This window comes from Micromonospora okii (assembly GCF_020884795.1).
Lineage (GTDB): Bacteria > Actinomycetota > Actinomycetes > Mycobacteriales > Micromonosporaceae > Micromonospora > Micromonospora okii.
This window is the reverse complement of the sequence record NZ_BBZF01000014.1, coordinates 591,592-648,428: the sequence shown is the minus strand read 5'-3', so window position 1 is coordinate 648,428 and position 56,837 is coordinate 591,592. Positions and strand designations below refer to the sequence as shown.

General features: G+C 73.0%; 45 protein-coding genes, 1 tRNA gene and 3 pseudogenes. 38 read left to right on the top strand and 11 right to left on the bottom strand.

All coding sequences use genetic code 11. The features are described 5' to 3' along the window. The 5 genes and pseudogenes from LPU43_RS09515 to LPU43_RS09495 form a co-directional block, all read left to right on the top strand. Positions 1-185 (top strand): annotated as a pseudogene (locus LPU43_RS09515) (16S rRNA (adenine(1518)-N(6)/adenine(1519)-N(6))-dimethyltransferase RsmA); the annotation flags it as partial. Positions 186-195: 10 nt separating this feature from the next. Then, positions 196-1,152 (top strand): 4-(cytidine 5'-diphospho)-2-C-methyl-D-erythritol kinase, encoded by a 957-nt coding sequence (locus LPU43_RS09510; protein WP_229399865.1) that lies wholly within the window; start codon positions 196-198, stop codon positions 1,150-1,152. 112 nt (positions 1,153-1,264) lie between these two features. After that, positions 1,265-3,067 (top strand): ABC-F family ATP-binding cassette domain-containing protein, encoded by a 1,803-nt coding sequence (locus LPU43_RS09505; protein WP_229399864.1) that lies wholly within the window; start codon positions 1,265-1,267, stop codon positions 3,065-3,067. Positions 3,068-3,182: 115 nt separating this feature from the next. Beyond that, positions 3,183-3,638 carry a DUF4383 domain-containing protein gene (locus LPU43_RS09500; protein WP_229399863.1) on the top strand — a complete coding sequence of 152 codons (456 nt, stop codon included), beginning with the start codon at positions 3,183-3,185 and terminating at the stop codon, positions 3,636-3,638. Positions 3,639-3,766: 128 nt separating this feature from the next. Further along, positions 3,767-4,243: a DUF4383 domain-containing protein gene (locus LPU43_RS09495; protein WP_229399862.1), complete on the top strand. Its 477-nt coding sequence runs from the start codon at positions 3,767-3,769 to the stop codon at positions 4,241-4,243. A 28-nt stretch (positions 4,244-4,271) separates the two neighbouring features. On the opposite strand, the gene LPU43_RS09490 is transcribed toward LPU43_RS09495, so the two are convergent. Then, positions 4,272-4,961, bottom strand: a complete 690-nt coding sequence (locus LPU43_RS09490) for a TetR/AcrR family transcriptional regulator (RefSeq protein WP_229399861.1) — start codon at positions 4,959-4,961, stop codon at positions 4,272-4,274. 343 nt (positions 4,962-5,304) lie between these two features. On the opposite strand from LPU43_RS09490, the gene LPU43_RS09485 reads away from it, so the two are divergent. The 9 genes and pseudogenes from LPU43_RS09485 to LPU43_RS09445 all read left to right on the top strand — a co-directional run bounded on the left by LPU43_RS09485 (position 5,305) and on the right by LPU43_RS09445 (position 13,362). Further along, positions 5,305-6,171: a helix-turn-helix domain-containing protein gene (locus tag LPU43_RS09485; protein ID WP_229399860.1), complete on the top strand. Its 867-nt coding sequence runs from the start codon at positions 5,305-5,307 to the stop codon at positions 6,169-6,171. 12 nt (positions 6,172-6,183) lie between these two features. Beyond that, positions 6,184-6,255: transfer RNA gene (locus LPU43_RS09480), tRNA-Gln, on the top strand. A 111-nt stretch (positions 6,256-6,366) separates the two neighbouring features. Beyond that, a pseudogene (glmU, locus tag LPU43_RS09475) lies at positions 6,367-7,911 on the top strand (bifunctional UDP-N-acetylglucosamine diphosphorylase/glucosamine-1-phosphate N-acetyltransferase GlmU); the annotation flags it as partial. Between the two features lie 54 nt (positions 7,912-7,965). Further along, positions 7,966-8,946 carry a ribose-phosphate diphosphokinase gene (locus tag LPU43_RS09470; protein WP_229399911.1) on the top strand — a complete coding sequence of 327 codons (981 nt, stop codon included), beginning with the start codon at positions 7,966-7,968 and terminating at the stop codon, positions 8,944-8,946. Positions 8,947-9,288: 342 nt separating this feature from the next. Next, positions 9,289-9,966, top strand: a complete 678-nt coding sequence (locus LPU43_RS09465; RefSeq protein ID WP_229399859.1) for a 50S ribosomal protein L25/general stress protein Ctc — start codon at positions 9,289-9,291, stop codon at positions 9,964-9,966. A gap of 118 nt (positions 9,967-10,084) precedes the next feature. Further along, positions 10,085-10,675, top strand: a complete 591-nt coding sequence (pth, locus tag LPU43_RS09460) for an aminoacyl-tRNA hydrolase (RefSeq protein WP_229399858.1) — start codon at positions 10,085-10,087, stop codon at positions 10,673-10,675. 109 nt (positions 10,676-10,784) lie between these two features. After that, positions 10,785-11,047, top strand: a pseudogene (locus LPU43_RS09455) (3'(2'),5'-bisphosphate nucleotidase CysQ); the annotation flags it as partial. Positions 11,048-11,125: 78 nt separating this feature from the next. Continuing rightward, positions 11,126-12,037: a sulfate adenylyltransferase subunit CysD gene (gene cysD / locus LPU43_RS09450; RefSeq protein WP_229399857.1), complete on the top strand. Its 912-nt coding sequence runs from the start codon at positions 11,126-11,128 to the stop codon at positions 12,035-12,037. A 14-nt stretch (positions 12,038-12,051) separates the two neighbouring features. Beyond that, a complete protein-coding gene (locus LPU43_RS09445) occupies positions 12,052-13,362 on the top strand; it encodes a sulfate adenylyltransferase subunit 1 (RefSeq protein WP_373321679.1) in 1,311 nt (436 codons plus the stop codon). A gap of 77 nt (positions 13,363-13,439) precedes the next feature. Here the strand turns inward: LPU43_RS09445 and galK are convergent, their stop codons facing one another. Further along, on the bottom strand, positions 13,440-14,642 hold the full coding sequence (gene galK, locus LPU43_RS09440) for a galactokinase (protein WP_229399856.1): 1,203 nt from the start codon (positions 14,640-14,642) through the stop codon (positions 13,440-13,442). Then, a complete protein-coding gene (gene galE, locus LPU43_RS09435) occupies positions 14,639-15,622 on the bottom strand; it encodes a UDP-glucose 4-epimerase GalE (RefSeq protein ID WP_255684414.1) in 984 nt (327 codons plus the stop codon). The genes galK and galE overlap by 4 nt, the downstream gene beginning before the upstream one ends. A 172-nt stretch (positions 15,623-15,794) precedes the next feature. Between galE and LPU43_RS09430 the strand changes: the two genes are divergently transcribed. The 5 genes from LPU43_RS09430 (at position 15,795) to LPU43_RS09410 (ending at position 19,952) form a co-directional block, all read left to right on the top strand. Next, positions 15,795-16,805 (top strand): hemolysin family protein, encoded by a 1,011-nt coding sequence (locus LPU43_RS09430; protein ID WP_229399855.1) that lies wholly within the window; start codon positions 15,795-15,797, stop codon positions 16,803-16,805. Between the two features lie 33 nt (positions 16,806-16,838). Continuing rightward, complete coding sequence (trpS, locus tag LPU43_RS09425) at positions 16,839-17,861, top strand: tryptophan--tRNA ligase (protein ID WP_229399854.1); 1,023 nt, start codon at positions 16,839-16,841, stop codon at positions 17,859-17,861. Then, on the top strand, positions 17,858-18,463 hold the full coding sequence (locus LPU43_RS09420; protein ID WP_229399908.1) for a 2'-5' RNA ligase family protein: 606 nt from the start codon (positions 17,858-17,860) through the stop codon (positions 18,461-18,463). Before trpS ends, LPU43_RS09420 begins: the two co-directional genes overlap by 4 nt. Before the next feature lie 48 nt (positions 18,464-18,511). Beyond that, the gene (locus tag LPU43_RS09415) at positions 18,512-19,435 is read left to right on the top strand and encodes a YhjD/YihY/BrkB family envelope integrity protein (protein ID WP_229399853.1); all 924 of its coding nucleotides are present in this window, start codon (positions 18,512-18,514) and stop codon (positions 19,433-19,435) included. A gap of 76 nt (positions 19,436-19,511) precedes the next feature. Beyond that, on the top strand, positions 19,512-19,952 hold the full coding sequence (locus tag LPU43_RS09410) for a hypothetical protein (protein ID WP_229399852.1): 441 nt from the start codon (positions 19,512-19,514) through the stop codon (positions 19,950-19,952). A 106-nt stretch (positions 19,953-20,058) separates the two neighbouring features. Here the strand turns inward: LPU43_RS09410 and LPU43_RS09405 are convergent, their stop codons facing one another. Both LPU43_RS09405 and LPU43_RS09400 read right to left on the bottom strand, forming a co-directional pair. Then, the gene (locus LPU43_RS09405; RefSeq protein WP_229399851.1) at positions 20,059-21,705 is read right to left on the bottom strand and encodes a glycoside hydrolase family 13 protein; all 1,647 of its coding nucleotides are present in this window, start codon (positions 21,703-21,705) and stop codon (positions 20,059-20,061) included. Positions 21,706-21,794: 89 nt separating this feature from the next. After that, entirely contained in the window at positions 21,795-22,877 is a 1,083-nt protein-coding gene (locus LPU43_RS09400) for a LacI family DNA-binding transcriptional regulator (protein WP_229399850.1), read from the bottom strand. Positions 22,878-23,075: 198 nt separating this feature from the next. Here LPU43_RS09400 and LPU43_RS09395 point away from each other — a divergent pair, with 198 nt between their 5' ends. The 14 genes from LPU43_RS09395 (at position 23,076) to LPU43_RS09330 (ending at position 42,973) form a co-directional block, all read left to right on the top strand. Next, a complete protein-coding gene (locus LPU43_RS09395) occupies positions 23,076-24,332 on the top strand; it encodes a sugar ABC transporter substrate-binding protein (protein WP_229399849.1) in 1,257 nt (418 codons plus the stop codon). After that, positions 24,332-25,972 carry an ABC transporter permease subunit gene (locus tag LPU43_RS09390; RefSeq protein ID WP_229399848.1) on the top strand — a complete coding sequence of 547 codons (1,641 nt, stop codon included), beginning with the start codon at positions 24,332-24,334 and terminating at the stop codon, positions 25,970-25,972. Before LPU43_RS09395 ends, LPU43_RS09390 begins: the two co-directional genes overlap by 1 nt. Continuing rightward, a complete protein-coding gene (locus LPU43_RS09385; protein WP_229399847.1) occupies positions 25,969-26,853 on the top strand; it encodes a sugar ABC transporter permease in 885 nt (294 codons plus the stop codon). Before LPU43_RS09390 ends, LPU43_RS09385 begins: the two co-directional genes overlap by 4 nt. 192 nt (positions 26,854-27,045) lie before the next feature. Then, positions 27,046-28,857, top strand: a complete 1,812-nt coding sequence (locus LPU43_RS09380; RefSeq protein WP_229399846.1) for a glycoside hydrolase family 13 protein — start codon at positions 27,046-27,048, stop codon at positions 28,855-28,857. 197 nt (positions 28,858-29,054) lie between these two features. Beyond that, positions 29,055-29,396 (top strand): hypothetical protein, encoded by a 342-nt coding sequence (locus LPU43_RS09375; protein ID WP_229399845.1) that lies wholly within the window; start codon positions 29,055-29,057, stop codon positions 29,394-29,396. Positions 29,397-29,671: 275 nt separating this feature from the next. Further along, positions 29,672-30,742 (top strand): BMP family lipoprotein, encoded by a 1,071-nt coding sequence (locus LPU43_RS09370; protein ID WP_229399907.1) that lies wholly within the window; start codon positions 29,672-29,674, stop codon positions 30,740-30,742. 105 nt (positions 30,743-30,847) lie between these two features. Then, the gene (locus LPU43_RS09365) at positions 30,848-32,509 is read left to right on the top strand and encodes an ABC transporter ATP-binding protein (protein ID WP_308444911.1); all 1,662 of its coding nucleotides are present in this window, start codon (positions 30,848-30,850) and stop codon (positions 32,507-32,509) included. Continuing rightward, complete coding sequence (locus LPU43_RS09360) at positions 32,506-33,777, top strand: ABC transporter permease (protein WP_229399844.1); 1,272 nt, start codon at positions 32,506-32,508, stop codon at positions 33,775-33,777. Before LPU43_RS09365 ends, LPU43_RS09360 begins: the two co-directional genes overlap by 4 nt. Positions 33,778-33,783: 6 nt before the next feature. Next, on the top strand, positions 33,784-35,064 hold the full coding sequence (locus tag LPU43_RS09355) for an ABC transporter permease (protein ID WP_229399843.1): 1,281 nt from the start codon (positions 33,784-33,786) through the stop codon (positions 35,062-35,064). Positions 35,065-35,148: 84 nt separating this feature from the next. Then, entirely contained in the window at positions 35,149-39,201 is a 4,053-nt protein-coding gene (locus LPU43_RS09350) for an SGNH/GDSL hydrolase family protein (protein WP_229399842.1), read from the top strand. 56 nt (positions 39,202-39,257) lie between these two features. Continuing rightward, the gene (locus LPU43_RS09345; RefSeq protein WP_229399841.1) at positions 39,258-40,160 is read left to right on the top strand and encodes a hypothetical protein; all 903 of its coding nucleotides are present in this window, start codon (positions 39,258-39,260) and stop codon (positions 40,158-40,160) included. A 61-nt stretch (positions 40,161-40,221) separates the two neighbouring features. Continuing rightward, positions 40,222-40,926 carry a cytidine deaminase gene (locus tag LPU43_RS09340; RefSeq protein WP_229399840.1) on the top strand — a complete coding sequence of 235 codons (705 nt, stop codon included), beginning with the start codon at positions 40,222-40,224 and terminating at the stop codon, positions 40,924-40,926. Positions 40,927-41,001: 75 nt separating this feature from the next. Then, positions 41,002-42,282, top strand: a complete 1,281-nt coding sequence (locus LPU43_RS09335; protein WP_229399839.1) for a thymidine phosphorylase — start codon at positions 41,002-41,004, stop codon at positions 42,280-42,282. Positions 42,283-42,292: 10 nt separating this feature from the next. Further along, positions 42,293-42,973, top strand: a complete 681-nt coding sequence (locus LPU43_RS09330; protein ID WP_229399838.1) for a DUF4272 domain-containing protein — start codon at positions 42,293-42,295, stop codon at positions 42,971-42,973. A 5-nt stretch (positions 42,974-42,978) separates the two neighbouring features. Here LPU43_RS09330 and LPU43_RS09325 read toward each other — a convergent pair whose 3' ends face one another. Genes LPU43_RS09325 through LPU43_RS09315 form a run of 3 tightly spaced genes read right to left on the bottom strand, consistent with a single transcriptional unit; the run spans position 42,979 to position 46,340 of the window. Continuing rightward, positions 42,979-43,878, bottom strand: a complete 900-nt coding sequence (locus LPU43_RS09325) for a putative RNA methyltransferase (protein WP_229399837.1) — start codon at positions 43,876-43,878, stop codon at positions 42,979-42,981. 18 nt (positions 43,879-43,896) lie between these two features. After that, positions 43,897-44,187 carry a hypothetical protein gene (locus LPU43_RS09320; protein WP_229399836.1) on the bottom strand — a complete coding sequence of 97 codons (291 nt, stop codon included), beginning with the start codon at positions 44,185-44,187 and terminating at the stop codon, positions 43,897-43,899. Continuing rightward, the gene (locus tag LPU43_RS09315; RefSeq protein WP_229399835.1) at positions 44,187-46,340 is read right to left on the bottom strand and encodes an MMPL family transporter; all 2,154 of its coding nucleotides are present in this window, start codon (positions 46,338-46,340) and stop codon (positions 44,187-44,189) included. Before LPU43_RS09315 ends, LPU43_RS09320 begins: the two co-directional genes overlap by 1 nt. A 170-nt stretch (positions 46,341-46,510) precedes the next feature. Here LPU43_RS09315 and LPU43_RS09310 point away from each other — a divergent pair, with 170 nt between their 5' ends. After that, on the top strand, positions 46,511-47,593 hold the full coding sequence (locus tag LPU43_RS09310) for an adenosine deaminase (RefSeq protein ID WP_229399834.1): 1,083 nt from the start codon (positions 46,511-46,513) through the stop codon (positions 47,591-47,593). Here the strand turns inward: LPU43_RS09310 and LPU43_RS28895 are convergent, their stop codons facing one another. Continuing rightward, positions 47,594-48,199: a uridine kinase family protein gene (locus LPU43_RS28895; protein WP_373321673.1), complete on the bottom strand. Its 606-nt coding sequence runs from the start codon at positions 48,197-48,199 to the stop codon at positions 47,594-47,596. A gap of 194 nt (positions 48,200-48,393) precedes the next feature. Here LPU43_RS28895 and LPU43_RS09300 point away from each other — a divergent pair, with 194 nt between their 5' ends. From LPU43_RS09300 to LPU43_RS09285, 4 genes are all read left to right on the top strand, one after another. Continuing rightward, positions 48,394-52,113 carry a nitrate- and nitrite sensing domain-containing protein gene (locus LPU43_RS09300; protein ID WP_229399832.1) on the top strand — a complete coding sequence of 1,240 codons (3,720 nt, stop codon included), beginning with the start codon at positions 48,394-48,396 and terminating at the stop codon, positions 52,111-52,113. Then, entirely contained in the window at positions 52,110-52,514 is a 405-nt protein-coding gene (locus LPU43_RS09295; protein ID WP_117671056.1) for a roadblock/LC7 domain-containing protein, read from the top strand. Before LPU43_RS09300 ends, LPU43_RS09295 begins: the two co-directional genes overlap by 4 nt. Before the next feature lie 97 nt (positions 52,515-52,611). Then, positions 52,612-52,989, top strand: a complete 378-nt coding sequence (locus LPU43_RS09290; RefSeq protein WP_229399905.1) for a DUF742 domain-containing protein — start codon at positions 52,612-52,614, stop codon at positions 52,987-52,989. Position 52,990: 1 nt separating this feature from the next. Beyond that, entirely contained in the window at positions 52,991-53,584 is a 594-nt protein-coding gene (locus tag LPU43_RS09285) for a GTP-binding protein (protein WP_229399831.1), read from the top strand. Between the two features lie 161 nt (positions 53,585-53,745). Here LPU43_RS09285 and LPU43_RS09280 read toward each other — a convergent pair whose 3' ends face one another. Continuing rightward, the gene (locus tag LPU43_RS09280; RefSeq protein ID WP_229399830.1) at positions 53,746-56,235 is read right to left on the bottom strand and encodes a serine/threonine-protein kinase; all 2,490 of its coding nucleotides are present in this window, start codon (positions 56,233-56,235) and stop codon (positions 53,746-53,748) included. A gap of 64 nt (positions 56,236-56,299) precedes the next feature. Next, a partial coding sequence (locus LPU43_RS09275) for a SatS C-terminal domain-containing protein (RefSeq protein ID WP_505845355.1) occupies positions 56,300-56,837 on the bottom strand: 538 nt, incomplete at its 5' end.

The window sequence follows — 56,837 nt, the reverse complement described above, 5'->3', positions numbered from 1 at the left end:
CGTTCGCGCAGCGCCGCAAGACCCTGCGGGCCGCCCTCGCCGGCTGGGCCGGCGGCGCCGACCGGGCCGCCGCCGCGCTCACCGCCGCCGGCGTGGACCCCGGCGCGCGCGGGGAGTCCCTCACCGTCGAGCAGTTCGCCGCCGTAGCCGCGTCGGCTCCGACCGCCGCACCGGCCGCCCAGTAGGCTGACGCGCGTGACCGAGGCGTGGGAACCGGACGACGATGACGACCAGCGGCCGCGCGGAGCCAGCGGCCCGGTCCGGGTACGCGTGCCCGCCAAGGTCAACCTGCACCTCGGGGTGGGCCCGCTGCGCCGCGACGGCTACCACGAGCTGAACACCGTCTACCACGCGATCTCCATCCACGACGAGCTGACCGCCCGCCGGGGCGACACCCTCGCCCTGACGATGGAGGGGGAGGGCGCGGGCGCGTTGGCCCTGGACGACACCAACCTGGTGATCCGGGCCGCCCACGCCCTCGCCGCGTACGCGGGCGTCCCCGCGCACGCCCGGCTGCACCTGCGCAAGCAGATCCCGCTCGCCGGGGGCCTGGCCGGCGGCAGCGCCGACGCCGCGGCCACCCTCGTCGCCTGCGACGCGCTCTGGGGCACCGGCCTGTCCCGCGACGAGCTGGCCGGGATCGCCGCCGGCCTCGGCTCCGACGTGCCGTTCCTCATCCACGGCGGCACCGCGCTCGGCACCGGCCGGGGCGAGGCGGTCAGCCCGGTGCTGGCCCGCCCCACCTCCTGGTACTGGGTGGTCGCCCTCGCCGACGGCGGGCTCTCCACCCCCGCCGCGTACGCCGAACTCGACCGGCTCCGCGCCGCCGGGGCCGCCGGCCCGCCGCTGGGCAGCACCGACGCCCTCCTCGCCGCGCTGCGCCAGCGCGACCCCCGGGTGCTCGCCGCCACCCTCGGCAACGACCTCCAGGACGCCGCCCTCGCCATGCGCCCGTCCCTGGCCGCCACCCTGAAGGCCGGCGAGGCCGCCGGGGCGCTCGCCGGCATCGTCTCCGGCTCCGGCCCGACCTGCGTCTTCCTCGCCGCCGACGCCGCCGACGCCGAGCGGATCGCCGCCGAGCTGGACGCGGCCGGCGTGTGCCGGGAGGCGCGCGTCGCGCACGGGCCCGTGGCGGGCGCCCGGATCGGCTGAGCCGCACCACCCCGACGCCCGCCGGAGCGGGCGGAGTCTCCGCGTACCCTTGAAGCAGGCGTCCCCAGGTGCCCGCCGGCACCGGGACGCCTTGATCATGAAAGGTGAGGTCGTGGCCAACATCGTCAACCTGGACCGGGTGTCCAAGGGGTACGGCGCGGCCGGGCCGCTGCTCACCGACGTCTCCCTCGGCCTCGACGACGCCGACCGGATCGGTGTCGTCGGGCTCAACGGGGCCGGCAAGTCCACCCTCCTGCGGCTGCTCACCAAGCAGGAGGAGCCCGACGACGGCCGGGTCACCCACCGGCGCGACCTGCGCGTCCTCTGGCTGCCGCAGACCCTCCAACTCGCCCCCGAGGCCACCGTCCGGGACGTGGTGCTCGGCACCGCCTGGCTCGGCGAGGGCATGGGCGCCGAGCACGAGTGGGCCGGCGACGCCGGGGTCCGGGCCATCCTCGACGGCCTCGGCATGCCCCACCTCGGCCTCGACGCGCCCGTCGGCCCGATGTCCGGCGGCGAGCGCCGCCGGGTCGCGCTCGCCGCCCTGCTGGTCCGCGACTGCGACCTGCTGATCCTCGACGAGCCCACCAACCACCTCGACGTCGGCGGCGTCGACTGGCTGGCCCGGCACCTCGTCGGCCGCAAGGGCGCGCTCGTCGTGGTCACCCACGACCGGTGGTTCCTCGACGCGGTCTGCACCACCACCTGGGAGGTCGCCGACCAGACCGTCCGGGCCTACGAGGGTGGCTTCGCCGCCTGGACGCTGGCCCGCGCCGAGCGGGAGCGCGTCGCCGCCGCCACCGAGGCCCGCCGGCAGAACCTCCTGCGCAAGGAGATCGCCTGGCTGCGCCGCGGCCCGCCCGCCCGGACCTCCAAGCCGCAGTTCCGCATCGACGCCGCCAACGCGCTGATCGCCGACGTGCCGCCGGCGCGCGACACCATGTCCCTGCAACGGCTCGCCACCGCCCGGCTCGGCAAGCAGGTGTACGACCTGGAGCACGTCCGGCTGCACGCCGGCCCCAAGGAGATCCTGCACGACACCACCTGGCACGTCGGCCCCGGCGACCGGATCGCCGTCCTCGGCCGCAACGGCGCCGGCAAGACCACCCTGCTGCGGATGCTCGCCGGCATCACCCGCCCCGACGGCGGCCGGTTCGCCACCGGCTCCACCGTCCGGCCCGCGTTCCTCTCCCAGGAGCTCGCCGAACTCCCCGGCCACCTGCGCGTCCTCGAAGCCGTCGAGGAGGTCGCCCGGCGGGTGCAGCTCGGCGACCGGGAGGTCTCCGCAGCCCAGCTCGCCGAGGTCTTCGGCTTCGACGACCGCCGGCTCTGGACCCCGGTCAGCGACCTCTCCGGCGGGGAGCGCCGCCGGTTGCAGATGCTCCGGCTGCTCGCCGGCGAGCCCAACGTGCTCCTGTTCGACGAACCCACCAACGACCTCGACACCGACACCCTCGCCGCGCTGGAGGACCTGCTCGACTCCTGGCCCGGCACGATCATCGTGGCCAGCCACGACCGGTACCTCATCGAACGGGTCACCGACACCGCGTACGGGATGCTCGGCGACGGCCGGCTCGTGCACCTGCCCGGCGGCGTCGAGGAGTACCTCGCCCGGGCCGGCGACCGGCAGCCCGCCGCGCCCGAGCCGCCGCGCGCCGGGGCGGCCGACGTGCCGGCGGCGGGCGGCATGTCCGCCGCCGAGGCCCGGCAGGCGAAGAAGGAACTCGCCCGGCTGGAACGCCAGATCGCCAAGCTGGAGCAGAAGGAGGCGGCGCTGCTCGACCAGCTCGCCGCGAACGCCACCGACTACGCCCGGGTCGCCGAGCTGGACGGCCAGCTCAAGGACGTCCGGGCCGAACGGGAACAGGTCGAGGAGACCTGGCTGGCCCTCGCCGAGCAGGTGCCCGGGGGCTGAACGGGCGGCACGCAGGGGTTGAGCAGGACCCCGGGTGGGGGGTGTGCGGCGTCACAGCCCGCCGTGCGGGACAATTGCGAGGACCCCTCACCCGCACGGTCTTGGAGACTCAGACATGGCCCACACCCCCGTCAACCACCCCGCGCGGCCGATCTACCGGGCGATCGGCGGGCTCGTTGGTCTGTACTTCCTGGTCTTCGGGGTGCTCGGCATCATCGCCAGCGCCGGCAACGACGTCTTCGCCCAGGATGACACCAAGGTGCTCGGCCAGGGGACCAATCTCGGTTTCTCGGTGCTCACCATCCTGCTCGGCATCGCGATCATGGCCGGCACCGTGATCGGCCGCAACCTCGACGTCGCCATCAACCAGTGGCTGGCGTACGCGCTGCTCGTGCTCGGCCTGGCCGAGCTGGCCTTCCTGCAGACCGACGCGAACGTCCTCAACTTCACCGTCATCACCGTCATCGTGGTGCTGACCCTCGCCATGGTGCTCCTGATGGCCGGCATGTACGGCAAGGTCGGCAGCGACGAAGAGAACGAGGCCTGGCAGAAGGCCCGGCTCGTCCTCTGACTCCCCTGATCTCCCGGTGACGGAGCGCGGGTCGGCGGCTGCCGGCCCGCGCTCCGGCGGTTCGGCCCGCGCCCGACGCCCGATCGGGCGACAATCCTTCCGAGTGGCAACAATCGGACGGAGGGGTCATGCCGCACTTTCCGGTCAACCACCCGGCGCGCGCGCTCTACCGGGTCCTCGCCGGGGTCATCGGGCTCTACATCCTGCTCTTCGGCGTCTGGGGGGTCTTCGAGACCTGGGGCGAGGGGCTCTTTGCCCGGGGCAGCCACTGGGTCCTCGGCCTGCGCACCAACCTGGCGTTCTCGCTCGTCTCCGTGGTCTTCGGGATCGTGCTCATGGTCGGCGCCTCCCGGCGCACCAACCTCGGCCACTACATGAACCTCACCGCCGGGGTGGTCTTCCTGGTCACCGGCGTCCTGATGATGGCGTTCCTACAGACCGACGCGAACTTCCTCAACTTCTCGATGTCCACCGTCATCGTGTCGCTGCTGTTCGGGCTGGTGCTGCTCGCCACCGGCCTCTACGACCGGGTGGGCACCTCCGAGCACGCCGAGGCCGAGGAACGCCGCCGCCGCTCGCCCCTCGCCGACGCCGGGGGTCGCTGACCGCCGCGCGACCCCCTCGGAGGTGCGGTCAGCGGCCCCGGGCGGTGATCAACGTCGGCTTCGCCTCCAGGTGCGACAGCCCGTTCCAGGCCAGGTTGACCAGGTGCGCGGCCACCGTCTCCTTGCGCGGCCTGCGCACCTCCAACCACCACCGCCCCGTCAACGCCACCATGCCGACCAGGGCCTGCGAGTAGAGTTCGGCCAGCTTCGGGTCGTACCCCCGGGTCTTGAACTCCGCCCCGAGGATGTGCTCGACCTGGTGCGCGACGTCGTTCATGACGCTGCTGAAGTTGCCCGTCGCCGACATCAGCGGCGACTCCCGCACCAGCACCCGGAACCCGCTGGTCTCCTCCTCGATGTACCCGAGCAGGGCCATCGCCGCCTGCTCCAGCAGCTCGCGCGGGTGGCCGGCGGTCAGGGCCGTGGTGATCCGGTCCAGCAGGGCGCGGACCTCCCGGTCCACCACCACCGCGTACAGCCCCTCCTTGCCGCCGAAGTGCTCGTAGACCACCGGCTTGGAGACCTTCGCCCGGGCCGCCACCTCCTCGATCGAGGTCGCGTCGAAGCCGCGCTCGGCGAAGATCTGCCGGCCGATCGAGATCAACTGCTCGCGCCGCTGGGCCGCCGACATCCGTACCCGGGACGCGGGCTTGCCCGAGGCCGCCGGCAGCGCGCGCCGCCCGCCCGTGCCGCCCTCGCCGCCCGCACCGTCTGCCATGTCGTCACCTCGCCGGCGCTCGGTGACGCCTGTCGTCGAATGGATGCCGCCGCGGCTCGCGCCGCCCGGCCATCCTGCCAGCCGGCCGCCGGCGCGGCAGCCCGCGCGGGCCAACCGCCGGCCCGGCGACCCACATGAGCCAACCGTGGGCCGGTAGCCCGAGCGGGCCAACTGTCGGCTCGACGGCCCGAGCGGGCGGCGAGCGCCGGCCGGACCGCGCGAAACGCGCCGCCGGGCCTGCCCATCGTACGGCGACCGGCCGCACCGGCCGGGCGGGTGCGAGCGCCACCCACTGGACCCGACGGGGCCCCCGCTGTCGTATCGGCGTTCTAGCCTGCCGCCCATGACCGACCCGCTGGCTGCCGAGGCCCGTCGCCTGCGCACCGACGAGCAGCTCAGCGTCCGGGAGATCCGCGACCGGCTGGGCATCGGCCGCAACCGGGCGTACGAGCTGCTCCGGGGGGTGCCCGCGCCGGAGCGGACCCGGCGGCCCAACGCGAAGGACGACCTCCGGGCGGAGGCGGTGGAGCTGCGCGCCGAGGGCCGGTCGATCAACGACATCGCGCGCCGGCTCGGGGTGGCGAAGTCGACCGCGTACCAGTGGGTGCGACACCTGCCGCTCGACCCGGACGACGCGACCGCGCAGCGCCGCCGGGCACACGCGAAGCAGATGACCGAGGCCCGGTGGGCGGCCCACAACCGGGCCCGCGAGGCCCGCCGGGCCGAGACGCAGCAGCGCGCCGCGCGGGAGGTCGGGTCCGTGGACCGGCGCGATTATCTGCTTCTCGGCGCGGCGATCTACTGGTGCGAGGGCGCCAAGTCCAAGCCGTGGCGTCCGCAGGACCGCCTGCAGTTCATCAACAGCGATCCGGGCCTGCTCGCGCTCTTCCTGCGGTTCCTCGCCGAGTGCGGGGTCGCCCGTGACGTGCCCGGCTACCGGCTGAGCATCCACGAGTCGGCCGACGTCGACGCGGCGCAGCGGTGGTGGGTGGGGCGGCTGGGGCTGCCGGCCGAACGCTTCGGACCGGCCGTGCTGAAACGGCACAATCCCGCGACGGTCCGGCGCAACACCGGAGAGGACTACCGCGGGTGTCTGATGATCACGGTGCCACGCAGTCGCGAGCTCTACTGGCGGATCGAGGGTATGATCACCGAGCTGTTCCGCTCGGTGGGCGGCGCGCCGGACGGGATCGATGTGCCGCTACGCTGAGCCGACGAGCGATGGGGTGTGGGGTAACGGCAACCCGCAGGCCTTTGGAGCCTTGAGCTCCTGGTTCGAATCCAGGCACCCCAGCTCGCGTCCGCTGCCGAAGTATGCCGGCATTTGTCTGGGCGGATGGGGATCGCCGGCATTGCGTGGATAGCATGGCCGCGAGACTGTCGCCGTCCCGACGGGAGCCACGTCGTGCCCCAGCCCCACCCCCGCACCGTCGTCGTGCTCGCCGCCGGTGAGGGCAAGCGGATGAAGTCGGCGCTGCCCAAGGTGCTGCACCCGCTGCTCGGCCGCACCCTGCTCGGCCACGTGCTGACCGCCGCCGGCCCGCTCGCCGCCGACCGGACGGCGGTCGTCGTCGGCCACGGCGCCGAGCAGGTCCGGGCGCACCTGGCCGAGGTCGCCCCGGACGCCGTCCCGGTGCTCCAGGCCGAGCAGCTCGGCACCGGCCACGCGGTGCGGATCGCGCTGGACGCCGTGCCCGACGCCGCCGGGACCGTGGTGGTGATCAACGGGGACGCGCCGCTGCTGCGGCCCGAGACGGTCGTCGCGCTGGTCGACGCGCACGAGACCGCCGGGGTCGCGGCCACCGTGCTGGCCGCCGAGGTGCCCGACCCGACGGGGCTGGGCCGGATCGTCCGCGACGCCGGGGGCGGGCTGCGGCAGATCGTCGAGGAGCGCGACGCCACCGCCGAGCAGCGCGCGCTGCGGGAGATCAACGCCGGCATCTACGCGTTCGACGCGGTGCGGCTGCGGGAGGCGTTGGGCAAGCTCTCCACCGACAACGACCAGGGCGAGGAGTACCTGACCGACGTCTTCGGCCTGCTCGTCTCGGCCGGCGAGCCGGTGGCGGTGCATCTGGCCGCCGACCACGTCGAGACGCTGGGCTGCAACGACCGGGTCGAGCTGGCGGCGCTGCGCCGGCTGCTGCGCGACCGGGTGAACGAGCGCTGGATGCGCGCCGGCGTGACCATCCTGGACCCGGCGACCACCTGGATCGACGTGACGGTGGCGGTGGACCGGGACGCGGTGATCGACCAGAACACCCAGCTACGGGGCGGCACGGTCGTCGGCGCGGAGGCCGTGGTCGGCCCGGACGTGACGCTGATCGACACGGTCGTCGGCCCCGGCGCGACCGTGCTGCGCAGCCACGCGGTCGACGCCGAGGTCGGGCCGGGGGCCAGCGTCGGGCCGTACGCGTACCTGCGGCCGGCGGCGAAGCTGGCCGAGAAGGCCAAGGTCGGCACGTTCGTCGAGGTGAAGAACTCCGAGGTCGGCGCGGGCGCGAAGGTGCCGCACCTGTCGTACGTGGGTGACGCGACGATCGGGGCGAAGGCCAACATCGGCGCGGCGACGATCTTCGTGAACTACGACGGGGTCAACAAGCACCGCACCACCGTCGGGGAGGCGGCGTTCATCGGCTGCGACACGAGCCTGATCGCGCCCGTGGAGGTGGGCCCGGGTGCGTACGTGGCGGCGGGCAGCGCGATCAGCCAGGACGTGCCGGCGGGCGCGCTGGGGGTGACCCGCGCGCCGCAGCGCAGCATCGAGGGCTGGGTGGCCCGCAAGCGGGCCGGCACCGTCTCGGCGGAGGCGGCCGAGCGGGCCCGGGGGGCTGCGACGGATGCGGCGGAGGGTGCGTCCGGGGCGCAGTGAGCCGCAAGGGAAGGTGAGGCAATCCACGGGGGTGCCGAGGCGGTGGGACGACCGTCCGGCAGGGGAGATACTGCAACCGAACGCCGGCCCACACCGCAGCCGGGTTACCACCGACCAACGGGAGCAGACGAGCCCATGGGCAGCATCGTCGCCGAAAATCGCAAAAGCCTGATGCTCTTCTCCGGGCGGGGCTTCCCGGAGTTGGCCAAGGAGATCGGCGAGGTGCTCGGCGTCGCGCCGACGCCCGCCGACGCGTACGATTTCGCCAACGGCGAGATCTTCGTACGGTACAAGGACTCGGTACGTGGCTCGGACGCCTTCGTGGTGCAGTCCGTCACGCATGGGGTCAACACCTGGGTCATGGAGACCCTCATCATGGTCGACGCGCTGAAGCGTGGGTCGGCGAAGCGGATCACGGTCGTCCTGCCGTTCTACCCGTACTCGCGACAGGACAAGAAGCACCGCGGCCGGGAGCCGATCTCGGCGCGCCTGGTGGCGGACCTGCTCAAGACGGCGGGCGCGAACCGCATCCTCACGGTCGACCTGCACACCGCGCAGATCCAGGGCTTCTTCGACGGCCCGGTGGACCACCTCTTCGCGATGGACATCCTGGCCGAGTACGTGGAGCGGAAGTTCGCGGGCCGGCCGATGACGGTGGTGGCGCCGGACTCGGGCCGGGTGCGGGTGGCGGAGCGGTGGACCGACCGGCTGGGCGGCTGCCCGCTGGCGTTCATCCACAAGACCCGGGACCCGCTCAAGCCGAACCAGGTGGTGGCGAATCGGGTGGTCGGCGAGGTCGAGGGCCGGGTCTGCCTGATCGTCGACGACATGATCGACACGGGCGGCACGATCGCCAAGGCCGCCGACATCCTGCGGGAGGGCGGCGCGGCGGACATCGTGGTGGCCTCGACCCACGCGCTGCTGTCGGACCCGGCGACGGAGCGGCTGAAGAACAGCCCGATCAGCGAGGTCGTGGTGACGAACACGCTGCCGCTGCCGCCGGAGAAGCAGCTCGACAAGATCACGGTGCTGTCGATCGCGCCGCTGCTGGCGCGGGCGATCCGGGAGGTCTTCGACGACGGGTCGGTGACGACCCTCTTCGGCGGCCTGAGCTGACGTCGGCCCGTACGCGCCGGCCGTCGTCCCAAGGTCGGCGCGTACGGGGGCCGGAGCTCCTTCCGCCGCCGTGATCGGGCGCTCCGCCCCGTTTCCCTGGGCTTTTTCGCTCCTGGGGCCGGGGGAGGCGGGGACTGCCGGCAGGGGCGTATTTCGCTCGGGTAGACTGCTCAGGTTGCCACGGCGAGGGTGCCCGGCGGGCCGCTGAAAGGCGCCGCACGGGGCACCGTGATCGACGCGGTGCTCCGGGCAGTCGTTCATGACGCATGAGCCCCTGCGAGCCCCTCGCCCCAGCACCGCCAGACGACAAGCCGCCGCAGCGAAAGCATCAGGAGTTTTCCCGTGTCCGAGGTAAAGATCAGCGCCGAGCCCCGTACCGAGTTCGGCAAGGGTGGTGCCCGTCGTACCCGCCGGGCCGGCTTGGTGCCCGCCGTGCTGTACGGCCACGGCGAGAAGCCGAAGCACATCGCGCTGCCCGCGCGCGAGTTCGCCGCCGCCATCCGCAAGGGCGGCGCCAACCAGCTCTTCGCGATCGAGGTCAGCGACGGCACGCAGGTGCTCGCGCTGCCGAAGGCGATCCAGCGTGACCCGATCCGGGACAGCTTCGAGCACATCGACCTGCTGCTGGTCCGCCGGGGCGAGCAGGTCACCGTGGACGTCCCCGTCCAGCTCGTCGGTGAGGCCGCGAAGGACACCCTGATCGTGCACGACCACGACACCCTCTCGGTGACCGCCGACGCCACGAAGGTGCCGGAGCGCCTGGAGGCGTCGATCGAGGGCCTGGAGGCCGGCACCCAGGTCACCGCCGCCGACGTGGAGCTGCCCGCCGGCGTCGAGCTGGCCGCCGACCCGGAGTCCCCGGTCGCCTCGGTGACCGCCGCGCCGACCGCCGAGCAGCTCGAGGCCACCCTCCCCGAGACCGAGGAGGCCGCCGAGGAGGCCGAGGCCGGTGTCGGCGAGGAGACCGCCGAGGTCGAGGCCGCCGAGGGCGAGCAGGCCGAGCAGAAGACCGAGGCCTGATCGGTCCGCGTTTCCGTGCGGCAGGCGCTCCCGGTGTCCGGGGGCGCCTGTCGGCGTATCGGGCCGTGGCCGGACGCCGCCGGGCGCGGCGCGGCGGTGAGAGCGGGAGGGGCGTGGCGTGACGGACGAGGCGGGGCCGTGGCTGGTGGTCGGCCTGGGCAACCCCGGTCGGGAGTACGCCGGTAACCGGCACAACGTCGGCTTCATGGTGGCCGACCTGCTGGCCGCCCGGCTGGGCGGGAAGTTCGGCCGGCACAGGCGGGCGGTGGCCGAGGTCGCCGAGGGGCGGCTCGGTTTCGGCGGGCCGAAGCTGGTGCTGGTGAAGCCGCTGACGTACATGAACCTCTCCGGTGGGCCGGTGGCCGGGCTGGCGCAGTTCCACAAGGTGCCGCCGGGGCGGGTGATCGCGGTCCACGACGAGCTGGACATCCCCTACGGCCAGGTGCGGCTCAAGTGCGGCGGGGGCGAGGGCGGGCACAACGGCCTGCGCTCGATGTCGAAGTCGCTGGGGTCGAAGGAGTACGTCCGGGTGCGGTTCGGCGTCGGCCGCCCGCCGGGGCGGCAGGACCCGGCGGACTACGTGCTGTCGGACTTCTCGTCGGCGGAGCGCAAGGAGTTGGAGTTCCTGGTCGACCGGGCGGCGGACGTGGTCGAGTCGGTGGTCGTGCGGGGCGTGGAGCCGACGCAGAACCTGTACCACGGGGCGTGACCCGGCCGGGGTGTACGCGGGGCGCGGTCGCGCGGTCGGTAGTCTGCGCCTTTCGGGGCCGTGGCCGGCGACGTCGCGGCGGGGCGACGGGAGCGAGTGGTGGGCGGTCCGGCTGGTGCCGACGGGCTCGGCGGGGGCGAGGGGCGCCGCCGTGGTGACGGGGTCGACGCGTACGTCCACGCGGGTGGCCGGTACGAGTGGGACTCGGCCGCTCCGGTGGCTGTGGCGACGGCCACCGGTCTGCATGCTTCCCGGATCGACGGTTCTGCGCTGAGATACAACGAGGCGGATCCCCGCCTGCCCGACCTGCTGGTCTGTCGCGAGGATCTCGCCCCCCGGTTGCTTGCAGCGCCGCAGAGGCATTCCGGGTAGCCTGAGCGTTCTTCTTCACAAGTCCGACCGGAAAGGTCTGGAATCCATGAGCGGAGCCGAGCGAATCGAGGCCCTGTCATGACCACCCCCGCCGCGTACCGGGTCTCGCACCTCGACGCCCTCGAGGCGGAGAGCATCTTCGTGATGCGTGAGGTGGTTGCGGAGTTGGAGCGGCCGGTGCTGCTGTTCTCCGGCGGCAAGGACTCGATCGTCATGTTGCGGTTGGCGCAGAAGGCGTTCGCGCCGGGGAGCATTCCGTTTCCGGTGATGCACGTGGACACCGGCCACAACTTCCCGGAGGTTCTGGAGTATCGCGACCGCCGGGTCGGTGAGCTGGGTCTGCAGTTGATCGTCGCGTCGGTGCCGGAGGCGTTGGGTCGGGGCCTGGTGCGGGAGTCCGCTGACGGGATGCGGAACCGGATCCAGACGCCGGTGTTGTTGGACGCGGTGGAGAAGCACCGGTTCGACGCGTTGTTCGGTGGGGCGCGGCGGGACGAGGAGAAGGCGCGGGCGAAGGAGCGGGTGTTCTCGTTCCGCGACGAGTTCGGGCAGTGGGATCCGAAGAACCAGCGGCCGGAGTTGTGGTCGTTGTACAACGGTCGGCATCATCCGGGTGAGTCGATCCGGGTGTTCCCGTTGTCGAACTGGACCGAGTTGGACGTGTGGCACTACATCGCCCGGGAGCAGGTGGAGTTGCCGTCGATCTACTTCGCCCACGACCGTGAGGTGGTCTCCCGGGACGGGATGTTGTACGCGGTCAACGAGTTCTTCACCCCCCGTGCGGGTGAGGAGCCGTTCGTGGCGCGGGTGCGGTACCGGACGGTCGGCGACGCGTCGTGCACGGCCGCGGTGCGGTCGGAGGCGGACACGGTGGCGGCGGTGATCGAGGAGGTGGCCGCGACGCGGGTCACCGAACGCGGCGCGACCCGGGGAGACGACCGGGTCAGTGAGGCGGCGATGGAGGACCGTAAGCGGGAGGGGTACTTCTGATGAGCACCGACATGCTGACCGGCGAGACCGAAACCGAGGCCGGGGCCGGGGCCGGGGGTGGGGGTCGGCCGATGGATCTGTTGCGGTTCGCCACGGCCGGCAGCGTCGACGACGGTAAGTCCACGTTGATCGGCCGGTTGTTGTACGACACGAAGTCGTTGTTCACCGACCAGTTGGCCGCGGTGGAGGCCGTCAGTGCGGCGCGGGGTGACGAGTACACGAACCTGGCGTTGCTGACCGACGGGCTGCGGGCCGAGCGGGAGCAGGGCATCACCATCGACGTGGCGTACCGGTACTTCGCCACGCCCCGGCGCAAGTTCATCATCGCCGACACCCCCGGGCACATCCAGTACACCCGCAACATGGTCACCGGCGCCTCCACCGCCGACCTGGCGTTGATCCTGGTCGACGCCCGTAAGGGCCTGGTCGAGCAGTCCCGGCGGCACGCGTTCCTGTGCTCGCTGCTGCGGGTGCCGCACCTGGTGCTGTGCGTGAACAAGATGGACCTGGTCGACTGGTCGCAGGAGGTGTTCGAGTCGATCGCCGACGAGTTCACCGCGTTCGCGGCGAAACTCGACGTCCCCGACCTGACGGTGGTGCCGATCTCCGCGCTGCGCGGGGACAACATCGTCACCCGGTCGGAGAACATGCCCTGGTACGAGGGGCCGTCGCTGCTGCACCACCTGGAGCGGGTGCACATCGCCTCCGACCGGAACCTGGTCGACGTGCGGTTCCCGGTGCAGTACGTCATCCGCCCCCAGTCCACGACCGTGACCGACTACCGCGGCTACGCCGGTCAGGTCGCCTCCGGCGTCCTCAAGCCGGGCGACGAGGTGATGGTGCTGCCGTCGGGGTTCACCTCCCGCATCGCCGCGGTCGAGACCGCCGACGGCCCCGTGGCGGAGGCGTTCCCGCCGATGTCGGTCACCGTCCGCCTCACCGACGAGATCGACATCTCCCGCGGCGACATGATCTGCCGGCCGAACAACGCCCCCGCCGCCACCCAGGACATCGAAGCGATGATCTGCTGGATGGACGAGACCCGACCCCTGCAGGTCGGCGGGAAGTACGCCATCAAACACACCACCCGCACCGCGCGCGCCATCATCCGCGGCCTGCACTACCGCCTCGACGTCAACACCCTGCACCGCGACGAGAACCCCACCGAACTCACCCTCAACGAGATCGGCCGCGTCCGGCTGCGCACCACCATCCCCCTGCTCGCCGACGAGTACCGCCGCAACCGCACCACCGGCGGCTTCGTCATCATCGACGAAACCACCAACCGCACCGTCGGCGCGGGAATGATCGTCGAAACCTCCTGACACCACCGCCGCGCCCCGCCCGGGGGCGTTAGGAGGGGCCCCTTCCTATACCGAATGCGTTAACAGGGGGCCCTTCCTTACAAGCGGTGGGCGCCGGGGGCGGGGGTGGCCCGGTGGAAGCGGGGGGTCCGGTAGCCGCGTTCGGCGTAGGCCGACGCGACGGCGTCCGCCGTCGCGTCGGCGCGGGCGGCGTCGACCAGGGCGAGGACGCAGCCGCCGAAGCCGCCCCCGGTCATCCGGGCCCCGTACGCCCCGGCCGCCAGCGCCGCCTCGACCGCCGTGTCGACCTCCGGCACGGTGATCTCGAAGTCGTCGCGCATCGAGGCGTGCGAGGCGGTCAGCAGCGGGCCGACGTCGCGGATCCGGCCGGCCCGCAGCAGCTCGACGGTGTCGAGCACCCGCTGGTCCTCGGTGACGACGTGTCGGACCCGGCGGCGGGTCTCGTCGTCGTCGAGCCGGGCGAGGGCCGCGCCGAGGTCGGCCGCCGGCACGTCCCGCAGGGCGGGCACCCCGAGCAGCTCGGCGGCGGACTCGCAGGCGGCGCGGCGGGAGGCGTACTCGCCGTCGGCGTGCCGGTGCGGGGCCCGGGTGTCGACGACCAGCACGGCCAGGCCGGCGGCGGCCAGGTCGAACGGGATGTGCTCGACGGCCTCGGTGCGGCAGTCGAGGAACAGGGCGTGGCCGGCCCGGCAGCGGATCACCGCCGACTGGTCCATGATTCCGGTGGGCGCGCCGACGTAGGCGTTCTCGGCCCGCTGGGCGAGCCTCGGGAGCTGCTCGGCGGTCAGCTCCAGCCCGCCGAGGTCGACCAGGGCGGCCAGCACGGCGGCCTCCAGGGCGGCGGAGGAGGAGAGCCCGGAGCCGACCGGCACGTCGGAGGCGACGGCCAGCCGCGCGCCGGGCACGTCGTGGCCGGCCTCGCGCAGCGCCCAGACCACCCCGGCCACGTACGCGGCCCAGCCGGTGACCCGGCCCGGCGCGGCGACCTCGTCCGCGCCGAACTCGGCGGGGTGCTCGGAGAACTCCGAGCAGACGCTCCAGCGTGCGCCGTCGCGCGGCGCGGCGGCGACGACGGTGCGCAGCGGCAGGGCGAAGGGCAGCACGAAGCCGTCGTTGTAGTCGGTGTGCTCGCCGATCAGGTTGGCCCGGCCGGGGGCGGCCCAGCGGCCGGCGGGGGGCTCGCCGTACCGGTGGAGGAAGCCGGCGGCGGCGCGGCCGGCGACGTCCCTGCCCGGGTCCGCCGGGGCGGGGTCGGCGACCTCCCCGGCCCGGTCGGTCACGGGCGCTCCAGGACGTGGGCGCGGTAGAAGGCCCAGGCGTCGCCGACCATGTCGTGCAGGGTCGGCTTCTCGGGCACCCAGCCCAGCTCCTCGCGGGCCAGCGCGGAGGAGGCGACCAGTTCGGCCGGGTCGCCCTCGCGGCGGGGGGCCACCTCGACGGGCAGCGGGTGGCCGGTGACCTCGCGGACCACGTCGGCGACCTGCCGGTTGCTGAACCCGGCGCCGTTGCCCAGGTTGTAGACGCGGTGCCGGCCGGGCGTGGTGGCGGTCAGCGCCAGCAGGTGGGCGCGGGCCAGGTCCGCGACGTGGATGTAGTCGCGCACGCAGGTGCCGTCGACGGTGGGATAGTCGTCGCCGAAGAGCTGGAGCTTCTCCCGCCGGCCGGCGGCCACGTCGAGGGCGATCGGGATGAGGTGGGTCTCGGGGTCGTGCCGCTCGCCGATGGCGAGGTCGCCGCGCAGGTACGCCCCGGCGACGTTGAAGTAGCGCAGCGAGACGGCGGCCAGGCCGTGCCCGATCGCCTCGGAGGTGAGCGCCATGTCGACGGCGAGCTTGGTGGCCCCGTACGTGTTGGTGGGGGCCGTGACGGCGGTCTCCGGGATGGGCAGCTCGGTCGGGTTGCCGTAGACGGCGGCGGTGGAGGAGAAGACGAGCCGGGGCACGCCGGCGGCCCGGACGGCGTCGATCAGGGCGAGCGAGCCGACGGTGTTGTTCTGCCAGTACAGCTCGGGCCGGACCATGGACTCCCCGGCGGCGATCAGGGCCGCGAAGTGCAGCACCCCGTCGAAGCCCGCCCCGCGGGTGAGCACCCGGGCGGCGTCGTGGACTGGCGCGTCGACCCAGGTCGCCTCCGGGGCGAGCGCCTCCCGGTGCCCGGTGCGCAGGTCGTCGAGGACGACCACCTCGTGACCCGCGTCGAGCAGCATCCGGGTCACCACGCTGCCGATGTAGCCGGCACCGCCGGTGACGAGCAGTTTCACGTCCGGTCCTCCCGCCTGGCCGCGCCTTTGCCGCGACCGTTCGTGGTCACCCTACGGCCGTGGGAGGTGGCGGCGCGCCGCGTCGCCCCGGCACGGTCCGCCGTGACCGACCGGCTCCGCTCCGTGCCGGTGTGCTGTGCGGGGCCCCTCGGGGGCCCTACCATCTACTGTCATGCGGGAGGCGGGCAATCCCGGGCCCCGGCGACGGCCGCCGGGGCGGGCCCGACGCGAGCCGGGGCCACTGGCGCGCGCCGTGGCCCGGCTGGTGGTCCGGGCCGCCGACGGCGCGACCCGGCTGGTCACCGACCTGCTCGGGGCCAGCCCGGCGGAGGGCCGGGAGCGGATCAGCGAGGCGGACCTGCGGGACCTGGTCGCCGCCAACACGGTCATCGACGCCGACGAGCGGCGGATCATCGACGAGGTGCTGGTCGCCGGGGCGAGCTTGGTGCGCGAGGTGATGATGCCCCGCACCGAGGTGGCGTTCCTCTCCGCCGGGCTGACCGTCGCCGAGGCGGAGCGGCTGGTGCTGGCCGAGACGCACACCCGGTACCCGGTGGTCGACGGCACCCACGACGACGTGGTCGGCTTCGTGCACCTGCGCGACGTGCTGCTGCGCCCCGATCTCGACCCGCGCACCACGGTCGGCGAGCTGACCCGCGAGGTGAAGCAGCTCCCCGGCAGCAAGCGGGTGCTGGCCGCGCTGACCGAGATGCGCCGGGAGGGGCACCACCTGGCGGTGGTGGTCGACGAGTACGGCGGCACCGCCGGCATCGTCACCTGCGAGGACCTGATCGAGGAGCTGGTCGGCGAGATCCACGACGGGCGCGACGGGCCCTGGGGGCCGGCGCTGGCCGGGCTGCCCGCCGTGGTCGACGGCCGGCTCAACCTCGCCGACTTCGCCGAGCGCACCGGGGTCCGGCTGGCCCCCGGCCCGTACGAGACGGTCGGCGGGTACGTGATGGCCGCGCTGGGCCGGCTGCCGGTCGCCGGGGACGAGGTGCCGGTAGTCCCCGGCCCGCACGACGACGGCGCGCCGCCGGGCGGGTGGCTGCTGCGGGTGCTCGCGCTGGAGGGGCGCCGGGTGTCCCGGCTCGCGGTCGCCGCAGTGCGGCTGCCCGAGCCGCGGCGCGAGGTGAGCGCCCCGGTGGGGGCGGTGGAGGGCCGACCCGCCGGCCCGTCATGACGTACGCCGGGGGTTGCTGACACAATTGCCGCCATGTCCGACGTACCCGCCCGCCCCCGCGTCTTCTCCGGCATCCAGCCGACGGCTGACTCGTTCCACCTCGGCAACTACCTGGGCGCGGTGCGGCACTGGGTGGCGTTGCAGGACACCCACGACGCCTTCTACTGCGTGGTGGACCAGCACGCCATCACCGTCGGGCACGACCCGAAGGTGCTCCGGCGGCGCTCCCGGACCGCCGCCGCGCAGCTCCTGGCCGTCGGCGTCGACCCGGAGCGCAGCACCCTGTTCTTCCAGTCGCAGGTGCCCGAGCACGCGCAGCTCGCCTGGGTGCTCGGCTGCATCACCGGCTTCGGCGAGGCCGGCCGGATGACCCAGTTCAAGGACAAGTCGCAGAAGCAGGGCAGCGACCGGGCCACCGTCGGCCTTTTCACGTACCCGGTCCTCATGGCCGCCGACATCCTGCTCTACCGGGCCGACGCGGTGCCGGTGGGGGAGGACCAGCGCCAGCACCTGGAGCTCTCCCGCGACCTGGCGCAGCGGTTCAACAACCAGTTCGGCCGCACGTTCACGATCCCCGCGCCGCACATCGTGAAGGACACCGCGAAGATCACCGACCTGCAGGAGCCGACGGCGAAGATGTCGAAGTCGTCGTCCTCGCCGGCGGGCATCATCGAGCTGCTGGAGGAGCCGGCCCGCTCGGCCAAGAAGATCCGCTCGGCGGTCACCGACACCGGCCGCGAGATCGTCTTCGACGCCGAGACCAAGCCGGGCGTGTCCAACCTCCTCACCATCTACTCGGCCCTGACCGGGCGGAGCATCGACGACCTGGTGGCCGCGTACGCGGGCAAGGGGTACGGCGACCTGAAGAAGGACCTCGGCGAGGTGGTCCGGGAGTTCGTCACGCCGATCCAGGAGCGCACCCGGGCGTACCTGGACGACCCGGCGCAGCTCGACAAGCTGCTGGCGGGCGGCGCGGAGCGGGCCCGCGCGGTGGCCTCGGCGACGATCCGGAAGGTGTACGAGCGGGTCGGGTTCTTCCCGCCGGTCCACGGATAGCCGGCGCGGGCGGGTACGGGCGGGACGGGTCGGCGGCCGGAGGGGTGGCGCGGAGCGTGGAGCGCAGGGACGGGGCGCCGGAGGCCGGCGACACCATACAGATCGGGATCGCCGTGGACATCCCGGAGCCGTGGGGCGGGATGCTCACCCGGCGGCGGGCGGAGGCCGGCGACGCCCTGGTGGTGCCCGCGCACGTGACGCTGCTCGGCCCCACCGAGATCCCGTCGGCCGCGCTGCCGGCGGTCGAGCGGCACCTCGCCGCCGTGGCCGCCGCCCACCTGCCGTTCACCCTGCACCTGCGGGGGACCGGCACGTTCCGCCCGGTGACCCAGGTGGTGTTCGTGGCGGTGGCCGCCGGGATCAGCGAGTGCGAGCTGCTCGCCGCCGCGATCAACGCGGCCCCCGAGCTGCACCGGGAGACCCGCTTCCCGTACCACCCGCACGTCACCGTGGCGCAGGACGTCGCGCCGGAGGCGCTGGACCGGGTGTACGAGGACCTGGCGGACTTCTCGGCCATGTTCGAGGTGGGCTCGTTCACCCTCTTCTCGCACAGCGGCGCGACCCGGTGGCAGCCGCGCCGCGACTTCCTCCTCGGCGGCTGATCCGGCGGGCCCTCGGCGCGTCGGCGACGCATCGGCGAGGATGACGGCGTGAACCTGATCGGGCGGATCGAGGCCAGCGTCGACCGGCGGGTGTCCGCCGCGCGCCGCCGGTGGCGGACGTTCGACCACGTGTGGCGGGCCGGGACGCTCTACGCCGACCTGCTCGCCGGGCGGCTGGCGGCGGCCATCGCGTACTACGGGTTCTTCGCGGTCTTCGCGCTCGCGCTGGTCGCGTACTCGGTCTTCGGGGCGATCCTGGAGGACAACCGGGAGGTCAGCCGGGCGGCGGACGACTTCCTCGCGGAGAACCTGCCCTTCCTCGACCCGGAGCAGATCGCCCGGAGCAGCGGCACGGTCGGGGTGGTGGGGCTGGTCATCCTGGTCTTCACCGGGATCGGCTGGGTGGAGGCGATCCGGTCGTCGCAGCGGCTGCTGTACGGGCTGAACCAGCAGCCCGGCAACCTGGTGGTGCGGCGGCTGGTCGACCTCGGCGTGCTGCTGCTGGTGTTCGTGATGCTGGGCATCTCGGTGGCCGCCGTGGACGCGCTGGAGTCGCTGCTGCGCTTCCTGCTGCGCAGCACCGGCTCGGCGGGCCTGACGGTGGTGAGCGCGGTGCTCAGCGTGCTGGTCAACGCGGTGCTGGCGACGGCGCTGCTGGTGGTGGTGCCCCGGTTGCGGATGAGCCGCCGCCGGCTGCGCCCGGTGGTGCTCCTCGTCGCCGTCGGCATCACACTGCTCAACACCGTCGGGCGGTACTACGTGGTGCGCACCGAGCGGAACCCGGCGTACACGGTGGTGGCGGGGGCGGTGGGGGTGCTGCTCTACCTGTACCTGCTCAACCAGCTCGTCCTCTTCGGCGCGGCGCTCGCCGCCACCAGCCCGTACGGCCGGGTGGTGGACCTGGCCGAGGGTCCCGCGCCGGCCGACCTCGACGCCGACACCGACCCGGGCGCGCCCGGGGGAGCGGGATGACGATCCGACGGCTGAACAGCGGGCAATTAGGGCAAATGCCGCACCGTCGAACGTGAGAACCGACCATGATGGGCGCGTGGGCGCTCTCGTGACGTTGGACCTGCCGGACGACTCGCCGATGCTCGGCCTGCCGTGGATCATCACCTTCGGGCCCCTCGGCGACGCCGACGAGTGGGAGCCGGTGGTCTGCGGCCCGTACGAACGGCCGCACGCGCTGGCCCTGGCCGAGGCGGTGGTGGCCGAGGAGCAGCTCATGGCGGTGGTCGAGCCCCTGGTGCCCGCCCTGTCGCCCGACGAGGTCCGTGGCGAGATCGCCGCCGCCCAGGTCGCCGCCGAGGACGAGGCGGCCCGGATCGAGGCGGCCGACCTCTACGGCGACTTCGACGACGTGATCGACGACGAGCTGGAGGCCGCCGAGGTCGACGAGCACCCCGGCCCCCGCCCGGCCCCGGACGAGGCCGAGCTGCGCGCCGGCTTCGCCCGGATCGCCCGGCTGCTCACCGAGCGGGGGCGCTGAGGCCCCAGACGGCTCGTCGGCTTCCCGACCCGCCCGCCGCGAGGGGCGGAAGAACCCAGCCGCCCGTCGGCGCGGGGCACGACGGGCGACCGGGGTTGCTGGCGGATTACCCGGCCGAGGGCCGGTCGAACCACGCTGCGGCGTCGACCGGTAGGACGTGCCCGGTGCCCTCCTCGGTCAGCTCGGCGCTGGCGGCGACCGGCCGGCCGTACCCGTCGATCAGGACCGGGGCGTCGCTGATGTTGACCACACAGGTCAGCTCCGCGCCGCCGCCGTCGCGGCGGAAGGCCAGCACCCCGGGGCCGGCGCTCTCCAGCCAGGTCACGCCGCCGGCGTCGCGGGCGAGCGCGGGGTGCTCGCGCCGGACGCGCAGCGCAGTGCGGTACAGCTCCAGGGTCGAGCCGGGCACCCCGTCCTGGGCGGCGACGGAGAGGGCGGCCCAGGTGGCGGGGGCCGGCAGCCAGCCCGGTCGCCCACCGTCGGGCCCGAAGCCGTACGGGGGGAGCTGGCCACCCCACGGGATCGGCACCCGGCAGCCGTCCCGGCTCTCGCCGGTGCGCAGGAACGACGGGTCCTGGCGCAGCTCGTCGGGGAGGTCGAGCACCTCGGGCAGGCCCAGCTCCTCGCCCTGGTAGACGTACGCGCAGCCGGGCAGGGCGAGCATCAGCAGGCTGGCGGCGCGGGCCCGGCGCAGGCCGACCTCGCCGTCGCCGTACCGGGTGACGTGCCGCTGCTTGTCGTGGTTGGACAGCACCCAGGTGGTGGGCGCGCCGACGATGGTCGCCTCGGCCAGCGCGGTGTCGACGACCTTGCGGAACGAGTCGGCCGACCAGGTGGCGTCGAGGAAGTCGAAGCTGAACGCCTGGTGCAGCTCGTCCGGGCCGATGTAGCGGGCCAGTCGCTGCGGCGTCTCGGCCCACGCCTCGGCGACCGCCATCCGGCCGCCGGGGTAGCTGTCCAGGATGGGCCGCCAGGCGCGGTAGATCTCGTGCACCTCGTCCTGGTCGAAGTACGGCAGGCGGCCCTTGCCGAGCAGCTCCGACTGGCGTCGACCGGTGGTCATGGTGTTGAAGCCGACGTCCGGCAGCCCCTCGGCCTTGATCATGCCGTGGGCGACGTCGATGCGGAACCCGTCCACGCCCCGGTCGAGCCAGAAGCGCAGGACGTCCTCGAACTCGGCGCGGACCTCGGGGTGCCGCCAGTTCAGGTCGGGCTGGGCGGGGTCGAACAGGTGCAGGTACCACTGGCCGTCGGGCACCCGGGTCCAGGCCGGGCCGCCGAAGATGCTCTCCCAGTCGTTCGGCGGCAGCTCGCCGTGCTCGCCCCTGCCGTCGGCGAACAGGTAGCGGGCCCGCTCCGGCGAGCCGGGGCCGGCGGCGAGCGCGGCGGCGAACCACGGGTGCCGGTCGGAGGTGTGGTTCGGCACGATGTCGACGATGAGCCGCAGGCCGAGGGCGTGCGCGTCGGTGATCATGGCGTCGAAGTCGGCGAGCGTGCCGAACATCGGGTCCACGTTGCGGTAGTCGGCCACGTCGTAGCCGCCGTCGACCATAGGCGAGGTGTAGAAGGGGGTCAGCCAGAGCGCGTCCACCCCGAGGTCGCGCAGGTACGGCAGGCGCTCGCGGATGCCCTGGAGGTCGCCGACGCCGTCCCCGTCGGAGTCGGCGAAGCTGCGGACGTAGACCTGGTAGACGACCGCGGAGCGCCACCAGTCGGCGTCGGAGGTCAGCGGCGGGGGGTTGCTGGCGGTCATGCAGAGCAGGATGCCGCCCGGTTGCTGCAAGAGTCAAGCAGGATTTGCGCAAGAAATGACGCCGCCGGAGATGACGCCGGTCGAGTGGCTCAGGCGGAGACGGCGAGCGCCGAGGGGGACGGGCGCTGCGGGGCCGGGCCGCCCGCCGACCCGCCGCCCTGGCGGGCCACCGCCGTGGAGCCGCGCACCACCAGCTCGGGCTGGAACAGGTACTCCGAGTGCGGCGCGGCGTGCCCGTTGATCTCGTCGACCAGGGCCCGGACGGCGGCCACCGCCATCGCGGCCACCGGCTGGCGCATCGTGGTCAACGGCGGGTCGGTGAACGCCATCAGGGGCGAGTCATCGTACCCGACCACCGACAGGTCGCCCGGAACGGACAGGCCGCGCTGCCGGGCCGCCCGGATCGCGCCGAGCGCCATCAGGTCGGAGCCGCAGACCAGGCCGGTCACACCGCGCTCCAGCAGCCGCCCGGCCGCCGCCTCGCCCCCCTCCACCCCGAACAGGGTCAGCTCCGCCAGCTCGGCCAGCTCCGCCTCGGACGGGCCGACCAGGCGACCCATCGCGGCCCGCCAGCCCGCCACCCGGCGCTGCACCGGCACGAACCGGTCCGGGCCGGTGACCAGGCCGATCCGGCGGTGCCCGAGGGCCACCAGGTGGGCGACGGCCAGCTCGGTGGCCTCCCGGTCGTCGCAGGAGACGAAGGGCGCCGCGATGCCCGGGACGTACCCGTTGATCATGACGACCGGCAGCGGCCGGGCGATCAGCGCGCGGTAGCGGTCGTGGCTGGCGGCGGTGTCGGCGTGCAGCCCGGAGACGAAGACGATGCCGGAGACCTGGCGGTCGAGCAGCATCTCGACGTACTCGTCCTCGGTGACCCCGCCGGGGGTCTGGGTGCACAGCACCGGCGTGAACCCGCTCTGCGCCAGCGTCGACTCGATCACCTGCGCGAACGCCGGGAAGATGGGGTTGTCCAGCTCCGGCACCACCAGCCCGACGAGGCCGGCGCTGCGCTTGCGCAGCCGGGCCGGGCGCTCGTAGCCGAGCACGTCCAGGGCGGTGAGGACGGCCTGCCGGGTCTCGGGGGCCACGCCGGGGCGATCGTTGAGCACCCGCGACACCGTGGCCTCGCTGACTTCGGCCTGTTGGGCGATGTCGGACAGTCGAGCGCGCATGGCCGCACTTTAGCCCACGGCCAACTTCTTGCGTACGCTGCTGCAAGAGCTTCCATTTACTGAAACCCCTTGCTAACGTCGCCGCAACACGCGCAACGAGCGGCGCAGGCAGTTCGGCGCCGGCAGCAGGAAACAACGACGTTCCCCCTGGCGGGCCGCCCCTACCCCGACGGCGCCGCCGTGACGACAGGAGTACCGATGCGCATCCGTACCGCGGGTGTGGTCGCCGTCCTCGGCCTGGCGCTGGCCGCCTCGGGCTGTGGTGGCGGCGACGACGACAGCAGCACGCCGGCGGCGAAGGAGTCCGCCGGTGCCGCCGGCGGCAAGCTGGTGATCTGGGCCGACGACAAGCGGACCGCCGCCCTGAAGCCGTTCGCCGAGAAGTTCGGCCAGGACAACGGCGTGACCGTCGAGGTCCAGGCCGTCTCCAAGGACCTTCAGACCAACTTCGTCACCGCCTCGCAGCAGGGCAGCGGCCCGGACGTGGTGGTCGGCGCGCACGACTGGATCGGCAACATGGTCCAGAACGGCGCCATCGAGCCGGTGCAGCTCGCCGCCGAGCAGAAGGCCGCGTTCAACGAGACCGCGATCAAGGCCGTGACCTTCAACGGCCAGCTCTACGGCGTGCCCTACGCGCAGGAGAACCTGGCGCTGATTCGCAACACCGACCTGGCCCCCGAGGCGCCGAAGACGATCGAGGACCTGGTCGCCACCGGCAAGAAGCTCAAGGCCGAGAAGAAGGTCACCGAGACGCTCTGCCTCCAGGTCGGCCAGAACGGCGACGCCTACCACATCTACCCGCTGTACACCTCGGGCGGCGGCTACCTCTTCGGCACCGGCGCCAACGGGGACTACGACCCGAAGGACCTGGGCGTGGGCAAGCCGGAGTCGATCGAGGCGTTCAAGAAGATCGGCGCGCTCGGCGAGAAGGGCGAGGGCGTGCTGAAGCGCTCCATCGCCGACACCAACTCGATCGCCACCTTCACCGGCAAGAAGTGCGCCTACCTCGCCTCCGGCCCGTGGGCCACCGTCGACGTCAAGAAGGCCGGCATCTCGTACGACATCTCCCCCTTCCCCGGTTTCGCCGGTGGCAAGGAGGCCCAGCCGTTCGTTGGCGTCCAGGCCTTCTACGTGGCGGCCAAGGGCAAGAACAAGGCCCTCGCCCAGGAGTTCGTGGCGAACTACACCACCAAGCCGGAACTGGCCGTGGCCCTGTACAACGCCGAGCCGCGCCCGCCGGCGCTGACCGCCGCGCTGGACCAGGTCAAGGGCAACGACCCGGACCTGGTGAAGTTCACCGAGGCCGGCAAGAACGGCCAGGTGCTCCCGGCGATCCCGGCCATGGCCGCGATCTGGGACCCGTTCGGCAAGGCCGAGGCCGCCGTCATCGGTGGCGCCGACCCCGCCAAGACGATCACCGCCGCCGGCAAGACGATCTCCGGTCAGATCAAGTAATGAGCGCGAAGCTGTCCGGCCCGGGTTCCGCCACACGGAACCCGGGCCGGGAGCCCGCCGGCTCCGGGCTCCCGCGCACCCCCCGCACTGCGCGGAACGACGCGTCGGTCACCGTGACCGGCCTCGCCGTCAAGGTGGTCCTGCTCGGCCTGGTCATCGGCATCGCGGTCTGGGCGGCCTTCCCGCTCGTCGAGGCCGCCAACTGGGTGGGGCTGGGGCTGCTGGCCGCCACCACCGCCGGGCTCTGCTACCTCTACCTCACCCGCCGGCACATCCCGGCCAAGTACCTGGTCCCCGGCACGCTGTTCCTCATCGCCTTCCAGGTCCTGCCGGTGCTCTACACCGCGAGCACCGCGTTCACGAACTTCGGCGACGGCCACCGCGGCAGCAAGGACGACGCGGTCGTCGCCATCCAGACCGCGTCGGTCAAGCAGGTGCCCGGCTCGACCGAGTACGCCCTGTCGATCGCCACCGAGGGCGCCCCGGCCACCGGCCCGCTGGTCTTCCTGGTCACCGACCCGAACACCGGCACGGTCTCCGCCGGGGACGCCGGCGGGCTGCGCCAGCTTCCCGCCGCCGACGTGACCGTCGCGCCGGGCGGGAAGGTCACCGCCGCCGACGGCTACACGGTGCTCAACTTCGGCCAGGCCAGCGCCCGCAGCCAGGAGATCACCGACCTGGTGGTGCCGACCCCCGGCGGCGCGCTGCGCTCGTCGGGCCTGTCCCGCGCCTACGAGGGCAAGGCGATCCGGGCGTACGACGCGGGGTGCGACTGCATCCGCGACACCGAGACCGGGAAGACGTGGAAGGCCGACGAGTCCACCGGCGCTTTCGTCGCCGCCGACGGCGAGCGCCTCGCCCAGGGCTGGAAGGTCACCGTCGGCCTGTCGAACTTCACCCGGGTGCTCACCGACGAGAACATCTCCGGGCCGTTCCTCGGCACGCTGATCTGGAACTTCGCCTTCGCGATCGGCTCGACCGGGGGCACCTTCCTGCTCGGCATGTTCATCGCGCTGGCGCTGCACTCGCCCCGGATGCGCGGCACCAACTTTTACCGGGTGCTGCTGATCCTGCCGTACGCCATGCCGTCGTTCGCGATGCTGCTGGTCTGGCGGGACATGTTCAACACCGACTTCGGCCTGATCAACAACCTGTTCGGGCTGGGCGTCGACTGGTTCGGGCACGACTGGACCGCCCGCTTCGCGGTGATCCTGGTGCAGCTCTGGCTCGGCTACCCGTACATGTTCCTGGTCGCCACCGGCGCGTTGCAGGCGATCCCCAGCGAGCTGACCGAGGCCACCGCCGTCGACGGGGCCTCGCCCTGGCAGACGTTCCGCTCGGTCACCCTGCCGCTGCTGCTGGTCGCGCTCTCCCCGCTGCTGATCTCGTCGTTCGCGTACAACTTCAACAACTTCAACGCGATCTACCTGACCACCGAGGGCGCGCCCTTCCCGGCGGACAACCCGACCAACGGCGCGACCGACCTGCTGATCACCTACACCTACCGGCTGGCGTTCGGCGCGCAGGGCGCGGAGTTCGGCTTCGCGGCGGCGATCTCGCTGTTCATCTTCACCATCGTCGCGGTGGTGTCCGCGGTGAGCTTCCGGCGCACCCGCAAGCAGGAGGAGGTGTACTCGTGACCACCCGCACCGAGGCCCCCGGCCGGCGGCGCAACCGCTGGTTCGCCCGGGTCGGCTGGCGGCACCTCGTCGGCGTGCTCGGGGTGCTGTTCAGCCTCTTCCCGATCGTGTTCGTGCTCTCCGCGGCGCTCAACCCGCTGGGCACCCTCTCCTCCACGGACCTGGTGCCCACCGAGGGGGTCTCCTTCGGCAACTTCGGCGAGCTGTTCGAGCGCACCGCGTTCGGGCGGTGGTTCCTCAACTCGCTGCTGATCGCCGGGGTCGCCTCGTTCGCGTCGGTCTTCCTGTCCTCGCTGGCGGCGTACGCCTTCTCCCGGATGCGCTTCCGGGGCCGGCGGGTCGGGCTGCTGTCGCTGCTGCTGATCCAGATGTTCCCGCAGTTCCTGGCGATCGTGGCCATCTTCCTGATCTTCGGCACGATCACCGACCTGTGGCCGTCGATCGGCTTCAACACGCCGTGGGGCCTGCTGCTGCTCTACCTCGGCGGCGCGCTCGGCGTGAACACCTGGCTGATGAAGGGCTTCTTCGACACCCTGCCCCGGGAGCTGGACGAGTCGGCCACGGTGGACGGCGCCAGCCACGCCCAGATCTTCTTCCGCATCATGCTGCCGCTGGTGGCGCCGATCCTGGCGGTGACGGGCCTGCTCGCCTTCATCAGCACCGTCAACGAGTTCCTGATGGCGAACGTCTTCCTGACCGACACCGACTCGAAGACGCTGGCCGTCGGCATGTACGGGATGCTCCAGGGCAACGAGCGCAACAACAACTTCGGGATCTTCGCGGCGGCGACCCTGTTCACGGCGGTCCCCACGGTGCTGGTCTTCCAGTTCCTCCAGCGCTACATCGTCTCCGGCCTCACCGCCGGGGCGGTGAAGGGCTGAGCCTCCCCTCGGCTCGCACCGGCTGAGCCTCCTCGGCTCGGGCGTCGCGGCCGGTCACCCGACCGGCCGCGACGGCCCCGCTGCGGCAAGGGCGTCGGCGTTCGGCGACGTACACCGGAGCACTCGACGGCCACCGTCCGACGGTGGCCGACCTCTCCCCGTACCGGATCGGACCCGGAAGGACCCCCGCCCATGACCACCCCGCAGCCGCACCACGACGGCTCCGCCACCTACGTCCCGCAGCAGGAGCCCGCGCTGGGCGAGACCGTTCCGGTCTTCGTCCGGGTCCCCGCCGGGGCCGACGTGCGCGCCGTGCACGTCCGCACCACCGGGGACGGCGAGCCGCGCTTCGCCGAGGCCGTCGTCGACCGCCGCGCCGGCGGCGACGTCTGGTGGCGCGCCGACGTCGAGGCGCGCAACCCGGTCAGCAACTACCGGTTCCTGCTCGACGGCGCCCGGGGCGGCCGGTGGCTCAACGCCGCCGGCCTCGCCGACCACGACGTGCCGGACAACGGCGACTTCAAGCTGGTCACCCACGCCCCGCCGCCGGCCTGGGCCCGGGACGCGGTGATCTACCAGATCTTCCCCGACCGGTTCGCCCGCTCGGCCGCCGCCGACGGCCGACCCGCCCCCGACTGGGCGATCCCCTGCGACTGGGACACCCCCGTGATCGGGCGCGGCCCCGAGACCCCGCGCCAGTTCTACGGCGGCGACCTCGACGGCATCGCCGAGCGGCTCGACCACCTCGACCGGCTCGGCGTGAACACCGTCTACCTGACACCGGTCTTCCCGGCCCGCTCCAACCACCGGTACGACGCGACCAGCTTCGACACGGTCGACCCGCTGCTCGGCGGCGACGCCGCCCTGGCCCGGCTCGCCGACGCCGTGCACGCCCGGGGCTGGCGGCTGCTCGGCGACATCACCAGCAACCACACCGGCGACGCCCACCACTGGTTCACCGCCGCGCTCGCCGACCCGCGCGCCCCCGAGCGGGAGCTGTACTACTTCGACCTGCCCGGCCAGGACTACGAGTCCTGGAACGGGGTCAGGTCGCTGCCGAAGCTGAACTGGGGCAGCGCCGAGCTGCGCCGCCGCTTCGCCACCGCGCCGGAGGCGCTGCTGCGCCGCTGGCTGCGTCCCCCGTACTCGCTGGACGGGTGGCGGGTGGACGTGGCGAACATGACCGGCCGGCGGGGTGCGGACGCGTACACCCACGAGGTGGCGCGGCTGCTGCGCGAGACGGTCGCGCAGACCCGCCCCGACGGGCTGGTGCTGGCCGAGCACGGCCACGACCACACCGGCGACCTGGACCACGACGGCTGGCACGGCACCATGAACTACGTCGGCTTCACCGACCCCGTCTGGTCCTGGCTGCGCCACGGCGACGACCCCGTGCCGAACTTCCTCGGCACCCCCGGCGGCGTCCGGCGGCGGGACGCCCACGCGGTGCTGGCGACCATGGACGTCTACCGCTCGCTGGTCTCCTGGCGGTCGTACACGCACTCGTGGCAGCTCCTCGGCTCGCACGACTCCGCCCGCATCCGCACCGTCGTCGGCGACGCCGCCCGGCAGGAGGTGGCGGCCGGCCTGCTCGCCACCATGCCGGGCACCCCGGTGATCTTCGCGGGGGACGAGCTGGGGTTGACCGGCACGAACGGGGAGGGGTCGCGTACCCCGATGCCGTGGCACCGGCCGGAGAGCTGGGACGTGGGGACGTTCGCGGCGTACCGGTCGCTGGTCGCGCTGCGCCGGGCCGAGCCGGCGCTGCGCCACGGCGGCCTGCGCCGGGTGTACGCCGACGCGGACACCCTGGCCTTCCTCCGCGAGTCGCCGGACGGCTCGCTGCTGGTGCTGGCCCGGCGGGCGGCCGGCACCCCGATCCGGCTCGCCGGGCTGCCGGCGGGGGAGAACGTCTACGGCGGCGCGCCCGCCCTACGCCCGGACGCCGACGGCACGGTCACGCTCCCCGCCGACGGCCCCACCTTCCAGGTCTGGCGCGTGTAGCTGGTGTAAGGAAGGGCCCCCTATTAACGCCTGCGGTAGAGAAGGGAACCCCTCTCACGCCTACGTGTTAACAGGGGGCCCTTCCTTGCACGGGGGGCGGACGGATCGTCGGGTGCGAGGGCGCAGGAGCGGAACCGGGACCCCTGACTGTCGCACGCGGCTACTACGAAGCGTCGTTGATGAGGGAGGATGGAGGGGTGGAAGCTCTTCGACTCGTACTTCTCTACGTCCATCTGATCGGGTTCGCGCTGCTGCTCGGCGGCACGGTCGCCCAGTACGTCGGCGGCCGGCTGCGGATCAACGCCGCGATGCTCTGGGGCTCGATCATCGGCCTGCTGACCGGTATCGGCCTGTCCGCCCCGTTGCGTGACGGCGACGAGCCCGACCCGGCAAAACTTGTTACCAAGTTGGTGCTCGCGCTGCTGATCTTCGTCATGGTCTTCTTCTCCCGTAAGCGGGAGTCGGTCAACCGTGGACACTTCCTCGCCATCGCCGGGTTGACCCTGGTCAACGCGGCGGTCGCGGTCTTCTGGAGGTGACGCGCCGACCGGGGGAACGGTCGCGGAAACGGGACGCCCGTGACGCCTGCCGGGCCGGCCGTCGGCGTGCGGAGTGATCTGCCCCACCCAAGGGTTACGTAGGGGTAACAGGCACTCAACAGTCGTGCACGATTGTCGGCCGGTGGGTGGGCGCGGGCGTACGCTCCCGTCCGTAACGTGGGACGCCGGCGGCGCGAAAGCAGGCCGGCTCAAGGGCTGCCACCGCGCAGAGCGGTGTGCAATGGGAAGGAGACGTCTTGCGCTCTGTGCGTGGGATGCGGATCGCCTCCGCCTTCGTGGCGGGTGGGCTCGTGCTGGGCGCCGCCGCGTGTGGTGAGGCCCCCGAGGACGACAACAACGCCGCTGGCACCGGCGCCAAGAAGTACACCGCCTGCATGGTGACCGACGTCGGCGGCATCGACGACAAGTCGTTCAACAGCTCCGCCTGGAAGGGCCTGCAGGAGGCCAACAAGGCCAACAGCAACATCGACGTCAAGTACGTCGCGTCGAAGGCCGAGGCGGACTACGAGGTCAACCTGACCGGGTTCGTCAACCAGAAGTGCGACTTCATCCTGGCCGTCGGCGGGCTGATGACCGACGCGACCTCCAAGATCGCGAAGGCCAACCCGAACCAGCAGTTCGCCATCGTCGACTCGAAGCCGGCGGAGGCGAACGTCTACCCGATGCAGTTCGACACCGCCCAGGCCGCCTTCCAGGCCGGCTACCTGGCCGCCGGGATGAGCAAGACCGGCAAGGTCGGCACCTACGGCGGCCTGCCTATCCCGCCGGTGACCATCTTCATGGACGGTTTCGCCGACGGCGTCGCGCACTACAACAAGGTCAAGAGCAAGAACGTCCAGTTGCTGGGCTGGAACAAGGAGACCCAGAAGGGCTCCTTCACCAACTCCTTCGAGAAGCAGGACGAGGGCAAGAAGGTCTCCGACACCCTGGTCGCCCAGGGCGCGGACATCATCATGCCGGTCGCCGGCGGCGCGGGCCTCGGCACCACCGCGGCGGCCCAGGCCTCCGGCGGCAAGTTCTCGGCCATCTGGGTCGACGCCGACGGCTGCGAGAGCACCCCGAACTGCCCGGCGCTGCTGACCACCGTGGTCAAGAACATCGCGGACGCCGTCCAGGAGGCCGTGACGAAGGCCGCCGGCGGCACGAAGCTGGAGGCCAACCCGGGCTTCGTGGGCACCCTGGCCAACGACGGCGTCGCGCTCGCCCCGTACCACGAGTTCGACAGCAAGGTCCCGGCCGAGCTGAAGGCCGAGGTCGAGAAGCTCAAGGCGGACATCGCCGCCGGCACCGTCACGGTCACCTCGAAGGCCCAGCCGACCAAGTGACCGCTCCGCCGGCCCCCGCCGCGGTGCGAACACCGACCGCGGGGGCCGGCGGACCCCACGCCTGACGACCGGCCGCCTCGACGTACGCGGGGACAGGGAACCCGCGTGGGTCGGGGCGGCCGATCCGCACCATCCCAAGCCCGGCCCGACAGCGGCCCCCGCCGCCCCATCGCTGCACCCCAGGAGGTTGCGCTGAGACTCGAACTGCGCGGCATCACCAAGCGGTTCGGTGATCTGGTCGCCAACGACCACATCGACCTGACGGTGGAGCCCGGGGAGATCCACGCCCTGCTCGGCGAGAACGGCGCGGGCAAGTCGACCCTGATGAACGTGCTCTACGGGCTCTACCACCCCGACGAGGGCGAGATTCTGGTCGACGGCACGCCGCTGAAGCTGAGGGGCCCCTCCGACGCCATCGCGGCCGGGATCGGCATGGTGCACCAGCACTTCATGCTGGTGCCCGTCTTCACCGTGGCCGAGAACGTCATGCTCGGCGCAGAGCAGGTCAAGGGCGGCCTCGCCGGCTTCCTCGACCGGCGGCGGGCCCGGCGCGAGGTCGCCGAGGTCTCCGAGCGGTACAACCTGCGGGTCGACCCGGACGCGGTGATCGAGGACCTGCCGGTCGGCATCCAGCAGCGGGTGGAGATCGTCAAGGCCCTCACCCGCGACGTCGACCTGCTCATCCTCGACGAGCCGACGGCGGTGCTCACCCCGCAGGAGACCGAGGAGCTGCTCATCGTCATGCGGTCGCTCAAGGCCGCCGGCAAGTCGATCGTCTTCATCACCCACAAGCTCGGCGAGGTCAAGGCCATCGCCGACCGGATCACCGTGATCCGGCGCGGGAAGACCGTCGGCACCGCCGCCCCGACCGCGAGCCGCGACGAGCTGGCCGCCCTGATGGTGGGCCGCAGCGTCCGGCTGACCGTGGACAAGCAGGCGGCCACCCCCGGCAGGCCGATCCTCGAGGTGACCGGCCTGGTCGTCGACGACGACCGGCAGATCCGCGCCGTCGACGGCGTCGACCTGACCGTGCACGCGGGCGAGGTGCTCGGCGTGGCGGGCGTGCAGGGCAATGGGCAGACCGAGCTGATCGAGGCGGTCATGGGGCTGCGGCCGGTCCTCGCCGGCACGGTCACCCTCGACGGCGAGCAGGTGCACGGCTGGTCGACCAAGCGGGTGCTCCGCGCCGGGGTCGGCTACGTCCCCGAGGACCGCAGCGTCGACGGCCTGGTCAAGGAGTTCAGCGTCGCGGAGAACCTGGTGCTGGACATCTACGACCGGCCGCCGTTCGGCAAGGGCCTGTCGCTGCGGGCGGACGCCATCGAGAAGTCGGCGCGGGAGCGGATCGAGCAGTTCGACGTGCGCACGCCGTCGGCCGACACGCCGGCGGGCAACCTCTCCGGCGGCAACCAGCAGAAGGTGATCGTGGCCCGGGAGCTGTCCCGGCCGCTGAAGCTCTTCATCGCCGCCCAGCCGACCCGCGGCGTCGACGTCGGCTCCATCGAGTTCATCCACTCCCGGGTGATCCGGGAGCGGGACGTGGGCACCGCCGTCATGGTCGTCTCCAGCGAGCTGGACGAGGTGCTCAACCTGGCCGACCGGGTCGCGGTCATGTACCGGGGCCGGATCATCGGCATCGTCGGCCCGGACACCCCGCGCGAGGAGATCGGCCTGCTGATGGCGGGCATCACCCCCGACGCCGCCGCCGGGCCCGCGGACGACGCGGCGACCCCGGTCCCTGCCCCTGGTAGCGAGGACAAGGCATGAGCAAGGTCAACGTGGCGAGCCTGCCCGCCGAGGAGGCGGCGACCGCGCCCAAGCAGCCCGAACCGGAGCCCCGCCCGTCCCTGGGCCGGCTGTTCCTGGACAACCTCTGGGCCGCCAACACGGTCACCGTCACGGTGCTCGCGGTGGTGCTGGCGATGCTCGTCGGCGCCGTGCTGATCATCGTCTCGGACCCGGACGTGCTGGGCACCTACGGCTACCTCACCTCCCGCCCGTCGGACGCGCTGAACGCGAGCTGGACGGTGGTCAGCGAGGCGTACGCGAACCTCTTCAAGGGTGCCGTCTTCGACCCGGAGGCGTCCGGCTTCACCGCGGCGCTCACCCCGATCTCGGAGACGCTCACGTACACCGCGCCGCTGGTCTTCACCGGCCTGTCGGTGGCGCTCGCCTTCCGCGGCGGCATGTTCAACATCGGCGCGCAGGGCCAGGCCACGGTCGGCGTCGTCCTCGCCGCGCTGGCCGGCTTCCTGCTGCCGCTGCCCCCCGTGCTGCACCTGATCGTGGCGCTGGTCGCCGGCGCGCTCGGTGGCGCGCTGTGGGGCTTCATCCCGGGCATCCTCAAGGCGCGCACCGGCGCCCACGAGGTGATCAACACGATCATGCTCAACTACGTCGGGCTGTACTTCCTGTCCTGGGTCATCGTCCAGGACGGCGTGCAGAACACGACCCGGGCCGACGCGATCAGCAAGCCCGTCGAGTCCTCGGCCCAGCTTCCCCGGCTGCTCGGCGACAACCTGCGGGTGCACGCCGGCATCCTGCTGGCGGTGCTGGCCACCTGGCTCGTCGCCTGGCTGCTCAACCGCTCCACGTTCGGCTTCGAGCTGCGCGCGGTGGGCGCCAACCCGGCCGCCGCCCGCACCGCCGGCATCAGCGTGCCGAAGACGTACGTGCTGATGATGGCCATCGCCGGCCTGCTCGCCGGGCTCGGCGGCAGCCAGATGGTGCTCGGCTCGACGGCGAACGCGCTGACCCCGCTCGTGATCGCGCAGATCGGGTTCGACGGCATCCTGGTGGCCCTGCTCGGCCGGGTGAAGCCGTGGGGCGTGCTGCTGGCCGCGCTGCTGTTCGGCGCGTTGCAGGCCGGCGGCAACCGGATGCAGTCGTACTCGGGGATCTCGCTGGAGCTGGTGACCGTGCTCCAGGCGCTGATCGTCATCTTCATCGCCGCGCCGGCCCTGGTGAAGGCGATCTTCCAGCTCCGGGCCGCCCGCGCCGCCCGGTTGCAGACGAGCCTGGCGAAGGGCTGGTAACGACTCATGTCAACCATGGCTGTCCCGGACGTCGCCGTGGCCCAGGTCGACGAGGGCTTCTGGACCCGCACCCGCAAGATCGGCGCCGTGCTGGTGGCGCTCGGGGTGATCGCGACGGTGCTCTTCGGGGCGCTCGCCACCGACCGGTCGGCCCGCTTCACCCTCAGCGAGACCGAGGGCGGCGCGGCGCTGGAGATCAACGGCACGCTCGGCGCGATCCTGTTCGGCGTCGTCGCCGCGGCGGCCGGCGCGGCCCTGATGGCCGGGGTGCCGAAGCGCTGGTTCACCGCGCTGCTCGGCGTCGGGCTGGTCGCCTTCGTGCTGTCCTTCCTGTGCTGGCAGGTGTCGGCCGCCCCCGAGGGGCGCAACTTCATGCCGCTGGTCAACATGGTGCGCGGCACCTTCGTCCTGGCCCTGCCGCTGATCTTCGGCGCCCTCGCCGGCGTGCTCTGCGAGCGCTCCGGCGTGGTCAACGTGGCCATCGAGGGGCAGTTGCTGATGGGCGCGTTCAGCGGCGCCCTGTTCGGCAGCATCTCGGGCAGCGTCTGGGTGGGCCTGGTCGCCGCCGCGATCGGCGGCGCGCTCATCTCGCTGCTGCTCGCCGTGTTCGCCATCCGCTACCTGGTCGACCAGGTGGTCATGGGCATCGTGCTGAACCTGCTGGCCGTCGGTGTCACCGGCTTCCTCTACGAGCGGCTGATGCAGCCGGACGCGGCGCGGTACAACTCCGCGCCCCGGTTCAGCAGCTGGGAGATCCCGCTGCTCTCCGACATCCCGGTGGTGGGGCCGGCGCTGTTCCGCGCCAACATCTTCCTCTACCTGGGCCTGCTGCTGGTGCTGGTGATCCACATTGCGCTGTACCGCACCCGGTGGGGGCTGCGCACCCGGTCGGTCGGCGAGCACCCGACCGCCGCCGACACGCTGGGCGTGAAGGTGCTGCGGCTGCGCTACCGCAACGTCCTGCTGGCGGGCGTGGTGGCCGGCATCGGCGGCGCGTCCTACACGCTGGCGCTCTACTCGTTCACCAAGAACATGATCGGCGGGAAGGGCTTCATCGCCCTCGCCGCGCTGATCTTCGGCCGGTGGAGCCCGACGGGGGCGCTGCTCGCGGCGCTGTTCTTCGGCTTCGCCGACCAGCTCGGCACGTACCTGGGCGCGATCGGCAGCAGCATCCCGAGCCAGTTCCTGGCCATGCTGCCGTACCTGGCGACCATGCTGGCCGTGGCCGGGCTCGTCGGCAAGGTCCGCGCGCCGGCCGCCAGCGGCAAGCCGTACGTCAAGGGCTGAGACCTGGTCGCTTCCGTGCCCGGCCGGGAAGCCCCGGCCGGGCACGCTCGTCTCCACCGTAGATGACTGAGCGGTGACCCCGCGATGACGGGATCTGTCAGCCTGCTGCAGATATTCCCTCTTCTGCTTGAGGTGACCATGAAGCGATCCACAGCCGCCGTGGTGGCGCTCCTCTGTGCCACCACGGCGTTGTCCCTGCCGTCCGTCGCGACCGCCAAGCCTCCCGGCGGGCCGCCCGAGCCCGGCACGACGTCAACCGCCGACGCGGGAAGGGCCGGAGCGCCGGCCCACCCCGACCGGGTACGTGACCCCGACGCACGCCTCGGTGCTGCCTGGCGCCGCTCCACGGACCGGGCCGTCACCACCTCCAGTGACGCTACCGGGCTGCATCTGCTCGTCGCCGACGAGGCGCAGGCGTACGCGTGGCGCACGGCGGCGACCCTCGCCGAGCCCGGCTTCGACGCGGACCAGTGGATCGGCCAGGCCTGCGTCACCGGCTCCGGTCGACGCGCCGTGGTCGTCTATGGCCCCCGGACGTTCACAAACCGGGAGCCGCTCATGCAGCGCGGCGGCTTCGCCGCCATCGTCGACCTGAAGACCGGCGCGGTGACGAAGCTGCGTGAACGGGTTTCGCTCGCCTACCACAACCCGGGCTGCGGAGCCGGCGAGCAGGCGGTGTTGTCGCGGTTGGAGATGCCTGCCCGCCCCGGCACAGTGGCGCAAACCTGGATCGGCACCGTCGACGCGGCGCACCCGACCCGGGCGCTCCGCGCGGTGCGGGCGGCTGGTCAGATCACCTCCACCCTGCCGGTGGACGGCAAACTGATCGGCTCCAAGGGCCTGAACCTGGTACGGATTGGCGCGAAAGGCAGGGTCACCGCCGTGGCGACCGCGGCGGCCAGCCCGTTCCGCCTGCTAGCCGACGGCCGCGACGCAGTGGCCTTCCAGGTCGTTCGGAACGGACAGACCGAGCTCAAGCGCTTCAGCGGCGGTAGGACCAGCGACCACGGCTCGGTGCCGAAGGGCGAGATCAAGCTCCGGGCCGGCGCGGGTGGGCGGGTCTTCGCGGTCGGCGGGCGGGCGGAGGTGCGGGTCGCCGGGCAGTTGCCAGCCGGCTGGTCGGCGATCGACGGTCTCCCGGACAGCGACGTGTCCACGACCGGCGCGCTGGTGGTGTCGCGGGCGACCACCGGTCGCGAGGCCGCCGGGCGGCGGACGGACAGGCCGGACGGTGGCCAGGCGGATCAGGTGGAGATCTCCGCCCGCCGCACCGCGAACGGCAGTTCACTGGCGTTCACGGTGCGGCCGCAGGACAGTGGCGCGGGGCGCCGGCTGTCGCCGGCCCTGACCGGCCTGACTGTGAAGTCGGCGGAGCCTGGCGCTCGGGCCACCGCCTCCACGGCCTACCCCAATGTGCCGGACGACCCGGACCGGTCCTGCGCGGTGTCCCGCAACGATCCGCAGTTGCAGGTCTATCAGCCGACCGTGCGACAGATGGAGTGGGCGGCGGATTTGGCGGTGCGTGGGATGCTGACCTTCCAGCGGCCGGCCAACTGGAACAACAACGGCATGTCGGCGTACTCCCCGCAGGGGATGTTCCCGTCCATGGCCCTCTCCGGGGGCGGCAACGTGCCCGCGCAGATCTTCCTGGGCATCCTCGCGCAGGAGTCGAACCTCTGGCAGGCCAGCCGCCACGCCGTGGACGCCTCGGTGGGCAACCCGCTGACCAGCCTCGGCTACTACGGGCTGGACCTGGAAGACCCGAACTACGAGTTCATCGACTGGGCACACACGGACTGTGGTTACGGTGCCGGTCAGGTCACGTCGGGGATGAAGCGCTCCGACACCAACCAGGTGATCGCTGGAGTGACCTGGGACGCGACGAAGCAGAAGGCGGTGGCGACGGACTACGCCGTCAACGTCTCCGCAAGTCTGCGCATCCTCCAGGACAAGTGGAATCAGACCCGCAGCGCGGGTCTGATCGCCAACGACGGGGACCCGAAGTACCTGGAGAACTGGTGGTTCGCCATCTGGGCGTACAACACCGGCTTCTACCCCCAAAACCCCCAGAACCCGTCGGCGCCCTACGGCGTCGGGTGGTCCAACAACCCCGCCAACACCGACTATCCCGCGGACCGGCTGATGTTCCTCACCGCGCCGCTGGACGTCTACGACTCGAACGGTCACCTGATCGTCGATGACGAGATCGGGTACGACAACGCCAAGCACCCCAATCACTGGTCGTACCCGGAGCGGGTGACCGGCTTCGCCTACACGTCGCTCATCCGCTACAACTACGAGGAAGAGGAGTATCAGCCGACGTACCAGCCGGCCTGGTCGCCGGGTACGCCGTCGGGCGGGCAGCCCGCCCGCTACACGTTCTGCGAGCCGACCGTCAACACCTGTGACGAGACGCTGCCACCGAAGGTGCCCGGCGACTACCCGACCACGAAGGCCGGGGCGTGCCAGCGCGACGACCTGAAGTGCTGGTGGCACGGCCCCGTCACCTGGGCCAGTTGCGTCGCGAAATGTGGGGTAGAGCGCCGCACCTACACCAGCGTGGAGCCCCGCCCGTACGCGGAGCCGGGGGAGAACATTCATCCCACGCCAATCAACGGCGACGGGACGTGCAAGGTGGCCGGGCTACCCAGCGGCGCGCGGATCATCGACGACATCAGCACGACCGTTCCGCTCGGCGCGGAAGGCTGTACGCCCACGTATACCAGGGGTGGCACCTTCGGCCTGAACTTTGCCACGTACACCCAGTTCAACGGCGATATGGTGACGCCGGGAAAGGTGGACTTCCACCAGATCGGCGCGGGATTCGGCGGTCACTTCTGGTTCACTCACACCTACAAGCAGGCGGAGAAGCCCAATTACCGGATCACCGGCACTTGGACGATCAACCCGACGAACGCGTGGACGCGCGTGTGGGTGCACCTGCCCGACCACGGTGCGCACACCCGGCAGGCGAAGTACCTCGTCCGTCGCCCGAACGGCACCACGGAGCATCGGACAATCCCCACCCAGTGGGAGTCGAACAAGTGGGTCAACCTGGGCGTCTTCGATTTCACCGGCACGGGCACCCCGAAGGTGGAACTGAGCAACTTCACCTTGGACGGCACTGGCGTGCAGGACATCGCCTGGGACGCCATCGCGGTCCAGCCGCTGCCGAGCAAACCCCGGCACTTCGTGGTCGCGCTCGGCGACTCGTACTCCTCGGGCGAGGGCAGCGGTGACTACACCCGGGTGAGCGACCAGTACGGCGACGACGGCCCGGAACTACGGAACTCCTGCCGGCGCAGCCCGAACGCCTGGTCCCAGAAGGCCACCATCCCGGGTGCGCCCGGTACGATCGCCAGCCTGGCGGCCGACCACAACACGGCCATCGACGCGCAGTTCATGGCGTGCAGCGGCGCCCGGGCCCACAACGTGATGAGCCCGAGCCTGGTTCCGAACGGTCAGTGGCAGGGGAAGCAGGTCGAAGGCCAGTACGGCGAAATCAGCCAAATCGACCAGGGATCTATCAACGCCAACACTACAGCGGTGATGTTCTCGATCGGGGGCAACGACGCGCGCTTCACGAAGGTCGCCACAGCCTGCGTCACCGCTCTCGAGTGCGGCGACGGCAACTACATTATGGACGGTGACGACGATGACCTGCGGACAAGCCAGGAAAACCTGATCAAGAACGAGGTGAAGGCGTCCGTTCAGGAGATCGTCCGGCAGGTTCGACTGCGTGCGCCGCACGCCCGCATCTTCGTCATGGGGTACCCGCACCTGTTCGAGCCGCAGTGTGAACTCGGCGTCGTGCTGCCCGGCTTGACCGGCGGCTTCTCCTGGAACGAGACGATCTTCCTGAATCAGATGTCCGACTGGCTTGTCACGAACGTGCTGCCCTCGGACGCGGCCAACAAGGTCCACGGCATGGACGCCCGAGGCGCCTTCACGGGGCACACCGTCTGCGGCAGCGACTACTACGTGAACGGCCCGTCCTTCCCCGACCTGATCGACGATGGCGACGGCGATCCGGTGCAGAAGGTCAGCATGGAGGCGTTCCATCCCAACAAGGCGGGCAACCTGGCGTACGCCGGAATCTTGAACGACTACATGGGCCTGTACAACTATCTTTGGTGACCGATGCGGGAGGCCCGGCGCCGCCGGGCCTCCCGCCCACCCCCGGGGGACCCGCGATGACGTCGTTCCGTGGCATGGCCGCCGCCGCCCTGTCGGGCGGAGCCGGGGCGGGCGTGCTCGCCGCGCTCTGGCACGAGGAGGTCCGCTTCCAGCGGTCCTGCGAGTCCGACTCGTTCGGCGCCTGCCTCAGCTTCGCCCTTCCCGTCCTGTTCTGCGGGCCGGTGGTCCTCACCGCGATCGTGTGGCTCCTGCTGCGGGCGACGCGGGTCGGGCGGCCGCTTCCGGCGGCCCTGCTCGGCGCGGCGGCCTCGGGCGGCGGGGCATTGGTCACCCAGGCGGTCCGGCCGTTCTCCGGACCGATGCCGGTGTGGCTGGCGGTGCTGCTCGCCGTGGTCGGGTTCGCCGCCGGCGTCGCGGCCATGGCGGCCTCCCACCCGGTCGTCCGGGCGGGACTGGCCCTGACGCTGCTCCTGCCGTGGGCGGCCGCGCCCGCGCTGCGGGAGCCGGGCAGGCGGTACGCCCTTCGCGACGGTTTCGCCCAGGTCGGGCTGCCACTCGTCGTGCCGCAGGTGGAGGGCTACCGGGTGGCCAACGCCCGTGCCTTCGTCGAGCGCCGCGTCCTCTCCGTACGCCTCGAGCGGGGAGAAGACTCGATATCGGTCCGCGTGGTGCCGCTGCCAGCGGACTTCGCCCCGCCAGCGCGTTGTGGGCCGGCCATGGCGGACATCTCCGTAACCGACGACGACCACGGGACGCCCCCGCCGCAGCCGTGCCGGGCGGCGGGCCACGACCACTGGGTCCGTGCCGGGCAGGGCGAGGAGGTGCACCTTGTCCGCCGCGGCGGGGCGATCGTGTTCCTGCGGTCCGGGCCGGACACCCCGTCGGCCGACGCGGCGGCAGCGGCAGCCAACCTGACCGAGGTGACCCCCGAGCGGCTGGCGGAGCTAGCTGCCCGCTGACCCGGTCCCCGTCTGCATGCCCTGCCCGCGCATGAGCGGCGTGAATTGGCAGAATGATGGGATGAGCGGGATCGACTGGGAGCGGCTGCGGGCCGCCGCCACCGAGGTGATGCGGCACGCGTACGTGCCCTACTCGAAGTACCCGGTCGGCGCCGCCGCCCTAGTCGACGACGGCCGCATCGTGGTCGGCTGCAACGTGGAGAACGCCGCGTACGGGGTGGTGCTCTGCGCCGAGTGCGGCGTGGTCTCGTCGCTGCACGCCACGGGCGGCGGCCGGATCGTCGCGCTGTCCTGCGTCGACGCGACCGGCGAGCCGCTGATGCCGTGCGGCAGGTGCCGGCAGTTGCTCTGGGAGCAGGGCGGCCCCCGGTGCCTCGTCGAGGCCAAGGGGGGCCCGCTGACGATGGCGGAGCTGCTGCCGCACGCCTTCGACGTGACCGACCTGGAGGCGGTGACCGGCGAGCGGCCCGTGCCGGTGGTGCCCGACCGGCTGGCCGCCTGGCGGGGCCGGGGCACCGTCTTCGTGCACGCCGACCTCTCGGCGGGGCAGCAGGTCTGGACGGCCTACTGGGAGCGGTCGGCCGGGGACACCGAGGGCGCCGAGACCGGCGTGCTGGAGGAGGGGCCGAGCTGGGGCGACCCCGCCGAGGCCGTCGCCTGGGGCCTCGCCCGCACCCCGCGCGTCGTGGTCGTCGACGCGAGCGGGACCATCTTCTGGGCCGGCGAGGGGGAGCCACCGACGGAGATCCCCGTCCGCTGGGGCTGAGCCCGGCCCGTTGTGGTCGTCCGCCGCGGATCGGCGTGCGGTGGGACGGTCGTCCGAGAACTGTGAGGAAGTCTTGTGAGTGCGTTCACGGCGGTTGACGTCATCCGGGCCAAGCGGGACGGGGGCGTGCTGACGGACGCCCAGATCGACTGGGTGGTCGACGCGTACACCCGGGGGCTGGTCGCCGACGAGCAGATGTCGGCGCTGGCCATGGCGATCCTGCTGCGGGGGATGAGCGCGCCGGAGATCGCCCGGTGGACCGCCGCGATGATCGCCAGCGGGGAGCGGCTGGACCTGTCGACCGTCGCGCGGCCGACCGTCGACAAGCACTCCACCGGCGGCGTCGGTGACAAGATCACCCTGCCGCTCACCCCGCTGGTCGCGGCGTGCGGCGGCGCGGTGCCGCAGCTCTCCGGGCGGGGCCTCGGCCACACCGGCGGCACCCTGGACAAGCTGGAGTCGATCCCCGGCTGGCGGGCCGCGCTGACCAACGACGAGTTCCTCCGCCAGCTCGGCGAGGTGGGCGCGGTGATCTGCGCGGCCGGCGAGGCCCTGGCCCCGGCCGACCGCAAGCTGTACGCGCTGCGCGACGTCACCGGCACCGTCGAGGCGATCCCGCTGATCGCCAGCTCCATCATGAGCAAGAAGATCGCCGAGGGCACCGGCGCGCTGGTGCTGGACGTGAAGGTCGGCTCCGGCGCGTTCATGAAGTCCACGGAAGACGCCCGCGAGCTGGCCCGGACGATGGTCGAGCTGGGCGGCACGCACGGCGTGCGGACCGTTGCCCTGCTCACCGACATGTCCACCCCGCTCGGGCTGGCCGTGGGCAACGCGGTCGAGGTGACCGAGTCGGTCGAGGTGCTGGCCGGCGGCGGCCCCGCCGACGTGGTGGAGCTGACCCTCGCCCTGGCCCGGGAGATGCTCGACGCGGCCGGGCTGCCCGACGCCGACCCGGAGGCGGCGCTGCGCGACGGCCGGGCGATGGACGCCTGGCGGACGATGATCCGCGCCCAGGGCGGCGACCCGGACGCCCCGCTGCCCACCGCGCACGAGGTCGAGGTGGTCCACGCCGACGCGGACGGCTTCGTCGCCTCGATCGACGCGTACGCGATCGGGGTGGCCGCCTGGCGGCTCGGCGCCGGCCGCGCCCGCAAGGAGGACCCGGTGAGCTTCCCGGCCGGGGTGGTGCTGCGCAAGCGCCCCGGCGACCCGGTGCGGGCCGGCGAGCCGCTGTTCGAGCTGCGCGCCGAGCACGCCGGCCGGATTCCGGCGGCGCGGGACGAGGCGGCCGGCGCGGTCCGGATCTCCCCGTCCGCGCCGGCGGCGAAGCCGCTGGTCATCGAGCGGATCGGCTGACCCGGCGGCCGTGCGCGTTCCCGCCCCCGACCCGCGAGAGGTCCGTGAGGCCAGCCTGGAGGAGCTGTCCCGGCTGGGGTTGCCCCTTCCCCCGGGCCAGTTTCCCCTGGTGTGGGAGCCGGGCGACGAGATCGAGCTGCGGCCGACGCCCGAGATCGAGGCGCGGATCGCCGTGCTGCACGTGGTCCTGGCCCGGTGCTTCGGCATGCCGGCGGAGGCCGCGATGGGCTGGCTGCTCGGCTCGCACCTGGTCGACATGGTCACCCCGCCCGAGTGGGAGTTCGTGATGGGGGGCCGGGGCGACCACCGCTCGTTCGTGCTGCACCACGACGCGCTGTTCTCGCTGACCTGGGTGCTCGGCCTGACCAAGCAGCTCGACCCGACGCTGCCGGTCGACGAGCGGCTGGTGGAGCGGCTGCCGGACGTCGCGGGCGGGGAGACGTTCGGGCAGTGGCGCGCCCGCCTCCTCACCGCGCCGCAGCACCCGGCCGACGCGGCGGCCCTGCTCGACCTGCACTACTGCCTCGACTGGGCGTACCTGGAGGTGGAGCGGGCCGGCGGGCCGGCGCCCGGCGTGGTGGACGCGAACGCGATCGGGCAGCGCCGGTGGGCGCTGGAGTGGGCGGTGGTCCTGCGCGGGCCGTACCACGACGAGCCGCCGGGCTGGGAAGAGGTCGACCTCTCCACCTGAGCCGGTCAGCGGGGGCGGTGCACGCCGAGCCGCACCGCGAGGGTCACCGGCACCGGCTCGGGCAGCGCGGCGATCCGGGCGGCGAGGGCGGCCGGGTCGGTGTGCCAGGCGCTGGGGCCCATCCCGACCAGGGTGGACACCTCGGGCCCGGTCAGCTCCAGCCGGGCCCGCAGCACGGTCGCGGAGACCTCGGCGAAGTGGTCGGCCAGGCTGCCGGCGACCCGGTCGGCCTTGTCCGGGTCGACGCGGAGCAGGCCGAGCGCGCCGACCAGCTCGGCCAGGTGGTCCGCCGCCGGGGTGACCACCAGCAGCGCGCCGTCCGGGCGCAGCACCCGGCGGAACTCCGCGCCGTTGCGCGGGGCGAAGACGTCGAGCAGCACCGCGACGCTGGCGTCGGCGAGCGGGAGCCGCCGCCAGGTGTCGGCCAGCGCCGCCGCGGCGCGCGGGTGGGCCTTGGCCGCCCGGCGCAGCGCCGGCTTGGAGACGTCGAGGGCCAGGCCCATGGCGTGGGGCAGCGCCGCCAGCACCGCGGCGAGGTGCCGGCCGGTCCCCGCCCCGGCATCCACCACCAGCGGGTACGCCGCCTCCCCGGCCGCCGTCGCCGGGCCCGGCGGGCGGCCGGCCGCCTCCGCCGCGTGCAGCGCGTCGGTCGCGGCGTCGGCCAGCGCGGCCGAGACGACGTCGTAGTGGCCGGCGGCCAGGAAGTCGGCGCGGGCGGCCACCATCTCGGCGGTGTCCCCGGAGTGCGGGGCCCGGCCGGCGAGCAGGTCGACGTAGCCCTGACGGGCCAGGTCGAAGCTGTGCCGGCGTGGGCAGCGCAGCGCCCGGGCCGTCCCGGCGGTGGCCTCGGCGAGCGGCTCGGCGCAGACCGGGCAGCGGAGCCGGTCGACGATGCGCGGGTCCATGTCAGGCGTCCAGGTAGGTCAGCACCGCTCGTACCGGCGGTGGTCGTCGTCGCGCTCGCGCAGGTCGAGCTTGGCGAAGATCGAGTTGTACGGGGATCGGACCGGCGGGCCCGGCACCCGGCTGCGCTGGTGGTCCAGCAGCATCCGGGTGCCGGAGAGGGTGCGGTCGAGCAGGGGCAGGCCGACGCCGAGGAGGCTGAGCCCGGCGGTGACCAGGTTGGCCAGGAAGGACACGAGACCCATCCAGGCCAGCCCCGCCGCGACAGCCGACTGGCTCAGCTCGCGCCATGCCCGCCGCACCCTGCTCATCAGACCATTGTCTCAGCCGGCACGACGGCCTCCGACGGCGCGGGGACCGGGCCGGTCTTCGGCACGGCCCCTGAGCGGGAGCGGGTACGGGCCGGCCAGAAGGCCGCCCGGCCGGTGAGCGCGGCCAGCGCCGGCACCAGCAGCCAGGAGAGTCCGAACGTGGCGATCAGCACGCCGACCGCGACGGCGAGCCCGACCTGGGCCATCGTCGGCGACGCCACGAGCACCCCGAAGCTGCCGGCGAGGATGACTCCGGCCGCGGCGACCGCCGGGCCGGCCCGGCGTACCGCCTCCGCGGCGGCCTGGCGGGGGGTCCGCCCGGCGCGTAGCTCCTCCCGGAGCCGGGCGACCACCAGGATGTTGTAGTCGGTCCCGATCGCGGTGACGAAGAGGAACACGACCAGCGGCAGTTGGAAGTTGAGCCCGGACTGCCCGCCGAGCACCTGGAAGACCAGCACGCTGGTGCCGAGGGTGGCGGCGAAGCCGAGCGCCACCGCCGCGAGCAGGCCGATCGAGACGAGCAGGCCGCGCAGCATCAGCAGCAGGAGCAACCCGATCAGTCCGGCGGCCACCGGGAAGACCAGCCGGAGATCCTCGTCGAGCACGGTCTGGATGTCGGCGTACGTGGCGGTCTCCCCGCCGACGTACACCCGGGTGCCGGGCGGCGCGGCGGCGTGCGCGGTCGGGCGTAGTTGGCCCTTCACCGCGTCCATGGCCCGCTGCGAGTACGGCGCCTCGGCGAGCAGGAGCTGCACCTGGGCCACGCCTCCCTCGACCTCGACCCCGCCGGGGGCTGCCACGATGGGCACCTCGGCGAGCCGTTCGGCGAACCGTTCGGCGGCGACCCGGTCCACCCCGGGCCCGGTGAGGTAGACGACGGTCGGGGAGAGCGTCCCGGCCGGTAGCCCCGAGCGGAGCCAGTCCAGGGCCTCAGCCGACTCGGAGCCGGGCGGCAGTCTGTCGATCTCGTAGCTCGACCGGTGGTGCAGCGTGCCGAGACCGAGCAGCCCGAGGACGGCGACCGTGGCCACCGCGACCAGGGCGGGCCGGCGAGCGATCAGGCGGGCGGCCCGGGCCGCAGGGCCGGTCGCCCCGGCGTCGTCGGTGCGGCCGGCGCTCGGGTCGACCAGCTTCGCCGGCCAGTAGGCCCGCCGGCCGAGCAGCGAGTAGACCGCCGGGAAGAGGGTCAGCGCGGCGGCCACCATGAGCAGGACGGCCACGGCCAGGGCCGGTCCGAGCACCTGGAAGGAGCCGATCCGGGAGAGCAGCAGGGCGCCGAACGCCACCGCCACCACCAGCGCGGACACGGTGACCGCCCCGCCGATCCGGCTGACCGCGTGGACCATCGCCGCACGGCGGTCGTCGCCGGCCCGAAGCCGTTCGCGGTAACGGAAGAGCAGGAAGACGGCGTAGTCGGTGCCGATGCCGAGCAGCACGACCGGGAGCAGGTTCTTCGTGGAGCTGTCCAGTTCGTACCCGAAGACCTCGCCGCCCAGGGTGAGCAGGCTGGTGGCGACCTGCGAGACCATCAGCACCAGGAGCAGGTTGAGCAGCGCGATCGCCGGACTGCGGAAGACGACCAGCAGCAGGACCAGGATCACCAGCATCATCCCGCCGTGGACGATCAGGTCGAGCAGGGAGCCGTCGGCTGCGCCGGCGGCCTCGCCGGTCCAGCCGGCGACCAGGCCGGTGCCCGCCAGCGCGTCGTCGGTGGCGTCCCGCAGCCGGCCGACCGCATCGATGCTCTCCTCCGCATCGGCCTCGCCGGCCAGGCGCGCCTCGGCCAGGCGTAGCCGCCCGTCGGGGGCGACCGCGCCGGGCGTCACCGAGGTGACACCGGCGACCTGGAGCTGCTGCGGCAGCCCGTCGATCCGGGCCTGGTCGGCGGAGGTCAGCGGGGCGCCGTCGGCCCGGCGGACGACCAGCACCGCGCTGCTGCCGTCCGGGTCGGGAAAGGCCCGGGACCCGATCTCGGCAGCCTTCACGGACTCGTACCGGTCGGGCAGGAAATCGGCCTGGCTGTCGGTGGACCGTGACCCCTCCGGCTCGTAGACGGCGAAGGTGGCGGCGGTCAGCGCGGCGAGGACGAGCAGCCAGGCGGCGATCACCCGTCCCGGGCGTCTGACCACTGCCGTGGCCAATGTGGTGAACACGTGCGGTACTCCCTGCGTCGACTTGTGTTGCCGTCGACGCTAGGCGGGGGGACGGGGCACTTCGATGGTGCACGCACGCCGGTTCGGGGTGGTGGTGCCTGCACCACTATCGGTCGTGCAGACCCCCGGGCCGCGCCGCCCGGACGGGCGGGGCCGACTAGGGTCGGTGCATGGTCGCGACAATCCGTTACGAGGACATCGTCAAGGTCCCGAAGGCGCTGCTGCACGATCACCTCGACGGCGGCCTGCGGCCGGCGACGATCGTCGAGCTGGCCGCCGAGGTCGGCCACGAGCTGCCCACGACCGATCCGGAGGCGCTGGGCCGCTGGTTCGTCGAGTCGGCGGACTCCGGCTCCCTGGTGCGTTACCTGGAGACCTTCGCGCACACCGTGGCGGTCATGCAGACCGCGCCGGCGCTGCGCCGCGTCGCCCGGGAGTGCGCATGGGACCTGGCCACCGACGGCGTGGTCTACGCCGAGGTGCGGTTCGCCCCCGAGCAGCACCTGGAGCGGAACCTCACGCTGGACGAGGCGGTCGAGGCGGTCGTCGCCGGGTTCACCGAGGGCGCGGCGCTCGCCGCCGAGGCGGGGCACCCGATCCGGGTCGGCACCCTGCTCACCGCGATGCGGCACGCCGCCCGCTCGCAGGAGATCGCCGAGCTGGCCGTGCGGCACCGCGACGCCGGGGTGGTCGGCTTCGACATCGCCGGCGCGGAGGCGGGCTTCCCACCCACCCGCCACCTGGACGCCTTCGAATACCTCCAGCGGGAGAACTTCCACTTCACCATCCACGCCGGCGAGGCGTTCGGGTTGCCGTCGATCTGGCAGGCCATCCAGTGGTGCGGCGCGGACCGGCTCGGCCACGGGGTGCGGATCGTCGACGACATCACCCGTGGCGGCGACGGGCCGACGCTGGGCCGGCTGTCCGCGTACGTGCGGGACAAGCGCATCCCGCTGGAGCTGTGCCCGTCGTCGAACGTGCAGACGGGCGCGGCGCCGTCGATCGCCGAGCACCCGATCGGGCTGCTGCGCGACCTGCGCTTCCGGGTGACCGTGAACACCGACAACCGGCTGATGAGCGGCACCTCGGTGTCCCGGGAGATGGCGCTGCTGGTGGAGGCCTTCGGCTACGGCTGGAAGGAGTTGCAGTGGTTCACCATCAACGCGATGAAGAGCGCCTTCATCCCCTTCGACGAGCGACTCGCCATCATCGACGAGGTGATCAAGCCGGCGTACGCGAAGCTGCTGGACTGATCAGGAGGGGCGGGGATGGGCGGCGAGCAGGTCGGCCACCCCGCGCAGCACCTCGCGGGCCGGGGCGGGCCGGGCACCGAGCCCGATCTGACGGCGCAGCACCGCCGGCTCGGCGCGCAGCAGGGCCAGCCCCCGGCGCAGCAGCACCCGGGGGGCCTTCCGCTGCTCGGCCAGGTCGCGGCTGAGTCGCCGTAGGAAGGTCGCCCCGCGCGGCCGGCGCAGCGCGTACGCCCCGGCGAGCACCCCATGCTGCCGGCATTCCTCGACTATCTCGGCGGCAAAGATCCCTTCTGCCACGAAAAGCGGTGATTCGGTAACCTTGAATGGTCGACTTGCCACTCGCCGGTCCGCGCCGATCGCATAAACCGGCACTTCGGCCTTTCCGTCCCGCGCCAGCCGAGCAATCGTTTCCACCGCCGCCGCCGCGTCCCAGGACTGCGGCGAGTCCCAGTCCACATGGCCGTTCCGGCGTGGCAAAGTGGGGTCGTCACCGTCCTTGTAGAAGTCGTCCAGGCAAAGGACCGGAAGGCCGGTTCGTCGCGCAATGTACGACTTTCCGGAACCGGAGGCCCCGGCCAGCAGGATGACACGGTGCGGATGGTCCATTACGGTCGGTTACTCCGGCTGGTCGAATCACAAGCAATTTGCATCACCATCTCATCACACCGCTCGCAAGGGTCAACCTGGGCTTTCTCTTTGAGGGGGCGGCGTGGTGGAATCTCGGAGGTCCGACCCACCGGGTCGGTCGCTGGGCGTTGCCTGGGGCAACGCGAGGACGCTGTGATCGCGAGGGCGGTGACGTGAGCAAACGGCCAAGGACGGCGGGCTCCTTCCTGTCGCGACTGCGTCGGCCGACCGGCCGGCTCCGCGACATGCCGATCTGGTCGAAGCTCGGTCTCATCATGATCGTGCCGACCATCGCCACGGTCGTCGTCGGCACGAGCGGCCTCGTCGACAACCTGGACACGCTGAACAGCGCCAACCGCTCCGAGGACCTGGCCAACCTGATGAGCCGCTCGGGCGAGCTGGTCAACAGCCTCCAGAACGAGCGCACCTCGGCGGTGCTGCTGCTGGGGGCCAACGGCGGCCAGGCCAAGGCGCAGTACCAGGAGGCGTACAACCGGGTCAACGGCCAGGTCGACCGGGACAAGGGCCCGTACCTGCGGCAGCGGGGCGAGATCGACGGCCTGCCGAGCAGCCTGGACGGCCTGCTCGACGGGATCGACCAGAGCCTCAAGGATCTGCCCGGCACCCGCAGCCAGGTCTCCAACGGCAAGCTGAAGATCATCGACGCGATGCAGGCGTACGAGGGGTTGATCAACGACCTGCTCGCCATCCGCGACTCGGCCACCCAGCTCGCCGGTGACAACGACCTGAGCGACCGGATGCGGGCCGCGACCGCCGTGGCCCGGGAGAAGGAATACCTCTCGGTCCGCCGGGTCGTGGTGCACCGGGCGCTGATCCAGCGGGAGCTGACCCCGATCCTGCGCACCGACTACATCGCCAGCGGCACCGGTCAGCAGCAGGCCCTCCAGAGCTTCAAGGCGGTGGCCAGCCAGGCCGAGGCCGACCTGCACGACCAGACCGTCGCCGGCGGCGACCGCCGGGAGGCGCAGAACTACACCGGCTGGCTCGACGGCAATATCAGCGGCAGCATGGCCGAGGCGCCGTTCGGGCCGGACCAGTGGGACGCGGCCATGGTCGCCAACGCCAAGCTGATCCGTACCGTCGAGGCGAAGCTGGACCGCGACGTGGTCCGGCAGGCCGACGGGCTCCGCTCCGACGTGCAGCGCACGGTGTTCCTCCAGACCGGCCTGCTGCTCGGCATGCTGCTCCTGGCGATCCTCTTCGCGTACCTGGTCGCCCGGTCGATGGCCCGCTCGCTGCGCGAACTGCGCGAGGGCGCGCTCAACATCGCCGAGTTCGGGCTGCCGCACGCGGTCGAGCGGCTGCGCGACCCGCAGCTCTCCGGCCAGCTCTCCCCGGTGCAGTTGGCCAACCAGATCGCCGAGCCGCTGCCGGTCCGCAGCAAGGACGAGTTCGGCCAGGTGACCGAGGCGTTCAACGCGGTCCACCTGGAGGCCGTGCGGACCGCCGCCGAGCAGGCGGCCCTGCGCGCCTCCGTCGCGACCATGTTCGTCAACCTGGCCCGCCGCTCCCAGATCCTGGTCGACCGGCTCATCGGCCACCTCGACCGGCTGGAGCGCGGCGAGGAGGACCCGGACCGGCTGGCCGAGCTGTTCCAGCTCGACCACCTGGCCACCCGGATGCGCCGCAACGACGAGAACCTGCTGGTGCTCGCCGGTGCCGACTCCACCCGTGTGCAGCGCCAGCCGGCGGCGCTCATCGACGTGCTGCGGGCCGCGCAGTCCGAGGTCGAGCACTACACCCGCATCGAGTTCGGGGTGATCGACCGGGACATCGAGGTCGCCGCGCACGCGGTCAACGACATGGTCCACCTGGTCGCCGAGCTGTTCGACAACGCCACCGCGTTCTCCCCGCCGGACTCGCAGGTGATGGTGGAGGCCCGCCGGATCGGCGACAGCGCCTCCCTGTACGTCGAGGACCGGGGCATCGGCATCAGCGCCGAGCAGTTGCACGAGCTGAACGAGCGCCTCGCCACGCCGCCGCAGGTGGACGTCGCCGTGTCCCGGATGATGGGCCTGGTCGTGGTCGCCCGGCTGGCGTCCCGGCACGGCGTCAAGGTCGAGCTGCGGCCCGGCGTCGACCGGGGGACCGTCGCCGACGTCACGCTGCCCACCAACGTGCTGGTGCCCCGGGCGCTCGCGGGCCGGACCCAGCAGCCCCCCGCGCTGCCGTCCCCGCCGCCGCAGACCGGCGGCGCACCCGCCGCCGCTCCGCAGGCAGGCGGCCCGCCGGCCTACTCCGCCCCGCAGGCCGGTGGCGGCCCGCAGCCGGGCGGCGCGGTCCCGGCCCTGGGCGCCTTCGCGGCCTTCAACAACAAGGGCCCGTCGACCTCCCCGCCACCGCCTCGGCCGGGCCAGTCCGGCAACCAGGTCACCCTCGGCGGCAGGACGTTCGATCCCGCCCCCCGCAACGGCCACGGCACGCCCGCCGCGGGCGGGGCCGTCCGGTCGCTGCCGGCCTGGTCCGACCCGACCGGGGCCGGCGGTGCCGGCGACCGCTTCGCCCCGCACACCCCCGGCGGCCCGTCGACCGACCCGCTGCCGCAGCGGCGCTCGGCGGGCGACGACGACCCGGTCGGCGGCGGCCAGCGGCCCACCATCCCCCGGCAGCTCCCCAGCAGCCCGGAGACCCGGGGCTGGGCCGCGCCGCCGGTCTCGGGCGTCCCGGTCTCGGGTCAGCCGATCTCGGGCGCGCCGGTGTCCGGTCAGCCGATCTCCGGTGTGCCGGTGTCCGGTCAGCCGATCTCGGGTGTGCCGGTGTCGGGCCAGCCGGTCTCGGGCGTCCCGGTCTCGGGCGTGCCGGTTTCCGGTCAGCCGTACCCGGCCACGCCCGTGCCCGGTCAGCCTTACTCCGGTCAGCCGTACCCGGCCGCGCCCGGGCCCGGTCAGTCCTACTCCGGCCAGCCGTACGCGGCGCCGCTGCCCGGCCGGCCGTCGCCGTCGGTCGAGGGGGCCGGGGCCCCGCCGGCCTGGCCGCCGGTGGCCGCGTCCGAGCGGGAGCCGGCCGCCCCGCCGGTGCCGGAGCGCCTCGCTGCCGCCCTGGACATGACCACGGAGCTGCCGCGGATGCCGCGCGCCGACGCGCCGGGCACGCCGGCCCCGTCGGTACCGGCCCGGCCCACGCTGCCGCCGGCCCCGCCCGTGCCGGCCCGGCCCACGCTGCCGCCGGCGCAGGGCCAACAGCAGCGGTACGCGGACGAGACGATGGAGCTGCCGATCTTCCGGGAGCTAGAGTCGGCCTGGTTCCGCACCCGTCGGTCGGGCCCGGAGGAGACGGCGGACCCCGCCCGACCCGACGCGCCGACGAACCGGGTCGGGAGCCCGGCCAGCGCCGCCGCGACCCAGCGGTTCTCCGCGGTGGACGCGACCGGCCGGGCCGTCCAGAGACCAGCACCCGGAACGACAGGTAACGCACCCATGGCAGACACCCCGATGGCCGGAGGAGCGCGCGGAGACAACGGCTCGGCGGTCGACGCCGGCCTCCGCCCCGGCTCCGCCGACGGCGGGTTCCCCGGCCGGCGGGCCGGGTCGCCGGGCCCCGGCTGGCAGACCGCGGCCGACGACGGGTGGCGCGCCGCCTCGGCGGCCACCGAGGTCCCCGTGGCCGAGACCACCCGCAAGGGCCTGCCCAAGCGGGTGCCGATGGCCCAGCTCGTGCCGGGCGCGGTGGAGAAGCCCGCCGCCTCGTCCCAGCGACGTACGCCGGAGGGCGTCCGCGGCCTGCTTTCGGCCTACCATCGAGGCGTGCAGCGCGGGCGTACCCAGCCCGACGGCAACCCGACCAACCCGGAGGCAGCTCCGGGTCGGCAGCAGTCCTCGCAGTCTGGCTCAGGCCCGATGGCCGGGAGCAGGCAGAAGGAGCAACAAGGATGACAACTACGCAGGATCTCGGTTGGCTGCTGGCCAACTTCGCCGACCGGGTGCCCGGTGTCGCGCATGCGGTCGCCGTCTCCGCGGACGGCCTGCTCCTCGCGTCGTCACGAGACCTTCCGCGTGACCGGGCCGACCAGCTCGCCGCCATCGCGTCCGGGCTGGTCAGCCTGACCCAGGGAGCGGCGCGCTGCTTCGAGGGCGGCGCGGTGCTGCAGACGGTGGTCGAGATGGACAACGGCTTCCTGTTCCTGATGTCCATCTCGGACGGTTCCTCCTTCGCGGTGCTCGCCGCGCGGAGCTGCGACGTCGGGCAGGTCGGGTACGAGATGGCCCTCCTGGTCGACCGGGTGGGCGACGCGTTGACCCCGCAGCCGCGTGCGGCTGTGGGGATGATGGGCTGACCCGCGCCTCGACCGGTGGGTCAGGCAGGGGAGCAAGGACGACGACGGGCCCCGACGGGCCCGGCCGGTGGTGGGGACGAAGGAGGTGAGCGGCGACATGGTCGATCGTGACGAGCCGACCGGAGCGTTGGTCCGTCCGTACGCCGTGACCCGCGGTCGTACCCGCCCCCGGCTGGACATCGCGCTGGAGGCGCTCGTCGAGACGACGGTGCGCGGCCGAGCCGCTGCCAGTGGCAACGGCGGCGAGGGCCGCGAGCACCAGTACATCGCCGCGCTGTGTGACGGACGCGTGCAGTCGCTCGCCGAGATCGCGGCGCGGATGCAGCTTCCGCTCGGCGTGGCTAGGGTGCTCATCGCCGACATGGCGACAGACGGCCTGGTTGCGGTCCACGAGCCGACCATCCTGGACGACTCCGACGACGCGGTGGGCACTGAACTGCTGGAGAGGGTGCTGAGTGGACTTCGCAGGCTCTGACATGTCGCACCGCCCGCCCGCGTCGAGCGGCCGGGTGACGTCGGCGAAGATCGTAATCGCCGGAGGGTTCGGCGTCGGCAAGACGACGTTGGTCGGCTCGGTCTCGGAGATCACGCCGCTGACCACCGAGGCCATCATGACCTCCGCCGGCGTGGGCGTCGACGACACCCGGCAGGTGCCGGGCAAGTCCACGACCACGGTGGCGATGGACTTCGGCCGGATCTCGATCGACCGGGACCTGATCCTGTACCTGTTCGGCACCCCCGGGCAGACCCGGTTCTGGTTCATGTGGGACGAGTTGGTCCGGGGCGCCATCGGCGCGGTGGTCCTGGTCGACACCCGGCGGCTGGCCGACTGCTTCGCGGCGATCGACTTCTTCGAGCACCGGCGGCTGCCGTACCTGGTGGCCATCAACTGCTTCGACGGGATGCAGTACCACGACCCGCAGGACGTCCGGGACGCGCTCGCGGTCTCGCCGGAGGTGCCGGTGGTGGCCTGCGACGCCCGGAACCGGGAGTCGACCAAGCACGTGCTGATCTCGCTGGTCGAGTACGTGCTCACCATGCGCCGCTCGCGCGCCGTCGCCCCGGCCTGAGCTACACCGAACGCGCCCGGTGACCGGCACACCGCCGGGTCGCCGGGCGCGTTCGGCTGCTCCGCGCGTACCCCGAAAAAAGCGAACCGCCCCTGGCGGGCCTCAGGCGGCCCGGGGGGCGGTGCGGTCGGGGCGGCGCAGGCGCCACCCCGACGCGGTGCTCAGGAGCGGTAGCCGGCGGACCGGTACTCGTACTCCCGGTCGTCGTCGCGGTCCCCGGTGTCCCGGGTGAAGTCCCAGCCGCCGGCGGCCTCCCGGCCCGGCCGACCGCCCACCGCGAACCCGCCGATCTCCTGCCCGCGACGCCAGCCGCGGAAGTAGCCGGTCGTGTTCTCCGCGAGGCTGGCCGCGTCGCGGACGATGCGCAGGGGACGCTCCTCGCGGAGCGGCGACCCCGGCACCAGGTTGGCCTGGGGCACCCGCTTGGGCAGCCCGGCCTTCGTCTCGGCGCCCACCGCCGGGCGGGCGGCCTGCTCGGCGGCCTGCCAGCCGGTGTCGGCGGTGGACGACCAGTTGAGCTCGGCCTCGTCGTCGTGGCCGACGAACCAGGCCGACTTGGCCTGAGCGAAGATCAGCAGGTCGCCGTCGCCCTCGTCGGAGATCGGCGGGGTGCGCCGCTCCATGGGCGCGGCGCGCGGCGGCTGCGCCGGGGCGGGCCGGTGCTCTGCGACCGGGCGGTGCTCCGGGGCCTGGCGGTGCTCCGGGGCCTGGCGGTGCTCCGCGACCGGGCGGTGTTCCTGGGCCTGGCGGTGCTCCGGGGCCGGCCGCTGGTCCAGCGGGGGCCGCTGCTCCATCGCGGGCTGCTCGGCGTGCTGCGGGCGGGGCTCCGGGGCGCGCCGGTCGGCGCGGGCGGCCTCGCCGCGGTCGACCAGGCGCAGCGGCGGGGCGTCCAGGCGCGGGTCGCCGGACGGGGCCGTAGCCGGCCCGTCCCGCAGCGCCCGGTCGGCCAGCGGCGGCGGCTCGACCAGCCGCAGCATCGGCGGCTCCTGCGGCAGGTCGTCGGCGAGCCACGGCGGGGTGATCCGGCCGCCGGCCGGCACCACCTCGGTCGGCGCGTCGATCTGCCGCTTGCCCCGCTCCTCGAACGGCCGGACCACCGGGTTGTCGGCGGCGCTGTCGGACGGGTCCTCGGGGTTGTTCACCAGCGGCCAGTTCGCCCGGGAGCCCGGGGGAGGGGACTCCTGCCCGGGGCGCGGGGTCGGCACCGGGACGCTCAGGTCGGTGGCGCTGAAGCCGCCCGTGGGCGGGGCGGAGTCGCCCGTCGTCTTGGGCCGGGGCGGGATGACCGTGCGCTGCCGCTCCGCCCGCGCCTGCTGGATCGCGGCCGTGGTCAGCGTGGGCCGGAACGGCTCGCCCGCCTCGGCCGGCGGCACGCCGCCGCGCTCCCGCTGGGACGGTGCGAACGGGGTCATCCCCGGCGGCGGGGGCGGCGGTGCGGAGACCGGCCGGTTGGTCGGGCCGTCCACAGTGCGGCGCGGCTCGCCGGCCGACGGCGGAGCGGAGGTCGGCGGGGCAGCCGAGGCGGCCGGGGCGACCGGGCGCGGCGCCACCGGCGGCGGCGTGACGGGCTCCGGCGCGACCGGCGGCGCGTTGAGGGGGCGGGGCTGCGGGGGCAGGCCGCCGCCGGAGACGGGCTCCGGGCGGCTGCGGCGACCGACCGGCTCCGGCTCGGTGGGCCGCAGCGGGCGCAGGCCCCCGCCGGGCAGCTCGGCGGGCGGGGAGTCCCGACGGTCGGCGGACCGCCGGCCGGGCGTCGCGGCCGGGGTGGTGACCCGGGCGCCGAGCGCGCTGACGAGGGCCTCACAGCCCGCGTCGCAGGCCCGCACCGAGGCGACCGCCTGGCGGACCGTCTCCGCCACGGCGGAGGTGAGCGCCCGGCTGACCGCCGCGCGGCGGGGGGTCTCCGAGATGGCGACCCGCAGCGCGGTCACCGCGTCGTTGATCCGGTCCGCGTCGGCGACTCCGTCGGCCGCGAGGTGGGCGGCGATGGCGTCCGCCGCCACCGACACCTCCCGGCCCCGGGCGATCGTCCCGCCCAACATGCCGGGCTCGGGCAGGGCGTCCAGCACCGCCAGGGCGACCGGCTCGGCCGGGTCCGGGTACGCGCGCAGCGCGGCCGGATAGAGCTCCCGCAGCACCTCGCGCAGCGCCACGGCGGCGGAGTGCCGGCCGCTGGCGAGCGCGGCGTGCGCCGCGAGCACCTGCTTGTAGCCGGCGAGGTCCCGGGGGGCCGGCAGGGTGACCGCCGAGAGCGCGCCGGCCTGGAGGGCCCGGGCCAGCCCGACGGCCCGCCGCTCGGCCGGCGGCGACTGCATCTCCTCCAGCGAGTCGTCGTCGGCGAACCGCTCGGCGAAGTCGTCCACCGAGTCGTCGTCGGCGATCGCCAGTGGACGGCCGGCGGCGCTCAGCAGCGAGGTGACCGTGTGGTCGTCGCTGTCGGCGGCGATGGCGGCTCCGCTCGGCCCGCCCGACCGCTCCACGAGCAGCGCGACCAGGTCGGCGTAGCCGGCCGGGTCGTCGCCGATCTCGCAGACATGCAGCAGCCGGCCCGCGTCGTCGACCACAGCGGACGTCAGCGTCGAACCGGCCGAGGCCGGTCGGTCGGCCGAATCCGCCGAGGCCAGACCGCAGTACACGCGCACGAGCGCCACGGCGTCGTCCTCCTCCCGGGACTGAGGTCTTTCTCTGCCAAGGTCTGATGCTCCCTGGAACGCGTCAGTCGCGCCAGTCCACGACCGCAGAGATCTTCCCGACAATGGTGCGCCAACCCAGACTCGCCGTCTGCGCGCCGATCTTCCTCAGCCGCCGGCGGCCGAGGAAGCCGCCGATGCCGCCGTTGGCCGTGGCACGCAGCGCCTCGTCGAGGTCGTCCAGGCTGGAGCCGGAGGAGAGCATGTCCAGCACCGCCGGCAGACGCAGCGCGTAGGCGATGTCGCGGGCCACCTCGCCCGCCTCGATGAGGAGGGTGGAGTCCCAGGTGTCGTGGCCGCCGCGCAGGTTCTCCACGACCAGGTCCAGCTCGTAGATGTCCTCGTCGAGCGGGGCGATGTCGGCCGGTTCGACCCGTTCGGACAGTTCGCTCCAGCCGTCGAGCTGGGACATGTCGTTGGGCGCACCGGAACGGACGAAGGCGACCAGGGACTCCGGCGTCTTGAACAGCAGGAGCTTGCCCCGGTGGCTGAGGAAGAGGGGCACCTCCTCGTCGCCGGCCTCGTCCTCGGCGTCCTCGGCGTCCTCGTCGGAGCCCTCGGCC

Excerpts from the sequence above, each read along its gene's own strand:
- LPU43_RS09500 (WP_229399863.1), top strand. The coding sequence starts at position 3,183 with ATGGCCCACACCCCCGTCAACCACCCCGCGCGGCCGATCTACCGGGCG.
- LPU43_RS09495 (WP_229399862.1), top strand. The coding sequence starts at position 3,767 with ATGCCGCACTTTCCGGTCAACCACCCGGCGCGCGCGCTCTACCGGGTC.
- LPU43_RS09490 (WP_229399861.1), bottom strand. The coding sequence starts at position 4,961 with ATGGCAGACGGTGCGGGCGGCGAGGGCGGCACGGGCGGGCGGCGCGCG.
- LPU43_RS09485 (WP_229399860.1), top strand. The coding sequence starts at position 5,305 with ATGACCGACCCGCTGGCTGCCGAGGCCCGTCGCCTGCGCACCGACGAG.
- LPU43_RS09470 (WP_229399911.1), top strand. The coding sequence starts at position 7,966 with ATGGGCAGCATCGTCGCCGAAAATCGCAAAAGCCTGATGCTCTTCTCC.
- cysD (WP_229399857.1), top strand. The coding sequence starts at position 11,126 with ATGACCACCCCCGCCGCGTACCGGGTCTCGCACCTCGACGCCCTCGAG.
- LPU43_RS09430 (WP_229399855.1), top strand. The coding sequence starts at position 15,795 with ATGCGGGAGGCGGGCAATCCCGGGCCCCGGCGACGGCCGCCGGGGCGG.
- trpS (WP_229399854.1), top strand. The coding sequence starts at position 16,839 with ATGTCCGACGTACCCGCCCGCCCCCGCGTCTTCTCCGGCATCCAGCCG.
- LPU43_RS09405 (WP_229399851.1), bottom strand. The coding sequence starts at position 21,705 with ATGACCGCCAGCAACCCCCCGCCGCTGACCTCCGACGCCGACTGGTGG.
- LPU43_RS09400 (WP_229399850.1), bottom strand. The coding sequence starts at position 22,877 with ATGCGCGCTCGACTGTCCGACATCGCCCAACAGGCCGAAGTCAGCGAG.
- LPU43_RS09395 (WP_229399849.1), top strand. The coding sequence starts at position 23,076 with ATGCGCATCCGTACCGCGGGTGTGGTCGCCGTCCTCGGCCTGGCGCTG.
- LPU43_RS09390 (WP_229399848.1), top strand. The coding sequence starts at position 24,332 with ATGAGCGCGAAGCTGTCCGGCCCGGGTTCCGCCACACGGAACCCGGGC.
- LPU43_RS09380 (WP_229399846.1), top strand. The coding sequence starts at position 27,046 with ATGACCACCCCGCAGCCGCACCACGACGGCTCCGCCACCTACGTCCCG.
- LPU43_RS09370 (WP_229399907.1), top strand. The coding sequence starts at position 29,672 with ATGCGGATCGCCTCCGCCTTCGTGGCGGGTGGGCTCGTGCTGGGCGCC.
- LPU43_RS09360 (WP_229399844.1), top strand. The coding sequence starts at position 32,506 with ATGAGCAAGGTCAACGTGGCGAGCCTGCCCGCCGAGGAGGCGGCGACC.
- LPU43_RS09355 (WP_229399843.1), top strand. The coding sequence starts at position 33,784 with ATGTCAACCATGGCTGTCCCGGACGTCGCCGTGGCCCAGGTCGACGAG.
- LPU43_RS09350 (WP_229399842.1), top strand. The coding sequence starts at position 35,149 with ATGACGGGATCTGTCAGCCTGCTGCAGATATTCCCTCTTCTGCTTGAG.
- LPU43_RS09345 (WP_229399841.1), top strand. The coding sequence starts at position 39,258 with ATGACGTCGTTCCGTGGCATGGCCGCCGCCGCCCTGTCGGGCGGAGCC.
- LPU43_RS09340 (WP_229399840.1), top strand. The coding sequence starts at position 40,222 with ATGAGCGGGATCGACTGGGAGCGGCTGCGGGCCGCCGCCACCGAGGTG.
- LPU43_RS09325 (WP_229399837.1), bottom strand. The coding sequence starts at position 43,878 with ATGGACCCGCGCATCGTCGACCGGCTCCGCTGCCCGGTCTGCGCCGAG.
- LPU43_RS09320 (WP_229399836.1), bottom strand. The coding sequence starts at position 44,187 with ATGAGCAGGGTGCGGCGGGCATGGCGCGAGCTGAGCCAGTCGGCTGTC.
- LPU43_RS09310 (WP_229399834.1), top strand. The coding sequence starts at position 46,511 with ATGGTCGCGACAATCCGTTACGAGGACATCGTCAAGGTCCCGAAGGCG.
- LPU43_RS28895 (WP_373321673.1), bottom strand. The coding sequence starts at position 48,199 with ATGGACCATCCGCACCGTGTCATCCTGCTGGCCGGGGCCTCCGGTTCC.
- LPU43_RS09295 (WP_117671056.1), top strand. The coding sequence starts at position 52,110 with ATGACAACTACGCAGGATCTCGGTTGGCTGCTGGCCAACTTCGCCGAC.
- LPU43_RS09290 (WP_229399905.1), top strand. The coding sequence starts at position 52,612 with ATGGTCGATCGTGACGAGCCGACCGGAGCGTTGGTCCGTCCGTACGCC.
- LPU43_RS09285 (WP_229399831.1), top strand. The coding sequence starts at position 52,991 with ATGTCGCACCGCCCGCCCGCGTCGAGCGGCCGGGTGACGTCGGCGAAG.